Raw genomic sequence first — 55805 nt, 5'->3', positions numbered from 1 at the left:
ATAGCGGCATGGAAGCAAACAAGGAAACACCATGAATGAAAGCGATGCCATCATCTTTGTCGTCGATGACGACGCCGCCATGCGCCGCTCGCTGGCCTATCTGTTCGATTCGGCCGGCTGGCAAGTGGAGACGTTTGAATCGGCGCGCGATTTCCTGCAGCGTTACGAGGGCCATGCGCCCGGTTGCTTGCTGCTCGACGTGCGCATGCCCCTGATGAGCGGACTCGAATTGCAACAGGAGTTGTCGCGCCACGCCATAGCACTGCCCGTGATTTTCCTCAGTGGCCACGGCGACCTGGCCATGGCCGTGCAGACGATGAAGGCAGGCGCCTGCGATTTTTTGGAAAAGCCGTGTAAGGACCAGGTATTGCTGGACGCCGTCTCGCGCGCCGTGGCCCGCAGCGTGGAAGAAAGCCGCAGCGCCGCCAGCGCGAATACGGCGCAAACGGCGCTGGCCAGGCTCACCGCGCGCGAGCGCGAAGTGGCGCTGCTGATGGCCGAAGGCAAAGCCTCGAAAGTCATCGCACGCGAACTGGGCATCAGCGACAAGACGGTACAGGTGCACCGCCATAACACGATGGAAAAACTGGGCCTGCATTCAGCAGCCGAGGTAGCCCGGCTGCTAATGGCCGGCGGCGAAATCTAGAACGCCCAACCAAACCTACTGCGCGTCGTGATTTACGGCCTGCGATGCTCACTGTGCATTCGCACAGCTGCGCTTCTCGACCGCACCTCCCTTCCGCTCGCTACGGTTTTGTTGGGCCTTCGTTAAGCACGAATGATACGCGCCGGCAGCCCCTGCCGCACCGACGTGCCCGAGACGGGATCGACAAACACGTTCTTGTCGCCGCGGCTCGGATCCGTCAATCCCAGGTCGTTCAGGTTGATGCCGGCGCCGATGGCAGGTTCATCGGGCTGGCGCAGCTTGCCGATGCGGTGGGCCCGCGCGCCGTGCTCCTTGTGGCCGAAACCGTGTTCGACGGCGATCACGCCGCGCTGCACGCCATGGCGCAGCATCACCGTGGCCCTGACCCTGCCACCCGGCGTTTCCAGAAAAATTTCATCGCCATTTTCCAGCTTCAAGCGCGCCGCATCGTCGGGGTGCACGGCGACTGGATTGTCGGGATGGATGCCGCGCAAGCGCCGTGCGCCGATGCTGTAGGAGTTCTGCAGCGCCGACTTAAAACTGATCAGTTCGAATGGCCATTCGCTGGCCGGATAGGCCTTGCGCACGGGCGTGCCGTCGGCAAACGCCGCCACGCGCCAGGCGGGCGTACCGGGGAAACGCTTGCCGCTCAAGCTGTTCTTGCTCACGCCCAGGCCCTCGTTGTACAGCATCATCGGCTTCAGATAGCGGTGCGTGGACCAATCCTGCGGATATGGCGTCTCGTCGACTACCGGAGCGGGAGCAGCCGGCGCCTTGGCATTCGCAGGCGGCGGCAGACGCAGGCCAAACATCTCGCCATAGCTCTGGTAGCGCCCTCCGCGCGCCAGCATGAAGGCCACCTTGCGCCACTCTTCCGGCTTCAGGGTGCGTTCCAGTTCGGGGCGGATGCGCGCCACGCCAGAGAGCGCAATGTCGTCATCGCTGGCTTCAGGCACCGACGTTTTTCCTTGCCAGGCGATGTTGGCGCCGCCGCGCAGATACCAGTCTTCCGCGCGCAGCAAGGGGAAGCGCTGGCCATCCATGTCCTGCAAGGCGTCCGGGCCGAAGCCCGGCAAGGCCATCGTTTTGGCCAACGCGATGAAGAACGATTCCATGCAGATGGTCTGGCCATCGGGCGTTTTCTGCACACGCGGTTCGACCACGGGCCAGCGCGCCGTGCTCATTTTGACCGGCATGCCGCCCCAGGCGCCGGCCCAGCCCCAGCTTTCATACAGCAAGGTATCGGGCAGCAGGTAGTCGGCAAACGCCGAGCTTTCATTGATGAAGGGGTCGATGGCGACAATCAGGGGAATCTTCTTCGGATCGGCCAGTTCCTTGCCGATCTGCGCGCGCAAGCCCGTGATGCCGTAGACAGGATTGCAGCTCCACAGGATCAGCGCCTTCAAGGTGTACGGGTAGCCGTTCATGGCGCTGGTGAGCCATTCGGTCGCCAGCGCGGGCGCATTCGGATACCACGGCGCCCTGGCCGGATACGCCTTGCCCGCTTCCTTCTTCAGCTTGAATTCCGAGGTTTTTTCATAGGGCACATTGCGTCCGATCGGCATGCCCGCCGCCTTGATCTCGCCGTCGAAACTCTCGAGGTTATAACGCGGTCCAGGCCCCGCATCCTTGAAGCTGCCGCCATTGACCAGGGTGCCGCCCTTGCGGTTCAAGTTGCCGATCAGGGTATTGAGCATGACCAGCGCATAGGCGTTATAAAAACCGGCGCCCGACATCATGCCGCCGTGCGCATTGACGGCGGCGCGCTTGCCATGGCTGGTGAGTTCCTGCGCCAGGCCTTCGATGATGTCGCGAGGGATGCCGCAGGCGCTTGAATATTCATCCATGCTGTGGCGCTGTGCTTCTTCGTTCAACATCGTCATGGCCGTCTTCAGGTGCAGGGGCGCGCCGGCCACCTCCAGCGGACCGTCGAAGAACAAGCGCCCCTCGCCCTTGGCCGCGTTGTGCGGTACGATGGCTTGCGTGGCGGCGTCGATCACGCAAAATGCGTCGCCATCCTTGTAGCGTTCTTCTTCCGCCAACTCCACCGCACCGATGTCCGACGCGCGCAGGTAGCGGCCGTCGCGCGGATGGCCTTTCTCGTTGATGATCAAATGCGTGGCGTTGCACCAGGCGGCTTCGCCCGCCGCTTCCGCCACCTTCAGGTTCGGCTGCACGAGGAAGTTGCGATCATAGCGTTCCTGTTCGATGATCCAGCGTATCATCGCCATGGCCAGCGCACCGTCCGTGCCCGGCTTGATCGGTACCCAGCGGCTGCGGTCACCCGCTGCCAGGCTGTCGGCATTCGTCAGCACCGGGTCGACGACGACGTAGCTGAAATCGCGCTTGCCCGAACGGGCTTTCGCGATCAGCGTGCCCTGGCGCTTGAACGGGTTGCCCGCATTGCCCGGCGCCGTGCCGACAAAAATGCAGAATTCCGTGTTTTCCAGGTCCACTTTCGCATGCGGCATTTTCTTCATGTCGCCGAACATGGCGCCCGAACCGCTGCGATACGCGCCGCCGCAATACGAACCATGGTTGACCAGGTTCAAGCTGCCGTACGACTGCTTGAAGAAGCGCGTGCCGAACGCCAGGCGGCCGTCGTCCGTGCTGCACATCAGGCCCACCTGGTTGACTTGCGGACCCAGTTCCGGCTGCGCCGGATCGATCGGTTTTTCCAGCTCGCGCAAGGCCCGCAAACCCTGCACGTGGCCTTCGCCAAACAGGTCGCCGCCTTCCGTCACTTCCTTCACCAATTGATCAAAAGCGATCGGTTCCCACTGACCGCCGCCGCGCGGTCCCACGCGCTTCATGGGCGCCAGCACGCGGAATGGCGACTCCATCTGTTCCAGCACGCCATTGCCGCGGCCGCAAGCGGTGGAGCGCCCTTTCAAACCCTTTTCCTGGAAGCGCGAGAGCGACACAAAACTGTCGCGTATCGAGGTTTGATATGACAGCGCCGGATCGGCCGACAGGGGGCTGTAGGGATTGCCTGCCACGCGCAGCACCTTGCCGCTTTTTTTGTCCAGGCGCACGCGTACGCCGCAAAACGTGGTGCAGCCCATGCACATGGTGTAGCTGACCTGCTGGTCGGGATTGAGCGTCAGTTTTCCCGTGGTGGTATCGACGGAAAACTCGGGCGGCAGGGAATTGCCATGCAGTTTCTGCACAGGCTTGTCTTTGCCCAGCGCGTGGTCGACCATGCGGCCGGCGGTGGTGGAAAAGCTGGCGGCAAAGGCGGCCAGGCCGCCGCCGATGGCGCCATAGCGCAGCAGCTTGCGGCGCTTTTCGTTTTCGTCTTCAGGGCCGTCGTTGTTTGCGTTGTTGTGTACTTGATCGTTCATCATTAACTCCTCAGTGCGTGGCCACGGCGGGACGGCTGCGTGCAGCGACGACGCGTCCGGTCCATGGCAAAAATTCCAGCATCAGCAACAGCAGCGCGATCCACAGGCCAGCCGTGCCGATGATCCCCAGCAAGCCGTCGTTCCCCATCGGCAGGTGGTAGTCGTACAGGCCCGCGCCCGTTTTCGGGATCGTCTGGCCGCCGATGAAAATCGTCCAGCGCATCATCCAGGCGCTATGCAGCGCGATCAGGCCATTGACCAGGCCACTCGTGGCCGGGCGCCAGATGGCCAGGGCCATCGGCACGATGGACGACAGCACGGCCCAGACGGCCGTGAACTGCCATTGCGGCATGCCGGCCACCTGGGTAAAGGCCATGCTATGGCTGGCGCTCACGCCGGAGAGACTGACGAACAGCCAGCCGCCGCCCAGGGCCAGCACCAGCGCCAGCGACAGGGCCAGTGCGCGGTTCAGCGACACCTCCAGCGCCTTGTCGCGGCCCGGCAGGAAGCGGTTGAACAGCAGCGCCAGGCCAACGGCACCCACAAAGGCCGTGGCGGCAAATTGCGCCGGCAGGAAAGGCGTGAACCACAGCGGACGGGCGCGCACCACCATCACTTCCATGCCCGTGTACAGGCCCACGACAAAGGCGGCGAGCAAGGTGAAAGCGGCGGCGGTGACGATGGCGCGGCGCGACGCGGCGCCACCGCGCCCCAGCAGGCGATAGGCCCAGGCCAGACGGTCCTGGCCCTGCCCCCGCGTGGAGAAGTCGCTGCGCAGCGCCAGCCACGCGTACAGCATCAGGCAGCCCAGATACAGGGGAATGAAGAACGAGCCCCACGACATCCACGACTGCGGCTGGAAGTAAATATAGAAGTGATAGAAGCGGCCCGGCCCGTGCAGGTCGGCCAGCAGCGCCACGGGCGCCGTCATGCCGCAGACGAGAGATGCCAGCAACGCGATGCGCCCCAGGCGTTCATACGCCTTGCGGCCGAAGACGAAGTACGGCAAGGTCAGCATGAAGCTGCCATAACTGAGGCCGATGAGGAAAAAATACTGCACCGCCCACGGCAGCCATGCCGCTTCGCGCGTGACGTTGACAATTTCGGTGATGTGGCTGTCCATGGTTTATTTCCCGTGTTTGCTCGGTTGCCAAAGTGTCGCTTCGCCCTCGACGTGGCCGGCGAAGCGCGTGTCCAGTCCCAGGTAAAACACGTGGGGCTGGGTACCCTGCTCGGGTTTGAGCACTTTCACCTTGTTCTCGGTGAGCAGCTGATGCACCATGCTTTCCGGATCATTCAGGTCGCCGAAGATACGCGCGCCGCCGACGCAGGTTTCCACGCAGGCCGGCAGCAAGCCTTCGTCGACCCGGTGCGCGCAGAACGTGCATTTGTCGGCCTTGCCCGTTTCGTGGTTGATGAAGCGCGCGTCGTAAGGACAGGCTTGCACGCAGTAGGCGCAGCCCACGCAGCGGTCGCCGTCGACGACGACAACACCATCCTTGCGCTGGAAGGTGGCGCCCACGGGACAGACAGGAATGCAGGGGGGATTGGCGCAGTGGTTGCACAGGCGCGGCAGCATGTAGGTGCCGCAGCGGTTCTCTTCCTTCACTTCATAGGTCGAGACGACGGTGCGGAAGCTGTTTTCCGGTACGGCGTTTTCCATGATGCAGGAGACCGTGCACGCTTGGCAGCCGATGCACTTCTGCACATCGACCACCATCGCCCAGCGCTGCCCACCCTCGCCCTTCGTTGCAGCCTTGCCGGGCAGCGGCGCGATGGCCGCCCCGATGGTAACGGCTGGCAAGGCGCGCAAGAAACTGCGGCGCGATTCAATCATGACACTCTCCTTGACTATGGGCGGCAAGCCCTTGTTGACTTGCTGCCATGATAGAAAAGAAGTTGCCGTACGGATATTGGGGTGATCGGGTGGAGACCTAGATGATCATGCCGATTGACAGGACCGACAATGCGGAGTAGGTCGGATTAGCGGGGCCGCCGAGGCGCGCAAGCGCGTAATCCGACAACCTTGTTGGCAGGGATGGTGGTGGTGTCGGGTTACGCCGTTCCGGCTAACCCGACCTACAGCTCGTCGAGCGAATACAGCCGGCGATGCTCGCGGATCGCGTAGCGGTCCGTCATGCCCGCGATATAGTCGGCGATCTTGCGCGCCTGCTTGGTCACATCATCGCCATTGACCTGATAGTCGGGCGGCAGCAGGGCCGGTTCGGCCATGAAGCTGTCATACAGTTCGCGCACGATGCGACTCGCCTTTACCCGCATGCGGTTGACCTGGTAGTGGCGGTACAGGTTCGCTCTTAAAAAGCGTTTCAGGTCGGTCGCGTCACGACGCATGGCATCCGAAAACCGGATCAGCGGGGCACTGGCGCGCACTTCGTTCACATCGCGCGGCGCCGCGTCGAGGATCAGCGCATTCGACGTGACGATCAAATCGTCGGCCAGCGCCGTGATCAGGCGGCGCAGGGTTTCGTAGATGGCGCGCCGGCCCGACAGGCCGGGAAACGCCTGCTGCACGTCGCGCCACAGGCGGCCGAAGAATTCCACCTCTTCCAGCTGGGCGATGGTGATCAGGCCGGAGCGCAGGCCATCGTCGATATCGTGGCTGTTGTAGGCGATTTCATCGGCCAAGTTGGTCAGCTGCGCTTCCAGCGTCGGTTGCGTGCGGTCGATGAAGCGCTGGGCCACGGGGCCCAGTTCACGCGCATGCGCCAGCGAGCAGTGTTTCAATATGCCTTCGCGCGTCTCGAACATCAGGTTCAAGCCATCGAAGGCGCCGTAGTGCTCTTCCAGGGTGTCGACCACGCGCAGGCTTTGCAGGTTATGTTCGAAGCCGCCATGCGCCTGCATGCATTCATTGAGCACGTCCTGGCCCACATGGCCGAACGGCGTGTGGCCCAGGTCATGCGCGAGGGCGATGGCTTCGACCAGATCTTCGTTCAGGCGCAGGTTGCGCGCGATGGAGCGGCCCACCTGCGCCACTTCCAGGCTGTGCGTCAGGCGCGTGCGGAACAGGTCTCCCTCGTGGTTGAGGAAAACCTGGGTCTTGTATTCGAGGCGGCGGAAGGCCGAAGAATGGATGATGCGGTCGCGGTCGCGCTGGAACTGGCTGCGCGAGGCGTGTGCCGCTTCGGCAAAGCGACGTCCCTGCCCCTGCGCCGAATGGGCCGCATAGGGGGCGAGGAAGTCTTCGGGGGTCATGCTTGCTGTACTCCGGCGGCCAGAGTGGCCAGCACCAGTTCATGCGGCGCGGACGTGATGCACGGGCTGCCCAGCGGTTTCAACAGGATGAACTTGATGGCGCCGCCCTCGTTCTTCTTGTCCACTTCCATCAGTTCCAGCCAGCGCTCGACACCGAGGTCCGGTGCCTTGACCGGCAGGCCGGCGCAAGCGACGAGTTTACGCAAGCGCTCCACGGCTGCCTGGTCGATATACCCCATGCGGCAGGACAGGTCGGCCGCCATCACCATGCCACAGCCGACGGCTTCGCCGTGCAACCAATGGCCATAGCCGAGGCCCGCCTCGATGGCGTGGCCGAAGGTGTGGCCGAAATTCAGGATCGCGCGCAAGCCGCCTTCGCGCTCGTCCTGGCGCACCACGTCGGCCTTGATTTCGCACGAGCGGGCAATCGCATACGCCAAAGCGCCCTTGTCGCGCGCCATCAGCTTGGCCATGTTCGCCTCGATCCAGTCGAAAAAGGCAGCATCGATGATGGCACCATGCTTGATCACTTCGGCGAGACCGGCCGACAGCTCGCGCGCCGGCAGGGTTTCCAGGGTCGAGGTGTCGGCGATCACGGCGCGCGGCTGGTAGAAGGCGCCGATCATGTTCTTGCCCAGCGGGTGGTTGATGCCCGTCTTGCCGCCGACCGAGGAATCGACCTGCGCCAGCAAGGTGGTCGGCACTTGCACGAAGCCGATGCCGCGCATGTAGCTGGCCGCCGCATAGCCGGTCAGGTCACCGATCACGCCGCCGCCCAGCGCCACCAGGGTGGTCTTGCGGTCGCATTTATTGGCCAGCAGCGCGTCGAAGATCTGCATCAGGCTGGCCCAGTTTTTATATTCTTCGCCGTCCGGCAGGACGATGCAGATCACTTCGCGGCCATCGCTGGCCAGCGCTGCCTGCAGGCGGCCCAAGTACAGGGGCGCGACGGTGGTATTGGTGACGATGGCCACCTTGTGGCCGCTGATATGGCGCAGCAGCGCATCGGCATCGGCCAGCAGGCCGGGACCGATGGCGATCGGATAACTGCGTTCGTCGAGGTCTACGCTCAACAACATTTTGGATTGCTCGTTCATCGAAGGCTCTGCATGAATGACGCAGTTGGGCGAAGCCTCGCATTCGAGGCTGGCCAGCTGCATCAGGATGGTCTGAACCATCGATTGTACGTTAGGACGGCCCGTGTCGATGACAATGTCGGCCACTTCCATGTAGTGGGGTTCGCGCTGCGACGTCAATTCTTCCAGCTTGCGGCGCGGGTCGGCCGTCTGCAGCAGCGGACGATTCTTGTCATGGCTGGTGCGCGCGAGGATGTTGCTGACGCTGGCGCGCAGGTACACGACCGTGCCCCGTTCCTTCAGGTAGGCGCGGCTGTCGGCATTGAGGATGGCCCCGCCGCCGGTGGCCATGACGATGCCTTCCTGGGCGCTCAGGTCGCGGATGACCTCAGCCTCGCGCCGGCGAAAGCTGGCCTCGCCCTCGATTTCAAAGATCCACGGGATGGTCGCTCCCGTGCGTGCCTCGATTTCGTGGTCGGAATCGACAAAGCGCAAGCCCAGCTTGCGGGCCAGGATGCGCCCGATGGTGGTTTTGCCTGCGCCCATGAGGCCTACTAAAAACAGATTTTGCATGTGCTGCGACAATTATTTTGAATCACTACAAACATTCGCCTGCCCGTACGGACTCCTCACGCCTGGTGGAGATACATCCTTGCGGTTAAAGTCCGAGAACAGTCCCGGAAGCAAAGTGTAACCGACATAAGTTGCCTCCGTCCCGGAACTGTTGCCACGAATTGTCAATTCGACGTTCAGCCAGTTGGCCCTGTCGCGCGGATAAGTCAGTGTCACGCTGGTGGTGCCGCTGCTGTCGGTCTTGCCTCCAGTGGACAGATTGAGCGGAATGCCGGGATCGAGGGAGCCGTTTTTATTCTCATCTTCGCCAGTATCGCGCATGCCGTTACGATTCTGGTCCTCATTCGGGCATTCCAGATGCTGCGCTACGACCCAGCTGGTTGCCGAATCGGAATACTGCAGATAGCCCTTGTAGTACAGCTTGGGCCAGGCGGCGGCAGTGATGATCACGTCAGGGACAGGATTGCCGGCAGCATCCGTCACAAACACGGTATAAGTCTTGCGATAAGTGCTGCTATCAGAGCCATCGAGCGCATTGCCGCTGCCGGCGCTGATGAACAGCGACTTCTTCGTCACCGTCAGCTTGGCCGTGGCGCTGCTGTTCGAGACACCCTGCAACTGCGCCTGGACGATCACGCCATCGACGCCAGTGCTCGCCTGGCCGGCGATATAGCTGACCGTGGCCATGCCGTCGCCATCGGTATTGACCACCGACGGCGAGCTCAGCGAACCGCCGCTGGCATCGCTCTGGATGGTAAAACCGACCTGGGCATTCTTGACGAGGTTGTTTTCCGCCGTGCCATCGCGCACGACGGCGCGCAGGGTGCTACGCTGGGAGGTGCTGCCTGCCGTATTGGCGCCGATCACCGCTGGGTCGGCCTGCAAAGTAATGGTTGCCTGCGGCGTCAACGGAGCGACGAATTCCACGTCAGCCTGCACCGACACTCCCGTACTTTCGTTCCTGGCAGTCAGCGACGTCCGGCCTGCGCCGACAGCCTGCACAAAGGCGATGGCATTGCCGCCAATGAGCGCCAACGGAGCCAGCAACGGCGTGGTGCAGCTGGCATCGAGGTAAATCGCGCCGCGCGAGGTGCTGAAACGGACATTGCCCGTGTCCGGCGTGCCCGCCACATCGCTGTGCACGCTGATCGCGTAGCAGGTCTGCGTTGCCAATGTTGTCAGCGCTGTATTGGCGCCAGTGACGGCATTGATCGTGAAATTGGCCGCATTGATCGCCACGGGCATGAACAGGCTGTCGCCTTGGGCCTTGATGGTGATCGTATCGCTGGTGCCGGACTGGGCGTTGTAGCTCAATACAAGCTGTCCATTATTGTCCGTCAATGCCGGGCTGGCGCCGCCGCCCTTGACCGTCAGCGGATTGATCTGTGCGCTGAAGGTCACCGGCTTGCCCACCAGCGCATTGCCGCTGGAATCGACCAGCTTGACCACCATGTCGGTACTCGTTTTCAGGTTGATCGACGAAAAGGCATTAACGGCCAGTTTCGTGCCGCTGACACTGATATCGGTACTTGCCGTCTGCGCACCTGCGCTGGCCGTGACCTTGATCGTGCGCAAACTGGCGTCGCCCCCCGTATTGAGGCTGACGGTAGCCTGCCCTTGCGCATTGGTATTGACCTTTGTCGCACCCAGCGCGCCCGAATCGGCACTGAACGTCACGCTGGCATTGGGCACGACGGCATTGTTGGCATCCTTCACAAAAGCGATGACATTGACAGCGGTGCCACCGGACGAAGCCAGGGTACCGCCGGAAGACGTCAGCAGCAAGGTGGCAATACCGGAGGTGGCGGGCACCACCTTCACCACCACGGGGGCAGACTCAACGCCGCCGCTGCTGGCCTTGATGGTGATGTCGCGCAGGCTCGCATCGCCTTTCACGCTGAGTTTTTCCGTCACCGTGCCATTGGCATCGGTCACGCGGTTGGTATTGCTGATGGTGCCGGAACTGGCGGTGAAGGTCACCGTTTGCCCTGTCATGGCATTATTGCCGGGATTTTTCACCACTGCCGTCAGCACGACTTCCGTGCCGTCCGCGCCCGATGCAAGAATCGTTGTTGCGCCAGCAACCAATACCACACTGCCGACACCGGCATTCGCGCCGTCCTTGACGCCCAGGGTTGGATCGCCGCCACCGCCGCCGCAAGCGGCCACTACAGTGCTCAAGACCAGCAAAGCCAGCCAATTCAATGCCCTACTCCAAGAAGTATTGCCTAAAGAAAAATTCCGCATAGTCGCCATCAGTCCGCTTTCGTTTGCATTGTTACTTAAACGTAAAGATGTGACATTAACGTGTTGCTGGCCGATCTGCCACTATTTTCGGCGTAATAAACACCATCAGTTCCGTTTTTTCTTGACTGCGGCCCGTGCTGCGGAAAAAAACACCGAGCACGGGGATGTCGCCCAGCAGCGGCACCTTGCTGTCCGTACCCCGTTCGGATTGCTGATAAATGCCCCCCAGCACCACCGTGCCGCCGTCTTCCACCATCACTTGCGTACGCACGTGCTTGGTGTCGATGGCGAAGCCGGAACGCGTTTCCTGGCCCACACTATCCTTGTTGACGTCCACTTCCAGCACCACGTTGCCGTCCGGCGTGATCTGCGGCGTGACTTCCAGGCGCAGGTTCGCCTTGCGGAACGTGATCGACGTGGCGCCGCTGCTGGTGGCCACCTGGTATGGCAGCTCGATGCCCTGCTCGATCAGCGCCAGCACCTTGTCGGCAGTTACCACGCGGGGGCTGGAAATGATCTTGCCCCTGCCATCGGCTTCCAGCGCGGACAGTTCCAGGTTCAAAAAGCGGTTGGCGGCCGCCGAAAACAGGCTCAGGGCGAAGCTGGCCGGCGGCAAACCGTTGATGCTGGCGGCCGGCAAGTTGACAAATTGCGTGTTCGGCACGAAGGCGCTGCTGCCTGCCACCGTTTGCCCCGTCGCCTCGCCCACACCCTGATAGCTGCCGCCGATGGCCGCACGGCGCCCGCTGCCGCCCAGGGAAAAACCGGGCACCTGGCCCTGTGCCAGTCGCTGGTCCGTAAAACCCAGGCGCGCGCCCAGGTTGCGGCTGAAACTGTCGTTCGCCTCGACGATGCGCGCCTCGATCATCACTTGCCGCGTGGCAATATCTGTCTTGGCGATCAGCTGACGGATCTGCTCCAGGCGCGCCGGCACGTCGGTGACGAACAGCTGATTCGTGCGCGGCTCGATCAGCACGCTGCCACGGCGCGACAGCAGCCGGCTGCGCCCTTCCCCCGCATCGAGGCCGAACACGCTGCGGAACGCTTCCGCCTTCTGGTAATTGAGCTGGAAGATGGCCGACTGCAGCGGTTCGAGTTCCGCGATCTGCGCGCGCTGCTCCAGTTCCAGTTTTTCGCGCGCCAGCATTTCCTCGCGCGGCGCGATCCACAGCACGTTGCCATTGCGCCGCATGTCCAGTCCCTTCGCCTGCAGCAGCACGTCGAGCGCCTGGTCCCACGGCAAGTTGCGCAGGCGCAGCGTCAGGTTGCCCGCCACGCTGTCGCTGGCGATGATGTTTTGACCCGACGCGTCGGCCAGGATGTGCAGGGCCGCGCGCACGCCCACGTTCTGGAAATCGACGGAGATTTTCTCGCCCGCATACAGGCGCGGCGCCGTCACCTGCACCACCGCCTCGTCCCCGGCCAGGGCGGCGCCATGCAGCAATAGCCAAAACATGAAACACATCCACACAGACGGCTTCATGGCGTGGCCTCCGGCGCACTGGCCCTGGCGTCACCCGGCTTTTGCAGGGACAGGCTGCCATGCCGTTCGCGCCACCCGCCGCCCGCGTCCGGCAGCAACTCTTTGTACTGCAGCGCCTGTTCACTGATGTCCGTCACCACGCCGTGGTCTGGCCCCAGATACTGGCCCACCGCCACCCGGTACACGCGCTGGCCCGCCAGCAGCAGCGCGCTCAGGCGTCCTTCCTTTTGCACGCTACCAACCATGCTGATAGCCGGCAAGGCGACACTTTCCAATGGCTCGCGCACACGGCGCGGGTCAGGTCCGGCCACGCTGCCACGCTGGCCCGGCGCGCCGGCGGCCGGCAATGCATCAAAAGGGTCGGCCAGGGCGGCGGCCGCGTAGGGATGCGGCGCGACAGCGGCAAGCGGGCGCCATGCTGGCGCGGCAGCAGGCGTGCCTGTCTTGGGCGACAAAGCCGCTTGCGCGGCCCGTTCCGCCGCGTCGGGCAAGCGATACGCCTGCAGCACGGCGTCGAGCGTCAGCAAACGATCCTTGCCGAGGGTCAAGGCCAGCTCATGCACCGTGACGATGCGCGGCAAGCACGCCAGGTCTGCCAGCAGCGCGCCCATGGCGTGATAGCCGCCGCGCAACTGTATGGCGATCGGCAAGGCGACATACGGCGCTTGCGGCCGGGCCGCGCCCGGCTTGAACAGCGAAAATTGCAGACCGCGCGACTGGCCTGCGGCGTTAATGTCCGTCAACAGTACCGCCATCGCTTGCTGGTCGGGCAACTGCTGTTCCAGGAGGGCCAGCTCGGCGCCGGCTCGGCGCTGCTGCGCACGCCACTGCGGCAACAGGCTCGCCCTGGCCTGCGCCGACAGATATTCGGCGCGCAAGCGGCCTTCTTCTCCTTGCGCCGCCTGCACGGCAGCCATCATGCCATCCAGCCAGGCGGCGTGCAGCAGCGCGGCCACCAGCGCACCGGCCAGGGTGGCGCACGCGAGGCGCGCGGGTAGCGGCCACAGCGACGCAGTCTTCAAGCTCAGCATGATCAACCTCCACGACTAAGATTGCCCAGCGGGTGCCAACGCCAGCCGTATCGTCCATTCCACGGCGCCCTCTGACGCGCCGCGCACTTCAATCACTTCCGGCCGGGACCAGGGGGCGGCCTGCTCCAGCGCCAGCAACAGTGCCGCGACCTTGTCCTGCGACGCAGCCTGCCCCTGCAGGCGCACCAGCGCCGTTTCCTGGCGCACACTGTGCAAGGCCACGCCGGCCGGCATCGCCTGGGCCAGCACATCCAGCATGCGCACCCAGGCATGGCGTTGCGCTTGTAAATTGGCAATGGCCTGCTGGCGCAGCAGCAGCGCCGCCGTCTCGCCCTGCACCCGCTTGCCGGTGGCAAGGACGGCATTCACCTGCTGCATGGCATGGCGCCAGCCCTCCTGGCGACGCAGTTGCGCGTCGAGCTGGTGTTGCAGCCAGGCGCCTGCCGCCAGGGCCAACAGCAATCCCAGCACCGCCCCACCGGCCAGTTGCCACAGCAGCAGCTGACTGCGCCGGCGCCGTGCCGCCTGCCGATGCGGCAAGAGGTTGATGCCTGGCACTTGCGCCACGCCCGTCATCGCGCGTACCGGTGCATGGCCAGGCCCCAGGCCAGCTGATAACTGAGGCCGCCGTCCGGCAAGGCTTGCCAGCCACCCTGCGCGAGTGCCGCCTGCAGGGCCAGCGCCTCGCTATCCATGACGATGGGCGTCAAGCCGGCCGCCATGGCCGCATCGAGGCGGCGCTGCACGCTGGCGCGCCGCGCCGCCACCAGCAGCACCTCGATCTCCCTGCCCGTCTGGCCCGCAAGCGGTGGCGCGGGGCCAAGAATGAAAAAATCCAGGCTGGCGTCTTCCAGTGCAAACGGCATGTATTGGGCCGCCTCCAGTTCCACCAGGATTTCCAGCTGTTCCTCCGGCAAGCCGGCGGGCAGGCGTATCACATGCGTGATCAAGGCCGTGGCCGGCATGGCCAGCGCCACGCGGGTGCAGCCGCTGCCGCTGTTACGGCATGCCAGGCGCACGGCGCTGGCCAGGCCCTGCGGATCTTCGACATGACCTTCCAGCATCACGCCTGCCGGCAGCGCGGCGCTGCCGCAATGCCGGCATGACAGTTTCCCCCGCCGGCGCCTCAACTCGACCACGCGCACGCCATCGTCCGCCATGTCGACGCCCAGCAAGCCGATGCCAAGAATACTGCGGATGGATATGTTTTTCATAGAGAAACGTCAGCGTGGGAGGGGTTGCTGCCATCGGCAAGCCTAGTCCTGGCAGCGCTGGCTTGTAAACGGATTTCACGCTGGTGTCTGCGGCGCGCGGCGTCTATCTGGCCCGGCCGTGATCTGGCGCAGAATAATTGTTACCAAATCCTGGTTGCCAGCGGGCCAATACACGCTTATATAGAGTATCGACAAGTGTCAACACTCCCCCGGCAAGCGCCACAGCGCGCTGCCACCCCGGCAAGCTCGCTTATAATTGGCCGGCATAATTAACCGAAAGACATACGACGCATGACATCTTCAAACTCCGCTGGCTCCGCTGGCTCGAAGCCGCCCACCAAGGGCAGCAAACCCAAACGTTTCCTGATGATGGCCCTGGTATCGCTGCTGGGCCTGGGCATCGTCGGCGTCTTGCTGGTGGTCTTTGGTCTGGCCATGGCCTATCCGAACCTGCCGGCGCTCGATACCTTGACCGATTACAAGCCGAAGATGCCGCTGCGCGTGTTTACGTCCGACAGTGTGCTGATCGGCGAATTCGGCGAAGAGCGACGCAACATGGTGCACATCAAGGATATTCCTGATGTCATGAAGAAAGCCGTGCTGGCCATCGAAGATGACCGCTTCTATGAACATGGTGGCGTCGACTATCTGGGTATCACGCGCGCGGCCCTGCACAACCTGACGGGCGGCGCCAAGCAAGGCGCCTCGACCATCACGCAACAGGTGGCGCGCAATTTCTTCCTGTCCAGCGAACAGACCTTGAAACGCAAGGCGTATGAAGTCCTGCTGGCATGGAAGATCGAGAAAAACCTCAGCAAGGACCAGATCCTCGAAGTGTATATGAACCAGATTTATCTGGGACAGCGTGCCTACGGCTTCGCCTCGGCCGCGCAAATCTATTTCGGCAAGAACATCCAGGACCTCACCGTGGCCGAAGCAGCCATGCTGGCCGGCTTGCCGAAAGCGCCGTCGGCCTACAACCCCGTCGTCAATCCGAAACGCGCGCGCATGCGCCAGCAATACATCCTGCAGCGCATGGCGCAGCTGGGCTACATCACGCCAGAGCAATACACGGAAGCCAAGAATGAAGAGCTGAAAGTTAAAACCGACAGCAGCGCCTTCGGCGTGCACGCGGAATACGTGTCGGAAATGGCGCGCCAGCTGGTCTATGAACAATTCAAGGAAGATACGTATACGCGCGGCCTGAACGTCTACACCACCATCACCAAGGCCGACCAGGACGCCGCCTACATCGCCTTGCGCAAAGGCGTGATGGATTACGAGAAACGCCACGGCTACCGCGGCCCGGAAGCCTACATCGAGATTCCGAAAACCAAGGCCGAAGCGGACGACGCCATCGAAACGGAACTGGCCGACCACCCGGACAGCGACGACATCATCGCCGCCATGGTGCTGCAGGCATCGCCCAAGTCGTTACAGGCAGTCACGTCGGCCGGCGAGGAAATCACCATTACCGGCCCCGGCCTGACCTTTGGCGCGGCCTGGCTGTCGGAAAAAGCGGCGCCGAACCGCCGCATCAAACGCGGCGCCGTGATCCGCGTCATGCAGGAAAACAACAGCTGGGTCTTGACGCAGATGCCGGAAGTGCAATCGGCGTTTGTCTCGGCCAGTACCACCGACGGCGCCATCCGCGCCATGGTGGGCGGCTTCGATTACAACCGCAACAAGTTCAACCACGTCACGCAGGCGTGGCGCCAGCCCGGTTCGGCCTTCAAGCCCTTCATCTACTCCGCTTCGCTGGAACGGGGCCTGTCGCCGGCCACCATCATCAACGATGCGCCGATCTCGTTCGACGCGGGCCAGACGGGCGGCCAGGCGTGGGAACCGAAGAACTACGACAGCAAATACGACGGTCCGATGACCATGCGCAAGGGTTTGATGAAATCGAAAAACATGATTTCCATCCGTATCCTGCACAAGATCGGCGCCAAGTATGGCCAGGAGTACGCGACGCGCTTCGGTTTTGACGCGGACAAGAACCCGCCGTACCTGACCCTGGCCCTGGGCGCCGGCAACGTGACGCCGCTGCAGATGGCGGGCGCCTACGCCGTGTTCGCCAATGGCGGCTACAAGATCAACCCGTATCTGATCGCCAAGGTGACCGATAGCGACGGCAATGTGTTGTCGCAAGCCAAGCCGGACCTGGCGGGCGAGGAAGCCAACCGCGTCATCGATGAGCGCAATGCCTTCATGATGAACAGCATGCTCAACGATGTCGTGCGCTTCGGCACGGCGAACAAGGCCATGGCCTTGAAACGCCCTGACCTGGCAGGCAAGACGGGCACCACCAACGATTCCATCGACGCTTGGTTCGCCGGCTACCAGGCCAAGCTGGTGGGCATCGCCTGGATCGGCTACGACCAGCCGCGCAACCTGGGCAACCGGGAAACGGGCGGCGGCCTGGCCCTGCCGATCTGGATCAGCTACATGGCGAAAGCCCTGAAAAGCATCCCCGTCGAGGAACGCGCCGTGCCGGAAGGCCTGATCCGCGTGGGCGACGAGTATTACTATGCGGAAAATCCACCGGGCACGGGCGTGGGTAGCCTGGAAGGTGCGGCGCGCGGCACGCCGGAGGAAGAAAAAGCCAAGGAAGCCGTCAAGAACGAACTGTTTTAAGATCGTTTGATGCAAAAAGGGCAGCCTGAAGAGGCTGCCCTTTCTTATTGCCGCGGCGAAAAGTTACTTCAGCACGACAGGCGCGCCCGCCTGCTCGCTGGCCATGCTGGACAGGGCCGCAAACAACTCGGAACCATCGCGCGTGTTGATCCACTCGTCACCCACGCGCTTGTAGTGGAAACCGCCCGAGCGCGCCGCCACCCACATTTCGCGCATGGGGGCCTGGCTGTTGACGATGATTTTCGTGCCGTTATCGATGAACTCGATTTCCAGCACATTACCGCTGCGGCTGCATTCGACGTCGAGCACGTCTTCATCGTTCAGCCGGTCCAGTGCCGCCTCGATCTGGGTCAGGGTGGCTTCGGCCAGGGCCAGGAATTCCGATTCGCTCATGCTACACTCCAAAGATCTTAATCAAACCGTGATTCTAATCGTGAAGTCATCCTCAGCGTTTTATATCGGCACCGCCATTGTGGTTTTCAGCGTCCTCGCCGGCTGCGGCCAGCCCGGTCCCCTGTACCTGCCCAAGCCGCCCGCGGCCAAAGGAGCGCCAGCCAAAGGCCCGGTGGAACCGGCACCCGTGCCACCGCCGCCCGTGATCGTGCCAGCCACCTAAACGGAACGCACCGGGGTGGCGGCATTCGCCGCCCTGGCGCTTTTTACATGCTTGCTCCAGGCGAAAACCACGCGTATTAGCAGCAGTAGCGCGACGATACTGCCGAACAGTATCGGTTGCGCGAAATTATTCTTGCCCGCTTTCATCCACCAAAAGTGCAAGATGCCCAGCGGCGCGATGATATAGATCAGCCGGTGCAGCCACTGCCAGCGCTTGCCGCCCAGGCGCTTCACCATGCCATTCGTGCTCGTCACGGCCAGCGGAATGAGCAAGACAAAAGCGATGAAGCCCACGGTGATGAACGGGCGCTTGAGCACATCCTTCCACATTTCCTGCACGTCAAAAAAGTGATCGAACCACAGGAAGGTGGTGAAGTGCAGTGCCGCGTAGAAAAACGCGAACAGGCCCAGCATGCGCCGCAGCTTGATCAGCCAATTCCATTGCGTGAAGCGCCGCAAGGGCGTCACCGCCAGGCCGATGCACAGGAAATACAGGGTCCAGTCGCCCGTGCCGCGCGTGATGAATTCCAGCGGCTCCACCAATTGCCCCGTGTACGTCAGCCAGACCATGCGTGCAAAGGGCAGCAGCGCCAGCAGAAAAACCAGGCTTTTGAATAGCGACAATTGTCTCGGCGTGGGGTTGAGGGCCATGGTCTTTCCTTAAAAGAACTTCTTCAGATCCATGCCCGCGTACAAGGAAGCGACATCGTTGTAGCCGTTGAACATCAGGGTCTTGCGCTTGCGCGTCAGAAAACCGTCTTCGCCGATGCGCCGCTCGGAAGCCTGCGACCAGCGCGGATGATCGACGTTCGGGTTCACATTCGAGTAAAACCCGTACTCGGACGGCGCCGACAGGTTCCAGGACGTGCGCGGCTGCTCCTTGACGAAACGGATCTTGACGATGGATTTGGCGGACTTGAAACCATATTTCCACGGCAACACCATGCGCACGGGCGCGCCATTCTGGTTCGGCAAGGTTTCCCCATACATGCCCAGAGTCAGCAGCGCCAGCGGATGGTTCGCTTCATCGATGCGCAAGCCTTCCGTATAAGGCCACTGCAGCACGCGGCTGCCCACGCCCGGCATTTGCTTCTTGTCGGCCAGGGTGATGAATTCCACGTACTTGGCATTGCCCGTCGGCTCGACCTTCTTGATGAGTTCCGAGAAGGAGTAACCGACCCACGGGATGACCATCGACCAGCCTTCCACGCAGCGCAGCCGGTAGATGCGCTCTTCCAGCGGCGCCAGTTTCAACAGCGCATCGAGATCGAGGGTCATGGGTTTCTTGACTTCGCCTTCGATGCTGACCGTCCACGGCCGCGTGCGCAAGGTGCCGGCGTTTTGCGCCGGGTCGCTCTTGTCCGTGCCGAATTCGTAGAAATTGTTGTAGCTGGTGGCGTCTTTATAGGCCGTTTGCTTTTCCAGCGCCGAATAGGCGGGATTGAGCTTGGCAGCCAGCTTGGGATTGGTGCCTTGCGCGAATGCTTCGCGGCTGGCCATTTCCAGCAAGGCCGCGCTGGACACGGAGCCCAGCGCCACTTGCTTGATGAAGCTGCGGCGCGATTCAAACACGGCGCGCGGCGTGATTTCGGAAGAATACGGCAATTCGATGCCGTTGGGACTGCGCTTGATCAACATGGCGGCTCCGGAAAAAGGTGATTGGATATACCTTACACCAGTTTTTCCGGGCCGTTCATGACGCTTCTGTCATTAAAGTTTACCGTAAGAGTGTAAACCGGAAAGGAACATGTTGACGCCCAAAAACGCGAACGTCGTCACCAGCAAGCCCACCAGCGCCCACCACGAGGCGACGCGACCGCGCAAGCCCGTCATCAATCGCATGTGCAGCCAGGCTGCATAGTTGAGCCAGACGATCAGTGCCCAGGTTTCTTTCGGGTCCCACGACCAGTAGCCGCCCCACGCTTCGGCCGCCCACAGGGCGCCCAGGATGGTCGCTACCGTGAAGAAAGCGAAGCCCACGGAAATGGCCTTGTACATGACGTCGTCGAGCACTTCCAGCGACGGCAGGCGGTCGACCAGGTAGCCGCTCGATTTGAGCAGGTAGGCCGCCGCCACCATGGCCGACAGGGCAAAGGTACCGTAGCCGATGAAGTTGGCAGGCACGTGGATCTTCATCCACCAGCTTTGCAGGGCCGGCACCAGCGGCTGGATTTCGGCCGCGTCGCGCGTGACCGTGTACCACATCAGGAACACCACGGCTGCCGAAATGACCAGCATGACGAAGGCGCCCAGCTGGCGCGTCGCATAATGCTGCTCGTAATACAGGTAGAACATGGCCGTGATCAAGGAAAACAGGATGAACACTTCATACAGGTTCGACACGGGAATGTGGCCCACGTCGGCACCGATCAGGTAAGACTCGTACCAGCGCACCAGCATGCCCGTCAGGCCCAGCACCACGCCGGCCCAGCACAGCAGGGAGCCGACGGACGAGCCGAATTCCGAGCGCGCCACCAGGCCGATCCAGTAGAACAGGGTCGACAGCACGAAAAGCGTGCCCATCCACAGAATGGCGGATTGGCTCGACAAGATGTATTTGAGGAAGAATTTCTGGTTCGCCATCTCAAGGTGGCCTGCGTACAACTCGATGGCGAACAGCGACAGCACGGCCGCCACGGGGATCAGCCAGCGCACGGGCTTCCAGTACCAGCCCAGCCACGCAAACGTGGGCGCCGCAGCCAGCAGGATGGCCTTTTCATAGATATCCATGAAGGCGCCAAAGCGCATCAGGCCGAACAGGGAGGCGGCCAGCAAGCCGGCGCCATACAGCCAATCGATCAGGCTCAGGCGCTTGAAAAATCCTGGTTCCTGCGTATATATTTGCTTGTTTGCCAATTCCATATTTTCTCCATTCCCGGCGACGCGCAAGCGTCCCAGACACAGCGCAGCTTACGCCGATTGCGGCAGCTTTGCCTTCAAAGTCTCAAATTCTTTTTCAAAATCCAGCGTCTTGCGTTGCGTGCTCATGGCCATCAGGGCTACACTGGCCCCCTCGCCATCCTTGATCCACACCCACAGGCGGCGCTCGCGGATATAAAACATGGAAAACACGCCGATCACGAGGAACAAACAACCGAGGTACACCACGCTCTTGCCTGGCGAACGCGTCACTTGCAGCACGGACGCCTTGATTTCCGTGAACTCGTCGAGCTGCAGATACACGGGTGCGCCATAGAAGAAGCTGTCGGACAGCGCATTCGTGGCCAGCTGCAGGAAGCGGCCGTGCTTGTCATCGGCCTCGATGGCTTTCAAGCCGTCCTGGGCGCGCGCCGCCTGCCACAAGTCCCACAGGCTGCCATTCAAGATCTTCATGAAGATATCGGCCGCTTTTTCTTGCTCAGCCGCAGGAACTTTCTCCAGGAAACGCGAAATGGCCAGGAAACCGCCCTCTTGCCCATTGCCGGCAAAGATGCCCAGGCTTTTCGCCGCCGATTCCTGCAACTGGCCGCGCAGGGCTTCCGCGTTCGCCTGCGGCATGGCGCGGGCCGCATAGCGCGCGGCAGCTTGCTGGCGCAGCGCGGGATCTTGCAGCGCGGCACGCAAACGCATCCATTCCGTCACGCTGTAATTGTCATCGACAGGAATGCGCAGATAGCTGAACGGGTCGCTGGGGTTGACGCGCATGCCGGCCAGGAACACCGTCGTGCCGTCCACGGTGACAGGCTGCATGTAGTTCTGGTATTCACGCGCCTGGCCCGTCTTGTCGCGCAATTTGTATTGCACCGAAGGACCCACGTTCTTGAGATCCTTGTTATTCGCATTCTTCGCGGCCGAACCGAGGCGCTTGTCCAGGCCGACGGCAAATTTATCGTTGAAACTCTCCGCCTTGCTGACGGCGCGCACATCCTGGCCGGCACTGAGGTTTTCCACGTTAAACGGACGGAAACCCGACCATTCCACCGTGTAGGAATTGCCATCGCTGCGCTCGAGCGGCGTACTGCCGCCCACTTCGCCACCGATATCGAAGCGTTTCGTCGTCTTGCCCGTCATGGGAAAACCCGTCAGCTTGAGCTTGCTGCCGCCATCCTCAAAGCTGGACTGGTACAGGGCCAGGCCCTTGTACAGCAGCGGCTGGTTGACTTTGATAGTTGCTGGGAAACTCTTGCCCGTGACATGGTCGGTGATGACGACATCGCTGGCAAACAGCTTGGGCATGCCCGTGCTGTAGAAATCGATGTGGAATTTTTTCAGCAGAATCGTGATCGGCAGATCCTGGATCAGCACGCCATCGGCCTGGGGAATGATGGCCGTGTTGCTCGACGAGCCTTCCGGAATCATGGTGTTGCCGCGGAACGTGGGATTCGACAGGCTCAAACGGTGCTGGGCAGGAATATCGGCGATCACGCCGCTGCCGGAAAACGGCGTCTTGCCAAAGAACCATTGCTGTACGCGGATCGGCATTTCGGAGTCGAGCAAGCCGCCCACGCAGATGATGACGATGGCGCCGTGGGCAAAGATATAGCCCCATTTATTGGCCGCGCCCCGCTTGGCCGCTACCAAGGTGGCGTTGTCCTTCTCCACCACCTTGGCCGCATAGCCGCTGTCTTTCAGGCGCATCACCATCTGCTGCGCCAGCACGGCGCGCGGCAGCGGCGCCTGCCATTCCATCTTGTGATGGAAATTGCGCAAGGATTGCTCGCGCACATTGTCGCGCCAGCTGCGCATGTCCTTGAGCATCTTCGGCGCATTGCGCACGATGCACAGCGAGGTCGAGGCGACCAGGAAACCCATGATCACCAGGAACCACCAGGCCGAATACACGGAATACAGGCTCAGCTTGTCGAAGACGGCGAACCAGAACGGACCGAACTGGTTCACATAATTGGGCATGGGCTCGTTCTGCTTGAGCACCGTGCCGATGATGGAGGCGACGGCGATCAGGGTCAGCAAACTGATGGCAAAGCGCATCGACGAGACCAGCTCGACGAATTCAGCCAGGCTGCGGCGTTGGGTCTTTAACTCGATTCCGGTCGTGCCTGTGCTCATACGTTGATACTCATACTGGATATGCAATCTTGAGGAAAGTGGCAAGGAGCACACAGTATGTCTGCGCGCAAGGCGGCAGCATACTCCTGTTTGGTCCCCGCCATGAAAAAGGGCAGCCTGTTTGAGACGGCCGCCCTTGTTCATGCGCGCTGGTGCGCCTGGCAATCTCTTGCCACTATGAAAACTTACTTCAGGCCGGCGATATAGTCGGCCACGGCGGCGATTTCGTCATCCGACATGCGGGCGGCGATGGTGTGCATTTGCGCGCTGTTCTTGCGGGCGTCCGCCTTGGTGCTGCGGAACATGGCCAGCTGGGCTACCGTGTAATCCTGGTGCTGGCCGGCGATGCGCGGATACTGGACGGGCATGCCATTGCCCGTCGCGCCATGACAGCTGGCGCAGGCGGCGATTTGCTTGGAAGCAATGCCACCACGGTAGATTTTCTTGCCCAGGTCAATCGTATCCTTGTTTTTCGCGGCGCCCGGTTTGGACAGCTGCGCGCCCAGGTAGGCGGCAATATTCTTCTTGTCAGCGTCGCTGAGCATCTTGGCATAGGTCGTCATGACCGGCTGATTGCGCTCCGGCGTGGTGAAGTCGACCAGTTGCTTGTAAATATAGCTTTCGTGCTGGCCGGCCAGCTTCGGGTTGACCGTGATGGTCGAATTGCCGGCCGCGCCATGGCAGGACACGCAGGCAGGCAAGCCGCGCGCCGCATCGCCATCGGCATACAGGGTAGCGCCCTTGGCGGCATCGGCCTTGACGGCCGGTTTCGGTGCTTCGACCGCGGAAGCAGTTGCCGATACAGCCAGCAAAGCGAGCAGCATGGATTGGACAAACGGTGAAAACGCACGATTCATTCAGGCACCCTGAGACAGTGAGAAATTAGTGGTGGACATTGCCGCGCTCCTGAGATTTTTGATTTATTTTCAGGGCCGCAAGCCGCATCGCTGCTACGCCGGCAACAATTAACAATCCCTTATTGTACAATAGCTTCTTGGCGTTATCGCTCCCTTATCGCTCCATTTTGTTGCTTTACTACTCCCATGTCAAAACTCTGGCAAGCCCGCTTCTTTACGACCGTCAACCAATTGCGTGACCTGCCCGATACCACGGTGCCGGAAATCGCCTTTGCCGGCCGCTCCAATGCCGGTAAATCGACCGCCATCAACATCTTGTGTAATCAGAAAGGCTTGGCGTTCGCGTCCAAGACACCTGGCCGTACCCAGCACATCAACTACTTCTCCATCGGCGGCGCCCACGTGGCGCAGCACCGCAAGGATGCCACCATCGTCGAAGAGATCGAATGCCTGCTGGTCGACTTGCCCGGCTACGGCTACGCGGAAGTCTCGGGCTCGGCCAAGTTGCACTGGCAACGCCTGCTGGGCGACTACGTGCAGCGCCGCGAGCAATTGGCGGGCCTGGTCCTGATCATGGATTCGCGCCGTCCGTTCACCGACCTGGACGTCCAGATGCTGGAATGGTTCGCCCCGACCGGTAAACCAATTCACTGCATCCTGACGAAGGTCGATAAGCTGAATCGCAATGAATCGGTCAACGCGCTGCGCCAGGCGAAAGCCAAGCTCGACAGCTATGTGGATGAAGACGGCGTCGGCTTCCCGTTCACCGTACAACTGTTCTCGGCCCTCAAGCGCGTCGGCATCGATGAAGCCAATGACAAGATCATGGAACTGGCCGGCATCAGCGAAGATGGCGCGGCCGAAATGGTCGAGCTGATCGAGATGGAAGACGATGTGGAAGCGGCACCGGGAACCGAGTCGGATAAACCGGCCTGATCATACTCAGCGCCACATGACAAAAAGGCTGCCCGGTCACACCGCGCAGCCTTTTTTTCATTAAGAGCCCGTTCCTAGCGCCGTCCCGGCCCTGGCCGCTTCTCCGAAAAGAATTCCTGGCGCAGGAAGGCAGTCAGCTCGGCCGTGTCTTCCACGCGGGCGCTGAGGTTGACGTTGCGCCCCAGCCGGCGCGATTCCCAGACGAAATCGCCGGGCTTTTCGGCACGGATCAGCTGGATCATCTTCTTGATGATGGCCGATTCGATATCGGGTTCATTGCCCAGTTCGACTTTTTCCTGCTTCAGCCAATTGCGCTTGAAGTTGCCATTCCAGCCCTTGAACTTGACCTCGGCACTGAAGGAGGTCTGGTTGACGATGGAAAACACGCCACCAGAATCCTCGCGGTCGCTGCCGGAATTGCGTCCCTGCGCGCCGGCGATATTCGCCTTGGCCACGCGCATGGCGCGGTCGTTTTCGCTTTCCTCGGCCGGTGGCGCGGGATTTTGCGCCTGGCGCTGCTTGCGGCGCTGCTCGATCATCGAACTCATGTCTTCGGCCGGCGGCGGCGGCAACGGCACTTTCGACACCAGCGGCGGCGTGTATGTTTCCAGTTTCGGCTTGTCGCGCGGCACGTCCTTGGTCACCACGCGCTTGCTCGGGGCCGGCGGCGGTTTCACCTTGGCCACTTTCGTATCCTTCGGTTTCGGCGTGGGTTTCGGCTGCGGCTTCGGTTGCGGCTTGTCCTTCAGCGGCGCGATGTAGACCATCGCACTTTCCTTCTTCGGCGGCGGAATTTTTTCGATCTTGTCGCTGCGCAACAGGGCATACGCCGCCAGCAGCACGTGCAGCAAGACGGACACGCCCAGCGCAACCTTGCGCATGGTGCTGGTCCTGGACCCGTAGGCCGGTGGTGACTGGATCACTTGTCCGCAAGTGGGACAAACGTCGGAATCGGCAGCCATCAAATGGGTCGTGTCATGCAAAATGAATCGTGCTTTCTGTGTAGCGACAAAAGTAATCTTACAGGGCAGCCATAGTGCCAGAGTCCCTTGCTTTTGGGAACACTTCCTCGGCATTGCCAACCCGAAGCGTACAGGATAGCGACATTCCTTGCAGCGCTAAGCAGAGTACCCGAGCCGTCCCTTGACGGTTGTTACCGTATGTATCACAGCCCATACAAAACCGGCGCCGCATTCACGCAGGAACGGGGCGCCGGTGATGGCCGTGTGGCGGCTCAGGCCTTGTTGTCGAGCGCCACCAGTTGCTCGTCCGTCATCGGCCCCGTGCCGCTGTACTTGTCCAGGAACAAATAGATGACGGGGGTGATGAACAGGGTAATCACTTGCGAGAAGAGCAAGCCGCCGACCACGGCCAGACCCAGCGGCTGGCGCAACTCGGCGCCAGCGCCCAGGCCCAGGGCAATCGGCAAGGCGCCCATCAGGGCCGCCGCCGTGGTCATCATGATGGGGCGGAAACGCAGGATGCAAGCCTGGCGGATGGCCTCTGCCGGCGCCAGCCCGTCGTTGCGCTGCGCATGCAGGGCGAAGTCGATCATCATGATGGCGTTTTTCTTGACGATGCCGATCAGCATCAGGATCCCGATGATGGCGATCATGGTCAGGTCCATGCCGAACAGGCGCAGGGTCAGCAAGGCCCCCACGGCCGCCGACGGCAAGCCGGCCAGGATGGTCAGCGGGTGGATATAGCTTTCGTACAGGACACCGAGCAACACATAGATCACGGCCAGCGCGGCGATGATGAGGATGATCTGGCTGGACTGCGAACTCTGGAACACGGCCGCGTCGCCGCCATAGCGCGTGATGATGGAGGCCGGCAAGCTCATGTCCTTGGCCATCGCGTCGATCCTGCCCGTGGCAACGCCCAGCGGCACGTCCGGTGCCAGGTTGAAGGCGATGGTGACGGCTTGCAACTGCCCCTGGTGATTCACGGAGGTGGGGCCGATCGTGCGTTCCACGTAAGCAATACTCGACAGTTTCACCAGTTCGCCCGTCTTGCTGCGCACGGACACGCGCGTGAGCGCATCGTCATACTGGCGGTCCGCCGTGGCCGCTTCCAGGATCACGTAATAGCTGGCTGCCGACGAATAAATGGTCGACACCTGCCGCTCGCCAAAGGTGCTGTACAGGGCCGTGCGGATGTCGGACATTTGCACGCCCAGCAGATTGGCCTTGTCGCGGTCGATTCTGAGGGATGCCTGCAAGCCCTTGATCTGCGAATCGCTGGTGACGTCGCGGAAGGCGGGATCCGTGCGCATGCCGGCAATAAATTTTTCCGCCCAGTCATTCAAGGCGTCGGGACTGACGCTTTGCAAGGTGTACTGGTAGCGGCTTTTGCTCTGGCGTCCGCCCAGCTGCAAGTTTTGCACGGGCCGGAAATACACGGCCATGCCGGGCACGGTGCTCGTTGCGCGGCGCAGGTTTTCCAGCACCACCGGCATTTTCGGCCGCTCGCTGCGCGGTTTCAAGACCATGAACATGCGGCCCGTGTTGCCGCCGCCGACGAACGACGTCACATCCTGCACGCTGGGGTCCGCCTTGAGCACGGCCGCCACGCGCGCTTGCAAATCCTGCAGTGCCGCCGAAGAAATGTCTTCCGACGCTTCCGTATTCACCTGGATCTGGCCCAAGTCTTCCTCGGGGAAGAAACCTTTCGGTATCGTGGCGTACAGCAGCACCGTCAGCACAAAGGTACACACGGCAACGAACAGCACCACGTTGCGGTGCGCCAGGGCCTTGTCGAGCAAATGCACGTAACCGTTGCGCAATGCCGTGAAACCCGCTTCGAAATGGCGACCAATGAAGGTTTTTTCGCCATGACTGGGGTCGCTGTCATTGTGTTCGCGCGAATCGGCCGGCAGAAAACGGCTGGCCAGCATCGGCACCAGGGTCAGCGACACGACGGCGGACACCAGCACGGCCAGCGAGACGACGACGGCAAACTCGTGGAACAGCAAGCCGATCACGCCTGGCATGAAGAAGATGGGGATGAACACGGCGACCAGCGAGACGGAAATCGAAATAATGGTAAAACCCATCTCTTTCGCCCCTTCGAGCGCTGCGCGTATCGGTTTCTTGCCCATCTCGATATGGCGCACGATGTTTTCCAGCACCACGATGGCATCATCGACCACAAGGCCCACGGCCAGGGTAATGCCCAGCAGGGAAACGTTGTCGAGGCTGTAGCCGAGCCAGTACAGCAGGGCCAGCGCGCCGAGCAGGGAAATCGGCATGGTGACGGCAGGAATGAAGGTAGCGGCCGCGCGGTGCAGGAACAGGAAGATCACCAGCACCACCAGCACCACCGTCAGGGCCAGGGTCAAATTCACGTCGTGGATGGCTTCGCGGATCGACAGCGAGCGGTCGTTGACCAGGCTGATCTGTATCGACTGGGGCAATTGTTCCTTGAAGCCCGGCAGCAAACGGCGCACGCCGTCGACCACCTGCACGGTGTTGGCGTCCGGTTGGCGCTGCACCATCAGGCTGATCGAGCGTTCGCCATTGAAACTGCTGACGGACTTGATCGATTGAAAACTGTCTTCCACCTCAGCCACGTCTTTCAGGCGCACGGGCTGGCCGTTGCGACTGGCGACGATCAGTTCGGCAAAATCGGCCGCTTTCATCATTTGCGGATTGCCCTGAATGGTCAGGGTCTGGCTCGGGCCGTCAAGGATGCCCAGCGGGGAATTCGTGTTCGAGGTGCGCAAGGCAACAGCCAGCTCGTCCATCGTCAGGTTGCGCGCATTCATCAGATCGGCACGGGCGCGCACGCGCACGGCAAAGCGTTTCTGGCCATTAACGATGACCTGGGCTACACCAGGCAAGGTCGACAGGCTGGGCGCGATCAGGTTTTCCGCATAATCGTTGAGGTCCGACAAGTTCAGCGAGGGCGACGTCATCTGGATGAACAGCACGGGCGCATCGGCCGGATTGACCTTGCGGTAGGACGGCAAGTCCGTCATTTCCGTCGGCAACTGGCGCTGCGCACGCAGCAGGGCCGCCTGCACGTCGACGGCCGCCTCGTTGACATTGATGCTGGCGTCAAATTCCAGGGTCAGCGAGGTATTGCCCAGGGTGCTCGTGGAGGTGATGAGGCTGAGGCCTGAAATGGTGGAAAACTGCTTTTCCAACGGCAAGGCCACCGACGAGGCCATGGTTTCCGGGCTGGCGCCGGCCAGGTCGGCGCTCACGTTGATGACGGGCGTGTTGTAACTTGGCAAGGCCGCCACGGGAATTTGCAGGTAGGCCAGCACGCCGGCCAGGATGATGGAGAGGGACAGCAGCACCACCATGACGGGGCGGCGGATGCTCAGTTCGGACAGGTTCATGCTGGCTTGCCCTGCGGTGCGGCGGCGCCATCGGCGGCCTTGTGTTTTTCCACCAGGCGCACTTTGCTACCTGGACGCAAGTTCTGCTTGCCATCGACGATGACCTTTTCATCGCCCGCCAGGCCGGTGATGACGGCGCTCGGTCCGAATGCATACACGCGGGCAATCTTGCGCATCTTGGCCGTATTGTCCGCCTCCATCGAGTACACGAAGGTGCCGGAGGTACTCGTGATGATGGCATTTTGCGGGATCACCAGCGCATCTTTGAGGGTGCGCACGGTCAGCTGCGTATTCACGTACTGGCCTGGCCATAAATCGGTGCCGCCATTATTGAAGCGGGCCTTGATCCTGATCACGCCCGTGGCGGGATCGACGGCATTGTCGATAAAGTTCAGTTTGCCGTCGAGCTGCTTGCCGCCCGCGTCCGACAACAGCGCCGTGACAGGCACCTCGCCCGCCTTTTGCGCCGCCAGCAAGCCCGACAGGCTGCTTTCCGGCAAAGTGAACGACACATCGATCGGGTCGAGCTGGGTGATACTGGTCAAGGACGTGGTCGGCTGCACCAGGCTGCCCGCGTAGACATTGATGGCACCCACCCTGCCCGCCTGCGGCGCGCGCAGGATGGTGTAGCTGGAGTCGACCTGGGCCGCGCGCAAGGCGGCCTGGTCGGCGGCCAACAAGGCGCGTGCCGCGTCGAGCTGGCTTTGCAGGGTATCGACGGCACCCTGGGCGATAAAATTCTTGCTCAGCAAATCCTGGTTGCGCTTGAGCTGACGCTCGAAGTCCTGCACCGAGGCGCGGTCGCGCAATACCTGCGCCTGCGCCTTGTCGACATTCGCGTGCTCGCTGCGCGCATCAAGGGTGAACATCAGCTCGCCCTGCTTGACGAACTGGCCTTCGCGGATATGCACCTTGGTGATCGTGCTGGTCGTCTGCGGGTGCAAGTCAACACTGCTGATCGGCATCACGCTGCCATTGGCTTGCAGCACCACCGGCACATCCTGGCGCACGGGCGCGACCACGCTCACCGTCGTCGGCGCCTGTCCGCCCTTGCCCCCTTTGCCATCCTGCACGCCAGTCGCTGCGCCGGCCTGATGATTGAAATACCAGATGCCGCCACCGATACACAGGGCCACACCCACGAGGATTGCCAGACTAGTCTTTTTCATTGTTCTGTTACGCTATTGCAGCGCAGGGCTGCAGGTTGAATGTAGTTGCCAGAGGGCATAAAGCACAATATTGTCGCACGGAAATGTTCACTTTCCAGCGTAATACTCTGGCACGATGAGGGTGACTTCCAGTCCACCATCGACATGATTGAGCAGTGAAACCGTGGCGCCATGCTGCTCGGCGATATTGCGCGCGATGGTCAGGCCCAGGCCCGTGCCGCCCGATTCGCGCGAACGCGAGGTCTCGATGCGGTAAAACGGTTCGAACACCTTGGCTAGTTGATCTGGCGCAATGCCTGGCCCGCCATCGCGGATGCGGATGCGCGCGGCACCGGCGACGCGCTCGACGGTCACCTGCGCGTACTGGCCATATTTGACGGCATTGTCGATCAAGTTCACCAGGCAGCGCCGCATGGCGATGGGACGGGCCATCAAGGCCATGCTGGCCTGCCCGGCCAGGGTCACATTCTGGCCCGCATCGGCCGCATCCGAGCAGACGCTGTCGAGCAGGGAGTCGAGATCGAGCGCCTGCATCGCTTCCGTGCTATCCATCGAGCGGGCCAGGTCCAGCCCTTCCTTGACCATGCTCTGCATGGCTGACAAGTCGCCCACCAGGCGCTCATACAACTCTGTATCGGCCACTTTTTCCAGGCGCAGGCGCAAGCGTGTCAGCGGCGTTTGCAAGTCATGCGTGATGGCTGCCAGCATTTGTGTACGCTGGGAAATGTGCTGGCGGATGCGCGCCTGCATGGCATTGAAAGCGGCGCTGGCCTGGCGGATCTCGCTGGCGCCCGACAGGGTCAGCGGCGGATGGTTGATGTCATTGCCCAGGTCTTTCGCCGCCTGCGCCAGCTGTTTCAGCGGGCGCATGGTCATGCGCGTGACCAGATAGGCGAGGATGGCAATGCTGATCAGGAAAGGCAGCAAGGTCATCCAGTCATTATGTTCATTGAACGGCGGTTGCTGGCGCGGTGGCAAGACCATCAGGCGCAGCACGTGGCCATCCTGCATACGCACGTCGAGGTTTTCGCACGTGCCGCCCCATGGCTTGGCGCCAAACATGCCCGGCGACTGGCGCGGCTTGACGCAGGCGGGCGGGCGTTCGGCCAGGGCGCTGACCTTGAAGCCCTCGCCCAGCTTGGCTTGCAGGGCGGTGGAAAATTCCGTCGGCGCGCCGGGCGTGTGTTCCGTCGCGGGACGCAGCTCCAGGCGCACGCTGCCCTTGTTGGCCACTTTCAGGTAGGCGGCACGCGAGGCCAGCGGCACCACGTCGGCCGCCATCACCAGCTGCTCGGCCCGCTCGACGGCGTGGTAATCGCGGTATTGCTCGATGGCGCGCTGGCGTTCGCCCACGGCCAGCCACTGCGTCAGCGCGGCCGAAGCGACGATGCCGATCAGCAGGAACATGAAGACGCGGCCCGTCATCGAGCCCAGGAAGGCCTTCACGCGTGCGGCTCCACATTGACCTGGCCGGCCAGCACGTAACCGCCGTTGCGCACGGTCTTGATGATTTGCGGCAAACGGGCATCTTCGCCAAGCTTTTGCCGCAAGCGGCTGATCTGGATATCGATCGAGCGGTCGAACGGATCGGCATCGCGGCCCTGCGTCAGGTTCAGCAGCTGGTCGCGGTTGAGCACGCGGTTCGGGTGTTCCAGGAAGACGCGCAGCAAGCGGAACTCGGCGCCCGACAGCATGATCACCAGGCCGCTGGGATTGAGCAGGTGGCGCGCCGTGAGGTCCAGGGTCCAGCCGGAAAAGCGGATTTGCTGCGCCTTGTCCGAGGGCACGTTCGACGGCATGGCATGGCTGCGGCGTAGCACGCTGCGTATGCGCGCCAGCAATTCGCGGGGCTCGAACGGTTTCGGCAAATAATCGTCGGCGCCCATTTCCAGGCCCAGGATGCGGTCCAGCGGCTCATTGCGCGCCGTCAACATGATCACGGGCACCGTCGATTGCGCACGCAGCTTGCGGCACAAGGTCAGGCCATCGTCGCCAGGCAGGTTCAAATCGAGCACGATCAGGTCGGGCCGCGTTTCATCGAGAATCTTCCACATGGCCGTGCCATCTGCCGCGCCCAGGGTGCGGTAGGCGTTCGTTTCCAGGTAGTCCGCCAGCAAGCTGCGGATATCGCGGTCATCGTCGACGATGAGAATTGTAGAAGTGGGTTCCATGGTACGAATTATCCCCACTTCCCCCACCCTTGCACAACGCATTTGTATCGTCTTGTATATAGGAGAGCCGAAGAAACATATAGATACAAACTGTCTGGCAGCGGACACTTCGGGGAAACATGGCGCGTCCACCATGGATTCATGTGCAGCAACATGTACATCCCTCACTTTTACAAAGGAATCCAGATGAACGCCTCAATGACAACCTTGCGCAAGAATTTGATCATCGCCATGAGCGTACTCGGCATGGGTGCGGCATCGCTGACCGTCCACGCCCAGGAAGCGGCCGCCAGCGCGCCTGCCGCCGCCAGCAGCAAGATGCAACATGATGGCCAGCGCGGCCAGCATCGCGCAGGCAACCCTGCCGAGCGCATGGCCAAATACCAGGCCCGCCTGCACGACAAGCTGAAGCTGACCGCCGCGCAGGAACCGGCCTGGGCCACTTTCACGGCCGCCAATGCGCCGAAAAAACCGATGGTTGACTGGAAAGCCAAGCACGCAGCAATGGCCAAACTGTCGGCACCGGAACGCATGGAGCAATGGATCGCCATGTCGAAGGAACGCATCGCCAGCCAGGAAAGCCGTCTGGCCTCGCTGAAAACCTTCTATGCCGTGCTGACGCCGGAGCAAAAGAAAGTGTTTGACGACAGCGTGCCTGGCGGCAAGCACGGTGGCCATCGCGGTGGTCACCATGGCATGCAAGAGCATCCCAAAGCCGGGTAGGTCGGAATAGGTCCGCAGGACCGTAATCCGACAACTTTGTTGGCGTGTACGGTGGTGTCGGGTTACGCCCTGACGGGCTAACCCGACCTACTCCTCGAGCTTGCGCAAGGAGGTCAGGAACGTCGATGCATTCTGGAAGCCGATCACGCGCGACTGGGCGATTTCCTGCCCTTGCGGGTTGAACATGATGATGCCCGGCGGGCCGAACAGCTGGAAACGTTTCAGCATGGCCTTGTCGTCCGCGTCATTGGCCGTCACGTCCACTTGCAGCAGCACGGCTTGCCCCATCTTCTCGCGCACGGCAGGGTCGACGAAGGTCAGTTTTTCCATCTCGATGCACGACACGCACCAGTCCGCATAAAAGTCCAGCAAGGCCGGCTTGCCGTTCAACTGGGCCAGCGCCGCGTCGAGCTGCGCCACCGTTTTTACGCGCGTAAAAGGCTGCGCGTGCACCTGGCCACCACCGAGGTGCGCCAGCGGCGCCAGCGGGTCGCGGCCACCGCTGGCCACGCCCACCAGTTGCATCGCGCCCAGCACGGCAAACACCAGGCCGAAGGCCTTGGCCACCCAGGCGTTCTTCGCGCCGCTCTTGCCCACCAGCAAATACATGCCGTAACCGACGAACAGCACCGTCCAGCCCAGCATCTGCACGGCGCCCGGCAGCACGGGTGAAACCAGCCACCAGGCCACGCCCAGCTGCAGCACGCCAAAGAAGCGCTTGACGGCATCCATCCAGGCGCCGGCACGCGGCAGCAAGGTGCCTGCCGACACGCCCACCAGCAGCAACGGCACGCTCATGCCCACCGCCATGGCGAACAGGGCGCTGCCGCCGATGACGACGTCGCGCGTCTGGCTGATGTACAGCAAGGCGCCGGCCAGCGGCGCGGCCACGCATGGACCCACGATCAGGGCGGAAATGGCGCCCATGACGAACACGCCCGCCAGACGGCCAGACGACTGCTGGTTCGATACGGACGTCAGCTTGCCCTGCAGGAAAGCCGGCACTTGCAGTTCATACATGCCGAACATCGACAGCGCCAGGGCCGCCATCAGCAGGGCAAAGAAACCCAGCACCCACGGGTTTTGCAGTTGGGCCGCCAGGCCTTCACCAGCCAGCCCGGCCGCCACGCCCAACGCCGTATAGACGATGGCCATGCCCAGCGCGTAGGTCAGCGACAGCAGCAAGCCGCGCGAGCGGCTGACGTTTCCGCCATCGCCGATGATGATCGACGACAGGATCGGTACCATCGGCAGCACGCACGGCGTAAAGGCGAGGCCCAGGCCCAGCAGCATGAACAGGGGCACGATGACGAGCAGCTTGCCGCCCTTCAGTGCAGCTTCGATCTTGCCCAGCTCGCTTTGCGCGGGCGCGGCGCTTGCCGCCACGGGGGCCGCCGCTACCGGTTCGGGCGTGCTGGTGATATCGGCCTGCGGAATGCTCAGCACCGACACGCCAGGCGACGCTTGCGCCTGCGGGCCGTTGACGGCCGCCGTGTCGACCGCGGGCGCGGCCGGCAAGGCAAACCTCGACGGCAAGCCGCCCGGTGCCATGCTCTGGCCGCCGCCACCACCCACCAGTTGGGCCGTGGCATCCTGCGGCGCATAGCACAGGCCCTTGTCGGAGCAGCCCTGCCCCGTCGCCTTCAGGGTAAACGCACCGGCAGCTTGCACGGGAATCATGATGGTGAGGGTCTTGCGGAAGGTTTCCACGTTCTTCTGGAAGGTGTCATCAAACTTGACCTTGCCGGCCGGATACACGGGCGTGCCCAGCTTGGCACCCACGGCGTCGAACTTGAAGCGCTCGTGGTACATATAATAACCATCGGCAATCACATAGGTGACGGCGATGGTGGACGGGTCTTGCATGCGCGCGGAAAACTTGAAAGCCAGCTCGGGATCGAGGAATTCATCGTCGGCACGGGCATGATTGGCGCCAAAAACGGCCATGGCCAGCAGCAAACAAGTGGCAAACCAGATCAGCAGTTGATGTAGCGGAGCGGCGCGCGCGGTGGCGCTGGAGGGGAAACGGGACATGTACGACCTTTTTCTGCGGCAACAGCTGTGCCATTCGACAAGAGTCGCGCGGAGCAGGCAGCGCTTGTGCCGGGCCGGCGCGAAAGAAGAATAGTACACCGCAGCTGTGATCGCTGCAGCAGAAAACAAAAAAGCCAGGCTAGGCCTGGCTTTCTCAGATGCAATTGCCGGGATTACTCGCCAGCGATTTCAACTGCTTCGGTCGTGTCTGGACGATCCATCAGTTCGACGAACGCCATAGGAGCGTTATCGCCGACGCGGAAACCCATTTTCAGGATGCGCACATAGCCGCCGTTACGGTTGGCGTAACGTGGGCCCAGTTCAGCGAACAGCTTCAAGACCATTTCACGATCGCGCAGGCGGTTGAAGGCCAGACGCTTGTTTGCCAGGCAGTCAGTTTTGCCCAAGGTCAGAATTGGCTCGACAACGCGGCGCAGTTCTTTTGCTTTTGGCAGGGTGGTTTTGATCGCTTCGTGACGCAGCAGCGATACTGTCATGTTGCGCAGCATTGCCAGACGGTGGGACGAGGTACGATTCAGTTTACGGAGGCCGTGACCGTGACGCATGATAAATCCTTTCGGTGAGTGTTTAAATTCCAGCTCTTCGATCGATGAAGCTAGTGCAACATCGCGGGCCGGTTTGGTGCTTCAAAATAAAAGCCTGGGACACCTGTCCCAGGCAGTTTGCTACAACTACGAATTACTTTTCCAGGCCTGCAGGCGGCCAGTTTTCCAGCTTCATGCCCAAGGTCAAGCCGCGCGATGCCAGCACTTCCTTGATTTCGTTCAGGGACTTGCGGCCCAGATTTGGCGTTTTCAGCAGTTCGTTTTCCGAACGTTGGATCAGGTCGCCGATGTAGTAGATGTTTTCCGCTTTCAGGCAGTTCGCCGAACGCACGGTCAACTCCAGGTCGTCGACTGGACGCAACAGGATAGGATCGACCAGCGGAGCGCGCGATGGCGCTTCGGCGGCAGCTTCCGTGCCTTCCAGGGCAGCGAACACATTCAACTGGTCTACCAGGACGCGGGCCGACTGGCGGATCGCTTCTTCCGGCGAGATCACGCCGTTGGTTTCGATGTTGATGATCAGCTTGTCAAGGTCGGTACGCTGTTCGACGCGAGCCGATTCAACGAAGTACGATACACGGCGCACTGGCGAGAACGACGCATCCAGAATGATGCGGCCGATGGTCTTGTTCGTGTCTTCCGACAGGCGACGCACGTTACCAGGAACGTAGCCGCGGCCTTTTTCAACCTTGATCTGCATGTCCAGCTTGCCACCAGCGGTCAGGTGGGCGATCACGTGGTCAGGGTTGATCAGTTCGACGTCATGCGGCAGGTCGATGTCGGAGGCCAGGATCGCGCCTTCGCCTTCTTTTTTCAGGGTCAGGGTTACCGAATCGCGGTTGTGGACTTTGAAAACCACACCCTTCAAGTTCAGCAACAGATCGACGACGTCTTCTTGCACGCCATCGAGGGAGGAATATTCGTGGACGACGCCAGCGATCGTCACTTCGGTCGGCGCGTAGCCCACCATCGACGACAGCAGAACGCGGCGCAACGCGTTACCCAATGTGTGGCCATAGCCGCGCTCGAACGGTTCCATCACGACTTTGGCGTGACCTGCACCGAGAGCTTCAACATCGATAATACGTGGCTTCAACAAACTGTTTTGCATGAAATGTCCTTTTCAATACCCTCGGCTCATTACACCGATAAGGCTGATGGCATTAGTAAAACGCCCACTCATCTGAGTTGAGTGGGCGGTGATGGTGCTAACTGCTATTAACGCGAGTACAGCTCGACGATCAGCGATTCGTTGACGTCGTTGGCGATTTCGTTACGCTCTGGCAGGGACTTGAAGGTACCTTCCATTTTCTTGGCATCAACCGAAACCCAGCTAGGCATGCCAACTTGTTCAGCCAGCGACAGTGCTTCAACGATACGCACTTGCTTTTTCGATTTTTCACGAACAGCAACGATGTCGCCAACTTTGACCGCGTACGAAGCGATGTTGACAACGATACCGTTCACGGTGAACGCTTTGTGGCTGACCAATTGACGCGCTTCAGCGCGGGTCGAGCCAAAGCCCATGCGGTAGCAAACGTTGTCCAGACGCGTTTCCAGCAACTTCAACAGCGTTTCGCCGGTGTTGCCTTTACGACGGTCTGCTTCAGCGAAGTAGCGGCGGAATTGACGTTCCAGCACGCCGTACATGCGTTTTACTTTTTGCTTTTCGCGCAGTTGGTTACCGTAGTCCGAGGTGCGGGCGCCGGATTTAACACCGTGCTGGCCTGGTTTGACGTCCAGTTTGCACTTGCTGTCCAGCGAGCGACGTGCGCTCTTCAGGAACAGGTCAGTACCTTCACGGCGGGAGAGTTTTGCTTTAGGTCCGATATAACGTGCCACGATACTTCCTTTTTTTTAATGATAACGCCCCAGCCACATGCATGATCAAACACGCTGCTGCGGTTAGGCGCTAGTCTGACTCAGCTTCAATCAGACGGTGGCTGAAAACGAAAAACCCGCCAAATTGAATTTGACAGGCAAGAACAGCCGGGCAGTATAACCGTTTCCGGCTCCCTGCTCCAGCGATTTCACACAACTGTACTGAGTTACAACAGACAGCAAAGCAGCTGGCGCCGAAGCGCCCTCTGCAACACTATCTTAGATACGACGACGTTTCGGTGGACGGCAACCGTTGTGCGGTACCGGCGTCACGTCCTGGATCTCGGTGATCTTGATGCCCAGGTTGTTCAGCGCGCGAACGGCGGATTCACGACCAGGACCTGGGCCCTTGATACGTACTTCCAGGTTCTTGACGCCACACTCAACAGCCACTTTACCAGCGGCTTCCGCGGCGACCTGCGCTGCGAACGGGGTCGATTTACGCGAACCCTTGAAGCCTGCACCGCCGGAGGTAGCCCACGACAAGGCATTGCCTTGACGATCGGTGATGGTAATGATGGTGTTATTGAACGAAGCGTGGACATGTGCAATGCCTTCAGCGACGTTCTTTTTAACTTTTTTACGCACGCGTGCTGATGCGGCGTTATTTTGCGACTTAGCCATAATTATTCCCTAGCGGATTATTTTTTCAGCGATTGAGCGGCTTTACGCGGTCCCTTGCGGGTACGTGCGTTCGTACGCGTACGCTGGCCACGGCAAGGCAGACCCTTACGATGACGCATGCCGCGGTAGCAACCCAGATCCATCAAACGCTTGATGTTCATGGACAGTTCACGACGCAGATCGCCTTCGACGATGAATTTACCTACTTCATCGCGCAGTTTTTCCAGTTCGCTGTCATCCAGATCTTTGATCTTTTTGTTGGTTGCTACACCGGTCGATGCACAGATTTTCTCTGCGCGTGGACGGCCCACACCGTAGATGGCCGTCAGGCCGATAACGGTATGCTGATGATTTGGGATATTAACCCCTGCAATACGTGCCATTTGTTATTCCTCGATTAACCTTGACGCTGCTTGTGACGTGGTTCCACGCAGATTACGCGGACTACGCCTTTGCGCTTGATGATCTTGCAGTTGCGGCAGATCCGCTTGACTGATGCGAGAACTTTCATTTTTGGGCTCTTTCTTTCGCTTCTTTGGTTTGATTCAGTGTGTTACTTGGTACGGAACACAATGCGGGCTCGGCTCAGGTCGTACGGCGTTAACTCCACCGTCACCTTGTCTCCAGGGAGAATGCGAATATAGTTCATCCGCATTTTACCTGAAATATGCCCGAGCACCACGTGTCCGTTCTCCAGCTTCACTCGAAATGTTGCATTTGGGAGATTCTCAAGAATCTCGCCCTGCATCTGTATGACGTCGTCTTTTGCCATTCGGTATGTTTACCGCGCTTAACGCGTCGGAATTCCGCCCTTGAAATTTGCTTTGCGCAGCAGCGAATCATATTGCTGCGACATCACGTAGTTCTGTACTTGCGCCATGAAATCCATGGTGACAACTACAATAATCAATAAAGAAGTACCGCCGAAATAGAATGGTACTTTCCACTGGGCTTGCATAAATTCCGGCAATAAACACACCAGGGTGATGTAGACTGCGCCGGCAAGTGTCAAGCGTGTCAGGATCTTGTCGATGTAACGGGCTGTCTGCTCGCCTGGACGGATCCCGGGAATGAACGCACCGCTTTTCTTCAAGTTATCCGCTGTTTCCTTGCTGTTAAACACCAGCGCTGTATAGAAGAAACAGAAAAACACGATCGCCACTGCGTACAACAGCGCATGGATAGGCTCACCAGGCCCCATCGATGCTGCCAAATCTTTCAAGAACCGCACCGCAGGGTTAGCGTTGTCGGCGCCCTTTGAAAACCAGTCCACGATAGTGGCCGGAAACAAGATGATCGAAGAAGCAAAGATCGGCGGGATCACGCCGGCCATGTTCAGCTTCAACGGCAAATGGCTGGTTTGACCGCCATAAATCTTGTTGCCTACCTGGCGCTTCGCGTAATTGACCAATATTTTGCGCTGACCACGTTCGACGAATACGACGAAGTACGTTACCAGTGCTACCAGAATCACGATGAAAATCGCGCTGAAGCTGCCGATCGAACCATTCGACACCTGAGTGAACAAGCCACCCAACGCCGACGGCAGACCTGCTGCAATCCCGGCAAAAATGATGATCGAGATGCCATTACCCAAACCACGCTCGGTAATTTGCTCACCCAACCACATCAAAAACATTGTTCCGGTCAACAAAGTGACGACCGTAACGAAGCGGAATGCAAGACCAGGTTCCAACACCAGACCAGCTTGCGACTCCAGTGCGACTGCAATGCCTAACGCTTGGAACAGTGCCAGGGCAACCGTGAAATACCGGGTGTACTGGGTGATCTTGCGACGACCTGCTTCGCCTTCTTTTTTCAACGCTTCCATCTGCGGTGACACGATCGACAGCAATTGCATGATGATCGAGGCCGAGATATAAGGCATGATACCCAGCGCAAACACTGTAAAACGAGACAAGGCACCGCCCGAGAACATGTTGAACATGCCCAGGACGCCGCCTTCGTGCTCCTTGAACAGCGAGGCTAATTGTGTCGGGTCAATCCCGGGAACCGGGACGTGAGCACCGATACGATAAACCACCAATGCGCCAAGCAAAAACCAGAGCCGTCCCCAAGGGAAACCGGCCGCTGCACTTTTAGCAAGTTGTGGATTAGTCGCCAATTTTCGCTCCGATCAAGCTGTTAGCGGTCAACTCAGGCTACCGAGCCGCCGGCTGCTTCGATGGCGGCTTTCGCGCCAGCGGACACTTTCAAGCCCTTCAAATTCACCGCTTTGGTGATTTCGCCGGACAAGATCACGCGCACGTCACGGGCCAACACGCCCAGAACGCCAGCTTGCTTCAAGACCAGAATGTCGACATCGCCAACAGCCAGGTTGTTCAGATCGGACAGGCGCACTTCAGCTTTGAAGGTTGCGTGCATCGATTTGAAACCGCGCTTAGGCAGACGGCGTTGCAGAGGCATCTGACCGCCTTCGAAACCGACTTTATGAAAGCCGCCCGAACGCGATTTCTGACCCTTGTGACCACGACCCGAGGTTTTACCCAGGCCGGAGCCGATACCGCGACCGACGCGACGCTTGTAGTGCTTAGCGCCTTCGGCTGGTGCAATAGTATTCAATTCCATGATTTGCTCCGTTCGTGTAAGCCCGAAGGCTTACCCGACAACTTTAACGAGATACGATACTTTATTGATCATGCCGCGTACGGATGGGGTGTCTTGCAATTCGGAAACCGAATTTACACGACGCAGACCCAGACCGCGCACGGTAGCGCGATGCGATTCGCGCGTACCGATCAAGCCCTTGACCAATTGCACTTTGACTGTGTTTGTCATTTTGTCCACCTTAAGCCAGAATGTCTTCGACCGACTTGCCGCGTTTGGCAGCGATATCGGAAGCAGTGCTCATTTTCGACAGGCCGTCCAGCGTAGCGCGTACCAGGTTGTATGGGTTGTTCGAACCGGTGGATTTCGCCACCACGTCCGTCACGCCCATCACTTCGAAGATAGCGCGCATTGCGCCACCAGCGATAACGCCAGTACCAGGCTTAGCTGGGTTCATCAGGACCTTGGAGGCGCCGTGACGACCAACAACCGTGTGATGCAAGGTACCGTTTTTGAGCGGTACTTTGATCAGGTTGCGACGGGCTTCTTCCATTGCCTTCTGCACGCCAACTGGCACTTCTTTCGATTTGCCCTTGCCCATGCCGACGCGGCCATCGCCATCACCAACTACGGTCAGCGCGGCGAAACCCATGATACGACCACCCTTGACCACTTTGGTCACGCGGTTGATCGCGATCATTTTTTCGCGCATGCCATCATCCGGCTTGTCGCTTTGCATTTTTGCTTGCATTTTTGCCATGATTGATCCTTAGAACTTCAGACCGGCTTCGCGTGCGGCTTCTGCCAACGCTTTCACACGGCCGTGGTAACGGAAACCGGAGCGGTCAAACGCAACTTCGGTAATCCCTGCTTTCAACGCTTTTTCAGCGACGCGCTTGCCGATCAAGGCTGCAGCAGCGGCATTGCCGCCTTTGCCGGATTGACCTGCCAGTTCAGCGCGAACTTCCGCTTCAGCCGTCGAGGCCGAAACCAGGACTTTAGCGTCCGGGCTGATCAGGTTGGCGTAAATATGCAGGTTGGTGCGATGCACCGACAAGCGATTTACTTTCAATTCCGCAATCTTGATGCGGGTTTGGCGTCCGCGGCGAAGCCGTGATTCTTTCTTATCCATCGTCAGCCCCTAATTACTTCTTCTTGGTTTCTTTAAGCTTAACCACTTCGTCCGCATAGCGAACGCCCTTGCCTTTATAAGGCTCAGGAGCGCGGTAAGCACGAACTTCAGCGGCTACCTGGCCAACCTGTTGACGGTCGATACCTTTAATCAGGATCTCGGTCGGGGTTGGTGTTGCGCAGGTAACGCCAGCTGGCATGTCATGTACTACAGGGTGCGAGAAACCCAGGGACAGATTCAACTTGTCGCCTTGAGCTTGCGCCTTGTAACCCACGCCTACCAGGTTCAGCTTTTTCTCGAAACCCTTGGTGACGCCAACAACCATGTTGTTGACCAGCGCGCGCAGCGTGCCGGACATGGCATTGGCTTCGCGGCTATCGTTCGCCACGTCGAAACTCAGGGTTCCTGCATTGTTTTCCACTTTGACCTGGCCGGTGAGGGCCTGGGAAAGTACGCCCAGCGGGCCTTTTACGGTGATCGCTTGTGCGGAGATGGCGACTTCAGCGCCAGCTGGCACTACGATAGGCATTTTAGCTACTCGAGACATGTGTAACTCCTTAAGCCACGTAGCAAATAACTTCGCCGCCGACACCGGTAGCGCGTGCTTTGCGGTCAGTCATGACGCCTTGCGGAGTCGACACGATCGCCACACCCAAGCCATTCATCACAACAGGGATCTCGTCTTTACCCTTGTAGACGCGCAGACCCGGACGGGACACGCGCTCCAAGCGCTCAATAACGGGACGGCCAACATAATACTTCAAACCGATTTTCAGTTCCGCCTTGCCACCAGCTTCGGTAACGGCGAAATCTTCAATGTAACCCTCGTCCTTCAGGACGCTGGCAATCGCAATTTTGACTTTCGACGATGGCATGGCCACGGTCGTCTTTTGCACGCCTTGTGCATTGCGAATGCGGGTCAGCATATCGGCGATAGGATCGCTCATACTCATTGCATATTCTCCTATTACCAGCTTGCTTTTGTCATACCCGGAATTTCACCACGCATGGCGAATTCACGGAGCTTGATACGACCCAGACCGAATTTACGGAATGTGCCGCGCGGACGACCAGTGATGGCGCAACGATTACGTTGACGCGTCGGGTTCGAGTTACGTGGCAGCGCCTGCAATTTCAGGCGAGCTTCGTAGCGCTCTTCTTCCGATTTCGATTGATCATCGACGATGGCCTTGAGAGCTTCGCGCTTAGGGGCGAATTTCGCCACCAGGTCAGCACGCTTGATCTCACGATTAATCAGTGACAGTTTGGCCATGATCAGTTCCTGAAAGGGAATTTAAAGGCGGCGAGCAAAGCTTTGGCTTCGTCATCGGTCTTAGCGGTTGTCGTGATGCTGATATTCATACCGCGCAACGCGTCAATCTTGTCGTATTCGATTTCAGGGAAAATGATCTGTTCCTTGACACCGATGTTGTAGTTACCACGACCATCAAATGCACGGCCGTTCACACCACGGAAATCGCGTACGCGCGGCAGAGCCACGGTAATGAAGCGATCCAGGAACTCGTACATGCGAGCGCCGCGCAGGGTGACCATCGTACCGATCGGATAACCTTCACGGATTTTGAAGCCTGCGATCGCTTTGCGGGACTTGGTGGTCACTGGCTTCTGGCCGGCGATCTTGGTCAAGTCAGCAACTGCGTGCTCGAGAACTTTTTTATCCGCGATTGCCTCACCAACACCCATGTTCAGGGTGATTTTGGTCAGGCGTGGAACTTCCATTACCGACTTGTAACCAAACTTGCTGGTCAGGTCGGCAACGACTTTTTCTTTATAGAATTCTTGGAGACGTGCCATGATTTCTTAAGCCTTCACTACTTCGCCGGAGGATTTAAAGACGCGGACTTTTTTGCCATCCACTTCTTTGAAACCCACGCGATCTGCCTTGCCAGTCGCTGCATTAAACAATGCAACGTTGGACACGTGAATTGGCATGGTCTTATCGACGATACCACCAGTTACGCCAGTCATCGGGTTTGGCTTAGTCGCTTTTTTAGCGATGTTAATGCCGTCAACCACGATATGTTCAGCATCAATACGCTGCTGCACCACACCACGTTTGCCCTTGTCTTTCCCGGTCAGAACGATGACTTCGTCGTTTTTACGAATCTTATCCATTACGACTCCTTACAGGACTTCCGGTGCCAGGGACACGATTTTCATGAACTTCTCAGTGCGCAGTTCGCGCGTGACAGGTCCAAAAATACGGGTACCGATCGGTTCCAGCTTGGCGTTCAACAGTACGGCGGCATTGCCGTCGAACTTCACCAGGGAACCGTCTTGGCGGCGAACACCTTTAGCGGTGCGCACAACCACGGCGTTATAAATTTCACCTTTTTTGACACGGCCACGTGGCGCAGCAACCTTAACGGTCACCTTGATCACATCGCCAATGCCAGCATAACGGCGCTTGGAGCCGCCCAATACCTTGATGCACATTACTTCTTTGGCACCGGTATTGTCAGCCACTTCGAGCCGGCTTTCAGTTTGAATCATAGTATTCTCTTTCCCAACTTAAGCCGAAGAATCCACACAATGTAGACCCACGGTCAGTCTTGGTCCCGCCAGAGCCGCCCTGCTGGGCTTCACTGTTTGGGTGCATGACCTTCATACATCAACTGACCGCGAATGCTACTGTCTGTGGCCAGACACTTTGCGGCGTTACATGAACGAAGCCCGCAAGTATTACATACAATTTGCGGGCCTGCAAGTACTAATTAAAACCCACCGCCGAAACGGTGGTTTTTATTTAAACGGTTGGTGCGGCTTGAACCACACGTGTTACCGTCCATGCCTTCGTTTTGGAGATCGGGCGACCTTCCTGGATCTCAACCGTATCACCGGCTTTGACCTGGTTGGTCTCGTCATGCGCGTGATACTTGTTCGAGCGCATGATGATCTTGCCATACAAAGGATGTTTTACGTGGCGCTCGATCAGAACGGTAACGGTCTTGTCCATCTTGTCCGAAACCACTTTACCGATCAGCGTGCGCTTGAGCGACTGTTTCACTGGTTCGTTCATTTGGCTTCCTTCAGATTCATTACCGTCTTCACACGCGCGATATCGCGGCGTACCTTCTTGAGCTGCGAAGTGTTGCTCAGCTGCTGCGTAGCGATTTGCATACGCAGGCCGAACTGTGCCTTCAACAAGTCATTCAGCTCTTTTTGCAGAGCTGGCTGGTCTTTGCCGCGGAGTTCAGTTGCTTTCATATTCAACTCCAATTATTGGCCGACTTGACGTACGACAAACGTCGTAGCCAGTGGCAGTTTAGAGGCGGCAAGACGGAAAGCTTCCCGTGCCAGCGCTTCATCAACGCCATCCATTTCGTACAGTACTTTGCCTGGCTGAATTTCAGCGACGTAGTACTCAGGATTACCTTTACCGTTACCCATACGGACTTCAGCCGGTTTGTTCGAAATCGGTTTGTCCGGGAAAATACGGATCCAGATACGGCCACCGCGCTTGATGTGACGCGTCATTGCACGACGCGCCGCTTCAATTTGACGCGCAGTGATACGACCGCGCGCAACTGCCTTCAGACCGAATTCGCCAAACGACACGGCGGTGCCGCGGCTGTGCGAAATACCGGTATTACGGCCTTTCTGCTCTTTACGATACTTTCTGCGTGCTGGTTGCAGCATGATTATTCTCCTGCTTTCTCAGCTGGTGCTGCTGCGGCGGCCGGTTTAGCGGCGGTACGCACACGTGCACCTGGTGCTGTGGATGGTTTCGCACCGGCACCGGCTGGACGTGGACGGCCAGCTGGCTTGCCATCGTCACGGCGTGGGCCGCGGCTTTTCTTCTCGTCAGCTGGGGTATCGATGACTGGTGCATCGCCGTTAGGCGCGCGGTCACCTTTGTATACCCACACCTTGACACCGATGATGCCGTAGGTGGTCGACGCTTCGCTGGTACCGTAGTCGATATCGGCGCGCAGGGTATGCAGAGGCACGCGGCCTTCGCGGTACCACTCTTTACGCGCGATTTCGATACCGTTCAGACGGCCGGACGACATGATCTTGATACCGAGAGCACCCAGGCGCATTGCATTTTGCATTGCACGCTTCATGGCGCGGCGGAACATGATCCGTTTTTCCAGCTGCTGAGCGATCGAATCGGCGATCAGTTGCGAGTCGATTTCTGGCTTGCGAATTTCTTCGATGTTCACGTGAACAGGTACGCCCATGATCTTGGTCAGCGCGGACTTCAGTACTTCGATGTCTTCGCCTTTTTTACCAATGACCACGCCTGGACGCGAGCTGTAGATCGTGAAGCGCGCGTTCTTGGCTGGGCGCTCGATAACGATGCGGCCAACGGAGGCGTTCTTCAGTTTCTTTTTCAGGTAAGCACGTGCTTTCAAGTCTTCGTTCAGCATGGCAGCGAAATTACCGTTGCCTGCATACCAGCGCGAAGCCCAGTTACGGGTGACCGCCAGACGGAAACCGGTTGGATGAATTTTCTGACCCATCGTGGCTCCTTAGTTACCGACAGTCACGTAAACGTGACAGGATTGTTTCGAAATACGGTCGCCACGGCCTTTTGCACGCGCGGTGAAGCGCTTCAGGACGGGGCCCTTTTCGACGTAGATCGTTTTCACGAACAATTCGTCGATGTCCGCACCATCATTGTGCTCGGCATTCGCAATAGCGGATTCCAGAACACGTTTGATGATCGCAGCACCTTTTTTCGGGCTGAATTGCAAGATGTTGAGTGCAGCGTCAACTTTCTTGCCACGGATCAGGTCAGCAACCAGGCGGCCCTTTTGGTCCGACAGGCGCACACCTTTGAGGATAGCTTTAGTTTCCATTATTTCTTAGCCTTTTTGTCAGCTGCATGGCCCTTGAACGTACGGGTCAGTGCGAATTCGCCGAGCTTGTGACCAACCATGTTTTCGGAAACATAAACCGGCACGTGCAGCTTGCCGTTATGAACCGCGATCGTCAGGCCGATAAAGTCAGGCATGATTGTCGAACGACGCGACCAGGTTTTGATTGGCTTTTTGTCTTTGGCTGCTTGCGCGGCTTCAACTTTTTTCACCAGGTGGGCGTCACAGAACGGCCCTTTTTTCAATGAACGTGTCATGTGCTACCCCTTATTTCTTGCCGCGGCGCGAGACGATCATGGAAGTCGTACGCTTGTTGCTGCGTGTTTTCTTACCCTTGGTCTGTTGGCCCCATGGCGAAACTGGATGACGACCAGCTGCTGTTTTACCTTCACCACCACCGTGCGGGTGATCGACCGGGTTCATGACCACACCGCGAACGGTAGGACGAACACCGCGCCAGCGCATCGCGCCAGCCTTACCGATTTTACGCAGGCTGTGCTCGGCGTTACCGACTTCACCAACCGTAGCACGGCACTCGATGTGTACGCGACGTACTTCACCCGAGCGCAGACGCACTTGAGCGTAGGTACCTTCACGCGCCATCAGCACAACGCCAGCGCCAGCGGTACGTGCCATTTGGGCACCTTTACCTGGCAGCATTTCGACGCAATGCATCACGGTGCCGACTGGGATGTTACGGATTGGCAAGCAGTTACCCGATTTGATCGGTGCTTCCGAACCGTTCATCACGCTATCGCCAACGGCCATGCCTTTGGTTGCGATGATGTAGTGACGTTCGCCATCGGCGTAGCACAACAGAGCGATATTCGCGGTGCGGTTTGGATCGTATTCAATACGTTCCACTTTCGCTGGAATACCATCTTTGGTGCGCTTGAAGTCGATCAAGCGATAGTGTTGCTTATGACCACCACCGATATGACGGGTGGTGATGTGACCGTTGTTGTTACGACCAGCGGTCTTGGATTTCTTTTCAACCAGGGCAGCGAACGGACGACCTTTGTACAGGTCTGGGTTCACCACCTTTACCATGCCGCGACGGCCTGGCGAGGTTGGTTTCATCTTAACGAGTGCCATTATGCAGCCTCCTCGGAGAAGTTGATTTCCTGGCCAGGCTTCAGGCACACGAAAGCACGCTTGGTATGGTTACGACGACCGTTGAACTTGCCGGTGCGTTTCTGCTTACCTTCGCGGTTTGCAGTTTGCACGGACAGGACTTCAACCTTGAACAGCAGTTCGACCGCTGCCTTGATTTCAGGCTTGGTTGCATCCGGCAGTACGCGGAATACAATTTGCTCGTTCTTTTCCGCGACCATGGTGGCCTTTTCGGAAATCACGGGCGCCAACAGCACCTTCATCAAGCGTTCTTCGCTATGTTTCAAAATCGCGCTCATGCCAGCATCTCCTCAATCTTGGCCAATGCAGCTTTGGTGACCAGGATCTTCTTGTAGAACACCAGGGACATCGGGTCTGCGTGACGTGGCTCAACGACGAGTACGTTAGGCAGGTTGCGCGATGCCAGTTCCAGGTTTTCGTTCAGAACGTCGGTGATGATCAGAACCGAATCAAAGCCCAGGCCGTTCAATTTTTGCGACAACAGCTTGGTCTTTGGCGCGTCGATCGTCAGATCGTCGATGACGATCAGGCGTTCTTCGCGAGCCAGCTGCGACAGGATCGAGCAGATACCTGCGCGATACATCTTTTTGTTCACTTTGTGGGTGAAGTTTTCGTCAGGCGAGTTCGGGAAAATCCGACCACCGCCGCGCCACAGTGGCGACGACGACATACCAGCACGAGCGCGGCCGGTACCTTTTTGGCGCCATGGCTTTTTCGTCGTGTGATGAACTTCTTCACGGTCTTTTTGCTTGCGGTTACCACTACGTGCATTCGCTTGATAAGCGATGACGACTTGGTGGATCAGCGCTTCGTTGTAATCACGGCCGAAAATCGTATCGGCTGCAGCAACGTTCGAGGCGGCTTGACCTTGCGCATTCAGAAGCTTGAGTTCCATCGTTTAAGCTCCCTTCTTGGCTTTGGTTTTGATGGCTGGCGAGACAACTACCTGGCCATTTTTCGCACCTGGAATCGCGCCTTTGACCAGCAACAGCTGACGGTCGGCATCGATACGGGCGATCACGAGGTTCTGGATCGTACGGTTAACGTCACCCAGATGACCGGTCATGCGCTTACCAGGGAAAACGCGACCTGGATCTTGTGCCATACCGATGGAACCTGGAACGTTATGCGAACGCGAGTTACCGTGCGTTGCACGGCCAGAAGCGAAGTGGTAACGTTTGATAACGCCTGCATAGCCTTTACCGATGGTAACGCCTTGCACGTCGATCTTTTGACCGACTTCGAACAGGGAAGCAGCGACAACATCGCCAGCTTTCAGTTCAGCGGCTTTAGCAGCGTCGACACGGAACTCTTTCAACAGAGTACCGGCTTCAACACCAGCTTTAGCGTGATGACCAGCAACAGCTTTGGTCACGCGGGAAGCGCGACGTTGACCGAATGCGACCTGAACAGCGGAGTAACCATCTGTTTCAGGGGTTTTGATTTGCGCAACACGGTTGTTCGATACGTCCAACACGGTGACCGGGATCGAATCCCCTTCATCCGTGAAAATGCGCATCATACCAACCTTGCGACCGAGAAGGCCTAGGCTCATTTTTTCTCCATTCCCACCTGCGATTGGGCGGGGCTTGTTTAACTACAAAGTAACGTAGGACTCAAAAAAGACGAATCCATACCGAAGCCGGCTAGTATATAGCACAAAAACCCTTGACGCAACAAGTTAACACGAGGTATGTCAAAGTGTTGCGCGACGCCCCTGCGCGAGTTGTCGGCGCGCTTGAAAAACGCTGCTGGAAGGCAAGGCAAAATGCAGAAAGCGCGGCTGCATGCGGCCTGGGAGCGATGAACGGCGGGCGCGGCACACGCTGGCAGCGACAGAAGCAACGAGGGCGCGTACACAGCGTACGCGCCCTCTTCACCTCGTCAATCAGGCATCGCGCACCCGCGGGCGCACCTCAATTCAGACCTTGCACTGCTCGATGCAATGCTTGTAAATCATCTCGCAAATGGGGCTGGAAGCGTTTCCAGGCATGCCGCCCGAACACACATTGGCCCGGGTGGCACACTCCAGCGTGCAGTCATTGCCGGCAAACGCATACGAAGCGCTCAGGCCGAGCGCAAACAGGAAGGCCGTGGTTTTCTTGATCATGGTATGTCTCCGTTCGGGTTATCTACAAAACGATGGAAGAACCGGCAGGACCGCCACGCCATCACGACACTACGGACGGCCTGCCATTACTAAAAAAGTAACACCAATAGAATACCGCAAACAATACCAACCAAACACCAATTTATGTAAGAACCAGATATTTTTATGCATTTGGGGCGCTTGCCTTCAGCAATACAAATGGCGAGCCGCGGAATCCTCTGCCACCCGCCAATGCCATGCCGCAGCCTGACACGTATCGCAGTCCTACTCTTGCATTGATCCTTTGCCAATCTGATACCAGTCCACCTTGCGCGTCGCCACCATGATGGCGGCCAGCACGGCGAACAACAGGATGCTGCCCATCACCAGCGCATTGTTTTCCGAGCTGAGCAGACCATACAGGACGCCATACAGCAGCGTCAGGGCCACGCCGAAGCCGATGCCTCGCCAGGCATTGTGCAGCACGTGCACCAGGTAAAAGCTGGTCAGTGCGATACAGGCGGCGCTGGCGATCAGGTAGGCGGCCAGGAAGGCGATATGCTCGGCCAGGCCCACCAGCAGCAGGAAGAAGATCACCAGCGACAGGCCCACCAGCAAATACTGCACCGGGTGGATCGGCAGGCTTTTCAGGATTTCAAAGATGAAGAAGGCGGCAAAGGTCAGCGCCACGAACAGCAAGCCATATTTGGTGGCCCGGTCCGATTGCGAATACACATTCACCGGCTCGATGAAGCCCACGCTGAAGCGGTCCACCTGGCCCAGCGGAGCACTGTCAGGCACCTTGAATTCGCCCTCGATCGTGCTCAGCTGCGTTTGCGCATTCGTGGCCAGCGACGAGATATTCCACGCCACATTGAAACCCTGGGCATCGATCTGGCGGTTTTTCGGCGATGGCAGGAAGCGCCCGCCAAACTGCGGATGGGGCCAGTTCGACTTGATGCTGATCTGGCTGTTTTTCGCCACCGGCACGAAATGCTGGCGTTCGATGCCGTCCAGTCCCAGGTCAAAGCTGAAGCGCACTTGCTGCGCCGCCGCCAGGGGCATGGCGCCCAACGGCGCATGCAGTCCGCTGCGGAAGGCAAACAGGTCGGTGCCCTGTTCGAACTCGATCTTCCGGGCGCCCCAGTCGATTTTCGGGATATTGCGGATACCCCGCACGTCCTCGATGGACAGGGCCACGAAAGGCTCGCCCAGGGTCACGCGCGAGTCCGGCGACTTGCGCGGCAACTGCGTGCTGGCCGGGACGATAAAGTCGCCCTTGAAGGCATGCTGGCCGCTGTACACCAGCACCTGGTGGATGCCGCGGTAACGGCGGTCTGTCTCGATATTGCCATTGATCTGCAGGTCGTTTGGGTAGACGAGCAAGCGGCGCTGCACCGTGCGGCGCAGCAACTCGGTGCGCACGGGCACACTCACTGCCTGTGTCTTGTCATCGCCCTTGGCCACCTCCACGCGCTCTTCATACTGCTCCGTGTAGGGAATCACCAGGATGGGACCGATGACGGTTTGTTCACGCACCGAATCGGCGGCGATGCTGTTGACGGCTTCCTGGCGGAATTCCATCCGCTCCTTGATCGTTTCCTGAATCATCAGCAAAGGCAGGCCGATCAGCAGCATCAAGCCGAACACGATCAGCGCTTTGACGAGTAAAGTTTTTTGCATGGCGTATCCTTGAAGTAAGGTGGCCAGTGTAAAAAAGCTGTATGCGCTGACGATGCAGTCTGTGTGAAGCCGGCAAATAAAGTGGATTAAGCGAGCGGCAGGCACAGGCAGGCGCGGGCGCCGCCCTGCGCATGATTGAGCACCTCGACCGTGCCACCATGCAGGGAAGCGACCTCGCGCACGAAGGGCAGGCCCAGCCCCGTGCTCTTGCCGGCGTCGGGGCGCGGCAAGGAATAAAAACGCTCGAAGACGCGCTCCAGCGCATACGCGGGGATGCCTGCGCCCCGGTCGCGCACGGCAATATCCACCTGGCTGCCCTGGCGCCGCGCCGTCAAGTCGATGCAACTGCCGGGCGGCGCAAAGCCGGCCGCATTGTCGAGCAAGTTGCCCAGCGCCTGGCGCAGCAACAGGGCGTCGCCCGCCACGCTCGCCTCGTCGGCCTGCAGTTGCAGGCGCACGCCACGCGCCGCCAGGGTGGCCGCGCCATCCTGCGCCACTTGCGCCAGCAATGGCCGCAGCGCGATACGCTCGGGGTGCTCAAGGCGCTGCTGCTTCTCCACGCGCACCAGAGCCAGCAGCTTGTCGATCAGTTGCCGCTGGCGCGCATTCTGCTCCAGGATACTGGCCAGGAACTGGCGCCGTTCGGCTGGCGGCATGTCTTCCTGCAGCAGTTCGGCCGACGCCTGGATGGCAGCGATCGGGCTTTTCAACTCATGCGCCAGCGTGTGCATCAGCTGCTCCACATATTCCTTGCCTTCCAGGCGCGTGCGCATCACCTCCAGCGCCCGCCCCAACGTGCCGATCTCGTTCTTGCCCAGCGCCGGCAGCGCCACCTTGCGCCCCGCTTCCACGTCGCCGATGTAACGCATCAGCTTGCCCAGCGCATGGTGCAGCCACCAGGCGAATGCCAGGCCGATCAGCAAAGACAGCAGCAACAGCACGGCGCCACGCTGCAGGATCTTGCGCTGGCTGCGCTCGACAAAGGCTTGCACGCTGGCATTCGGCTTGGCCACCGTCAGCACGCCGATCACCTCATTGCCGTCGCGAATCGGCGCAGCCACGTGCATCACCGTCGACATTTCGTCATCGGGCCGGCTGCGCGTGCTGCGCGCGCCATACTTGCCCTGCAAGGTGAGATACACGTCGTTCCAGCGCGAATAGTCGCGCCCCACGTCGCGGCCACTGGAATCGAACAGCACGATGCCATGCCGGTCCGTGATGGTGATACGGTAATCGAGCGTGCGCTTGCGCACGCCATTGATATTGACGTCCACGCCATGGCGCGCATAGTCCTGCATGCGCTCGGCCACGGGCGACTGCGCCAGCGTGCCTGCCTTCAAGTCGGGCGCGATCAGGCTGGCCAGCAATTGCGAGGTATCGACCAGCGTATCCTCCAGGGTCGAGCGCACGCCCGGCTTGACCTGCTCCATGAAGACATTCAGCAGAAACCACGCGGCCAGGCCGACGATCAGGAAGTAGCCGAGCAAAATGCGCAGGCCGATCTTCATGCGCCGGCCAGGCTGTAGCCGAGGCCACGGTGAGTGTGGATGGGGTCGGCCTGCGCATCGACGGCGCGCAGCTTGGCACGCAGCGATTTGACATGCGCATCGACGGTGCGCTCGAGCGTGTCGGGCGCCGCGCTCCACACGCGCGCCATCAGCTGCGCGCGCGACAGCACGTGGCCCGGGTGTTCCAGCAAGGTTTTCAGCAGCAGATACTCGTAACGGGTCAGGTCCAGCGGCCGGCCGTGAAACAGCACTTTCGCCTCCGGCGCGCGCAACTCGAAGCGCGCCGGCGCCGGCGCTGGCGCGGCGCCGGCGCGGCGCAGGATGACGCGGATGCGCGCCACCAGTTCGCGCGGCGAAAACGGCTTGGTGACGTAATCATCGGCACCGATTTCCAGGCCGACGATACGGTCGATTTCATCGCTGCGGGCCGTCAGGAAGATCACCGGCACCTCGGAAAACTGGCGCAGCCGGCGGCACACTTCCAGCCCACTCATGTCGGGCAAGCCGATATCGAGCACCACCAGTTGCGGTGCGGTCTCACTGCGCAGCACGGCAAGCGCCTGCTCACCCAAGGTCACATGGCGCGGCGTAAAGCCGTCCGTGCGCAAGGCATAGGCGATGCTGTCGGCGATCGCCTGTTCATCTTCCACGATCAGGACAGTCTTGGACATGGCGGCGGCACACATTAATGGACAAGTCCGGAGTATCCCTGAAGCGGGCAAGCGGCGTCAATCGCGCGCCTTGCCGTGCGCGGACAAAAAGCCGCCCGACCTAAGGCTGGGCGACGTGGATGCTGGCCTTGATGTGCTTGAGGTGGGCCACGATGGTAAACGTCATCACCACCAGCAGCGACCATGAACTCCATTTGCTGACATGCACCGCCGACCAGGCGCCAAGCTGGTTCGGATAGCGCCACACACCCCAGAAGGTGCTGATGTTTTCGGCCAGCCAGATAAAAAGGCCGACCAGCACGAAACCGAGCAGCAAGGGCATGCTGCGGTCGCGGTCGAGCGGGCGGAACACCACGCTGGTACGCGCGTACAAGCCCAGCGCGCAGGCAGCCAGATACCAGCGATAGTCGCCGATGTAGTGATGGGTGAAGAAGTTGGCGTAGATGAGCAGCGCGATCAGCACCGCCATCCAGTACGGAGGATGGTGGCGTATGCGCATATCGAGCAGGCGCCAGGTCTGGATGATATAGCTGCCGACGGCCGCATACATGAAGCCGGAAAACAGGGGCACGCCGAACACCTTGGTATAGGCGAAGTCGGGATAGCTCCACGACTGGATCGTCCCCGATACCTTGAATACTTCCAGCGCGAAGCCGACCGCATGAAACAGGCAGATGGCTTTCAATTCATCCCACGTTTCCAGTCCGCTCCACAGCATCGCGCCCTGGATCGCCAGCGCCGCCAGCAGCAGCACGTCATAGCGCGGCAGGCCGAACAGGCCGGCGCGCGGCACAAGGAAGACGGTAGCGAAAAACAGTCCCACGAACAGGCACGACCTCGCCTCCTTGATGCCGAAATACAAAAATTCGGCCAGGAAGCGCGACCAGCCGCGCAAGCGCACACGGGGAGTGGCATTTAACAGGTGGGTATCGAGGGCATTGAGCATGCAGCAACTTTATCGGCCGCCCGTTGCGCTGTAAAGCGATTTTGCACGCGCAGACAGGTGGCGCCAGGTTGGGCAGGCACCAATAGCAATGGGGCCGGGCGCACTCACGATCGTGAGCAGGCCCGGCCCCATCATCAGGCAGCGGGACATCCCGCCGGCCTGGAACAGCTGTCAACACCTGGTACTACGGTGTTGTCAGCCGCCCTTGAAACTCTTATTGCAGTTTGATTTCGACATCAACACCAGCTGGCAGGTCCAGCTTCATCAGCGCGTCAACGGTTTTGTCCGTTGGGTCAACGATGTCCATCAGGCGTTGGTGCGTACGGATCTCGAACTGATCGCGCGAAGTTTTGTTGACGTGCGGGGAACGCAGCACATCGAAACGTTGAATACGGGTAGGCAGTGGTACTGGGCCTTTGACGACAGCGCCGGTGCGCTTCGCGGTTTCAACGATTTCCAGAGCGGACTGGTCGATCAGTTTGTAATCGAAAGCCTTCAGGCGAATACGGATTTTTTGGTTTGGTGCCGACATGATATTTCCTTAAAAGAACGAACCGCGCGGTCTGCACGGCAATGAGGTCATACGGGAATTTCTGACGCAACAACCGTCAGGGTCGACATGATAGCACCAAAATGCTTGCCAACCCCGGCAGTTGAATAAAAAGAAGGGCGCCGGGCGACGACGCGTCTTCTTTTATGCAGGCTTAAGAATTAAGCCAGGATTTTTGCAACCACGCCGGCGCCGACGGTACGACCGCCTTCACGGATAGCGAAGCGCAGGCCTTCTTCCATCGCGATCGGGTTGATCAGCTTGACGGTGATCGACACGTTATCG

At 59.8% G+C, this 55805-nt stretch carries 62 protein-coding genes and 1 pseudogene (1 of these 63 running past the window's edge); 6 read left to right on the top strand and 57 right to left on the bottom strand.

Annotated elements, in window-relative coordinates; all coding sequences use genetic code 11:
- On the top strand, positions 1-35 hold the 3' portion of the coding sequence (locus tag ACQ4WL_RS25150) for a sensor histidine kinase (RefSeq protein WP_436512158.1). Its footprint begins 1768 nt before the window's first position; the window shows 35 of its 1803 coding nt (coding positions 1769-1803); its start codon lies off the left edge, out of view; its stop codon occupies positions 33-35.
- Positions 32-646 carry a response regulator transcription factor gene (locus ACQ4WL_RS25145; RefSeq protein WP_436512157.1) on the top strand — a complete coding sequence of 205 codons (615 nt, stop codon included), beginning with the start codon at positions 32-34 and terminating at the stop codon, positions 644-646. The genes ACQ4WL_RS25150 and ACQ4WL_RS25145 overlap by 4 nt, the downstream gene beginning before the upstream one ends.
- Positions 647-768: 122 nt before the next feature.
- Here ACQ4WL_RS25145 and ACQ4WL_RS25140 read toward each other — a convergent pair whose 3' ends face one another.
- From ACQ4WL_RS25140 to pilM, 10 genes and pseudogenes are all read right to left on the bottom strand, one after another.
- Positions 769-3990 (bottom strand): molybdopterin dinucleotide binding domain-containing protein, encoded by a 3222-nt coding sequence (locus ACQ4WL_RS25140; RefSeq protein WP_436512156.1) that lies wholly within the window; start codon positions 3988-3990, stop codon positions 769-771.
- A gap of 10 nt (positions 3991-4000) precedes the next feature.
- On the bottom strand, positions 4001-5113 hold the full coding sequence (nrfD, locus tag ACQ4WL_RS25135; RefSeq protein ID WP_436512155.1) for an NrfD/PsrC family molybdoenzyme membrane anchor subunit: 1113 nt from the start codon (positions 5111-5113) through the stop codon (positions 4001-4003).
- A gap of 3 nt (positions 5114-5116) precedes the next feature.
- Complete coding sequence (gene dsrO, locus ACQ4WL_RS25130; RefSeq protein ID WP_071079747.1) at positions 5117-5827, bottom strand: sulfate reduction electron transfer complex DsrMKJOP subunit DsrO; 711 nt, start codon at positions 5825-5827, stop codon at positions 5117-5119.
- 242 nt (positions 5828-6069) lie between these two features.
- Positions 6070-7206, bottom strand: a complete 1137-nt coding sequence (locus ACQ4WL_RS25125; RefSeq protein ID WP_436512154.1) for a deoxyguanosinetriphosphate triphosphohydrolase — start codon at positions 7204-7206, stop codon at positions 6070-6072.
- A complete protein-coding gene (gene aroKB / locus ACQ4WL_RS25120; RefSeq protein WP_436512153.1) occupies positions 7203-8828 on the bottom strand; it encodes a bifunctional shikimate kinase/3-dehydroquinate synthase AroKB in 1626 nt (541 codons plus the stop codon). Before aroKB ends, ACQ4WL_RS25125 begins: the two co-directional genes overlap by 4 nt.
- A gap of 39 nt (positions 8829-8867) precedes the next feature.
- Positions 8868-11060, bottom strand: a complete 2193-nt coding sequence (locus ACQ4WL_RS25115) for a beta strand repeat-containing protein (RefSeq protein ID WP_436512152.1) — start codon at positions 11058-11060, stop codon at positions 8868-8870.
- Between the two features lie 97 nt (positions 11061-11157).
- Positions 11158-12483: pseudogene (locus ACQ4WL_RS25110) on the bottom strand (type IV pilus secretin PilQ); the annotation flags it as partial.
- A 98-nt stretch (positions 12484-12581) separates the two neighbouring features.
- The gene (locus ACQ4WL_RS25105) at positions 12582-13616 is read right to left on the bottom strand and encodes a pilus assembly protein PilP (protein ID WP_436512151.1); all 1035 of its coding nucleotides are present in this window, start codon (positions 13614-13616) and stop codon (positions 12582-12584) included.
- 15 nt (positions 13617-13631) lie between these two features.
- Positions 13632-14183, bottom strand: a complete 552-nt coding sequence (locus ACQ4WL_RS25100; RefSeq protein WP_436512150.1) for a PilN domain-containing protein — start codon at positions 14181-14183, stop codon at positions 13632-13634.
- A 5-nt stretch (positions 14184-14188) separates the two neighbouring features.
- On the bottom strand, positions 14189-14830 hold the full coding sequence (gene pilM, locus ACQ4WL_RS25095) for a pilus assembly protein PilM (RefSeq protein WP_436512149.1): 642 nt from the start codon (positions 14828-14830) through the stop codon (positions 14189-14191).
- A 291-nt stretch (positions 14831-15121) separates the two neighbouring features.
- Between pilM and ACQ4WL_RS25090 the strand changes: the two genes are divergently transcribed.
- Positions 15122-17467 carry a penicillin-binding protein 1A gene (locus ACQ4WL_RS25090; RefSeq protein WP_436512148.1) on the top strand — a complete coding sequence of 782 codons (2346 nt, stop codon included), beginning with the start codon at positions 15122-15124 and terminating at the stop codon, positions 17465-17467.
- A 63-nt stretch (positions 17468-17530) separates the two neighbouring features.
- Here ACQ4WL_RS25090 and cyaY read toward each other — a convergent pair whose 3' ends face one another.
- Positions 17531-17860, bottom strand: a complete 330-nt coding sequence (gene cyaY / locus ACQ4WL_RS25085; protein WP_092802037.1) for an iron donor protein CyaY — start codon at positions 17858-17860, stop codon at positions 17531-17533.
- A gap of 40 nt (positions 17861-17900) precedes the next feature.
- Between cyaY and lptM the strand changes: the two genes are divergently transcribed.
- Positions 17901-18083, top strand: a complete 183-nt coding sequence (lptM, locus tag ACQ4WL_RS25080) for an LPS translocon maturation chaperone LptM (RefSeq protein WP_436512147.1) — start codon at positions 17901-17903, stop codon at positions 18081-18083.
- Here lptM and msrQ read toward each other — a convergent pair.
- From msrQ to ACQ4WL_RS25055, 5 genes are all read right to left on the bottom strand, one after another.
- Complete coding sequence (msrQ, locus tag ACQ4WL_RS25075) at positions 18080-18733, bottom strand: protein-methionine-sulfoxide reductase heme-binding subunit MsrQ (protein ID WP_436512146.1); 654 nt, start codon at positions 18731-18733, stop codon at positions 18080-18082. The two genes, lptM and msrQ, sit on opposite strands and share 4 nt — an antisense overlap.
- A 9-nt stretch (positions 18734-18742) precedes the next feature.
- Positions 18743-19720 (bottom strand): protein-methionine-sulfoxide reductase catalytic subunit MsrP, encoded by a 978-nt coding sequence (msrP, locus tag ACQ4WL_RS25070; protein WP_436512145.1) that lies wholly within the window; start codon positions 19718-19720, stop codon positions 18743-18745.
- A gap of 72 nt (positions 19721-19792) precedes the next feature.
- A complete protein-coding gene (gene ccsB / locus ACQ4WL_RS25065) occupies positions 19793-20944 on the bottom strand; it encodes a c-type cytochrome biogenesis protein CcsB (RefSeq protein ID WP_034753239.1) in 1152 nt (383 codons plus the stop codon).
- Positions 20945-20992: 48 nt separating this feature from the next.
- Entirely contained in the window at positions 20993-23089 is a 2097-nt protein-coding gene (locus ACQ4WL_RS25060; protein ID WP_436512144.1) for a cytochrome c biogenesis protein ResB, read from the bottom strand.
- A 185-nt stretch (positions 23090-23274) separates the two neighbouring features.
- Complete coding sequence (locus ACQ4WL_RS25055; protein WP_436512143.1) at positions 23275-23946, bottom strand: c-type cytochrome; 672 nt, start codon at positions 23944-23946, stop codon at positions 23275-23277.
- A 186-nt stretch (positions 23947-24132) separates the two neighbouring features.
- Between ACQ4WL_RS25055 and yihA the strand changes: the two genes are divergently transcribed.
- A complete protein-coding gene (gene yihA / locus ACQ4WL_RS25050; protein WP_298410125.1) occupies positions 24133-24882 on the top strand; it encodes a ribosome biogenesis GTP-binding protein YihA/YsxC in 750 nt (249 codons plus the stop codon).
- Positions 24883-24956: 74 nt separating this feature from the next.
- Here yihA and ACQ4WL_RS25045 read toward each other — a convergent pair whose 3' ends face one another.
- The 5 genes from ACQ4WL_RS25045 to ACQ4WL_RS25025 all read right to left on the bottom strand — a co-directional run bounded on the left by ACQ4WL_RS25045 (position 24957) and on the right by ACQ4WL_RS25025 (position 32567).
- On the bottom strand, positions 24957-25763 hold the full coding sequence (locus ACQ4WL_RS25045; RefSeq protein ID WP_436512142.1) for a hypothetical protein: 807 nt from the start codon (positions 25761-25763) through the stop codon (positions 24957-24959).
- Positions 25764-26116: 353 nt separating this feature from the next.
- Positions 26117-29227 carry an efflux RND transporter permease subunit gene (locus tag ACQ4WL_RS25040; RefSeq protein WP_436512141.1) on the bottom strand — a complete coding sequence of 1037 codons (3111 nt, stop codon included), beginning with the start codon at positions 29225-29227 and terminating at the stop codon, positions 26117-26119.
- Entirely contained in the window at positions 29224-30396 is a 1173-nt protein-coding gene (locus ACQ4WL_RS25035; RefSeq protein ID WP_436512140.1) for an efflux RND transporter periplasmic adaptor subunit, read from the bottom strand. Before ACQ4WL_RS25035 ends, ACQ4WL_RS25040 begins: the two co-directional genes overlap by 4 nt.
- Positions 30397-30483: 87 nt before the next feature.
- Positions 30484-31842: an ATP-binding protein gene (locus ACQ4WL_RS25030; RefSeq protein ID WP_436512139.1), complete on the bottom strand. Its 1359-nt coding sequence runs from the start codon at positions 31840-31842 to the stop codon at positions 30484-30486.
- Entirely contained in the window at positions 31839-32567 is a 729-nt protein-coding gene (locus ACQ4WL_RS25025; protein WP_034753223.1) for a response regulator, read from the bottom strand. The genes ACQ4WL_RS25030 and ACQ4WL_RS25025 overlap by 4 nt, the downstream gene beginning before the upstream one ends.
- A 186-nt stretch (positions 32568-32753) precedes the next feature.
- On the opposite strand from ACQ4WL_RS25025, the gene ACQ4WL_RS25020 reads away from it, so the two are divergent.
- Positions 32754-33290: a Spy/CpxP family protein refolding chaperone gene (locus ACQ4WL_RS25020; protein WP_436512138.1), complete on the top strand. Its 537-nt coding sequence runs from the start codon at positions 32754-32756 to the stop codon at positions 33288-33290.
- A gap of 87 nt (positions 33291-33377) precedes the next feature.
- Here ACQ4WL_RS25020 and dsbD read toward each other — a convergent pair whose 3' ends face one another.
- The 36 genes from dsbD to ACQ4WL_RS24840 all read right to left on the bottom strand — a co-directional run.
- A complete protein-coding gene (gene dsbD / locus ACQ4WL_RS25015) occupies positions 33378-35324 on the bottom strand; it encodes a protein-disulfide reductase DsbD (protein WP_436512137.1) in 1947 nt (648 codons plus the stop codon).
- A 173-nt stretch (positions 35325-35497) separates the two neighbouring features.
- A complete protein-coding gene (rplQ, locus tag ACQ4WL_RS25010; RefSeq protein WP_010394482.1) occupies positions 35498-35890 on the bottom strand; it encodes a 50S ribosomal protein L17 in 393 nt (130 codons plus the stop codon).
- A gap of 133 nt (positions 35891-36023) precedes the next feature.
- Positions 36024-37001: a DNA-directed RNA polymerase subunit alpha gene (locus ACQ4WL_RS25005; RefSeq protein WP_008444343.1), complete on the bottom strand. Its 978-nt coding sequence runs from the start codon at positions 36999-37001 to the stop codon at positions 36024-36026.
- Positions 37002-37108: 107 nt separating this feature from the next.
- On the bottom strand, positions 37109-37732 hold the full coding sequence (gene rpsD / locus ACQ4WL_RS25000; RefSeq protein WP_010394478.1) for a 30S ribosomal protein S4: 624 nt from the start codon (positions 37730-37732) through the stop codon (positions 37109-37111).
- A gap of 258 nt (positions 37733-37990) precedes the next feature.
- Positions 37991-38395 (bottom strand): 30S ribosomal protein S11, encoded by a 405-nt coding sequence (gene rpsK, locus ACQ4WL_RS24995; protein ID WP_010394475.1) that lies wholly within the window; start codon positions 38393-38395, stop codon positions 37991-37993.
- A gap of 17 nt (positions 38396-38412) precedes the next feature.
- A complete protein-coding gene (rpsM, locus tag ACQ4WL_RS24990; RefSeq protein ID WP_046681666.1) occupies positions 38413-38778 on the bottom strand; it encodes a 30S ribosomal protein S13 in 366 nt (121 codons plus the stop codon).
- 14 nt (positions 38779-38792) lie between these two features.
- Complete coding sequence (rpmJ, locus tag ACQ4WL_RS24985) at positions 38793-38906, bottom strand: 50S ribosomal protein L36 (protein ID WP_010394471.1); 114 nt, start codon at positions 38904-38906, stop codon at positions 38793-38795.
- 42 nt (positions 38907-38948) lie between these two features.
- Complete coding sequence (infA, locus tag ACQ4WL_RS24980; protein WP_005663428.1) at positions 38949-39167, bottom strand: translation initiation factor IF-1; 219 nt, start codon at positions 39165-39167, stop codon at positions 38949-38951.
- Positions 39168-39185: 18 nt separating this feature from the next.
- Complete coding sequence (gene secY, locus ACQ4WL_RS24975) at positions 39186-40520, bottom strand: preprotein translocase subunit SecY (protein ID WP_010394438.1); 1335 nt, start codon at positions 40518-40520, stop codon at positions 39186-39188.
- A 32-nt stretch (positions 40521-40552) separates the two neighbouring features.
- A complete protein-coding gene (rplO, locus tag ACQ4WL_RS24970) occupies positions 40553-40984 on the bottom strand; it encodes a 50S ribosomal protein L15 (RefSeq protein WP_034753211.1) in 432 nt (143 codons plus the stop codon).
- 30 nt (positions 40985-41014) lie between these two features.
- Complete coding sequence (gene rpmD / locus ACQ4WL_RS24965) at positions 41015-41194, bottom strand: 50S ribosomal protein L30 (protein WP_010394435.1); 180 nt, start codon at positions 41192-41194, stop codon at positions 41015-41017.
- A gap of 10 nt (positions 41195-41204) precedes the next feature.
- Entirely contained in the window at positions 41205-41723 is a 519-nt protein-coding gene (gene rpsE / locus ACQ4WL_RS24960) for a 30S ribosomal protein S5 (RefSeq protein ID WP_010394433.1), read from the bottom strand.
- Between the two features lie 9 nt (positions 41724-41732).
- Positions 41733-42095, bottom strand: coding sequence for a 50S ribosomal protein L18 (gene rplR / locus ACQ4WL_RS24955; protein WP_010394431.1), 363 nt, complete (start codon positions 42093-42095; stop codon positions 41733-41735).
- A 13-nt stretch (positions 42096-42108) separates the two neighbouring features.
- Positions 42109-42642: a 50S ribosomal protein L6 gene (gene rplF, locus ACQ4WL_RS24950; RefSeq protein WP_034778281.1), complete on the bottom strand. Its 534-nt coding sequence runs from the start codon at positions 42640-42642 to the stop codon at positions 42109-42111.
- A gap of 10 nt (positions 42643-42652) precedes the next feature.
- The gene (gene rpsH, locus ACQ4WL_RS24945) at positions 42653-43048 is read right to left on the bottom strand and encodes a 30S ribosomal protein S8 (RefSeq protein WP_010394425.1); all 396 of its coding nucleotides are present in this window, start codon (positions 43046-43048) and stop codon (positions 42653-42655) included.
- 14 nt (positions 43049-43062) lie between these two features.
- Complete coding sequence (gene rpsN, locus ACQ4WL_RS24940; protein WP_010394423.1) at positions 43063-43368, bottom strand: 30S ribosomal protein S14; 306 nt, start codon at positions 43366-43368, stop codon at positions 43063-43065.
- 2 nt (positions 43369-43370) lie between these two features.
- Positions 43371-43910 (bottom strand): 50S ribosomal protein L5, encoded by a 540-nt coding sequence (gene rplE, locus ACQ4WL_RS24935; protein ID WP_010394421.1) that lies wholly within the window; start codon positions 43908-43910, stop codon positions 43371-43373.
- Between the two features lie 6 nt (positions 43911-43916).
- A complete protein-coding gene (gene rplX / locus ACQ4WL_RS24930; protein ID WP_010394419.1) occupies positions 43917-44231 on the bottom strand; it encodes a 50S ribosomal protein L24 in 315 nt (104 codons plus the stop codon).
- Between the two features lie 9 nt (positions 44232-44240).
- The gene (rplN, locus tag ACQ4WL_RS24925; RefSeq protein ID WP_008444317.1) at positions 44241-44609 is read right to left on the bottom strand and encodes a 50S ribosomal protein L14; all 369 of its coding nucleotides are present in this window, start codon (positions 44607-44609) and stop codon (positions 44241-44243) included.
- 253 nt (positions 44610-44862) lie between these two features.
- The gene (gene rpsQ / locus ACQ4WL_RS24920; RefSeq protein ID WP_010394415.1) at positions 44863-45135 is read right to left on the bottom strand and encodes a 30S ribosomal protein S17; all 273 of its coding nucleotides are present in this window, start codon (positions 45133-45135) and stop codon (positions 44863-44865) included.
- Positions 45132-45323 carry a 50S ribosomal protein L29 gene (rpmC, locus tag ACQ4WL_RS24915; RefSeq protein WP_071079768.1) on the bottom strand — a complete coding sequence of 64 codons (192 nt, stop codon included), beginning with the start codon at positions 45321-45323 and terminating at the stop codon, positions 45132-45134. Before rpmC ends, rpsQ begins: the two co-directional genes overlap by 4 nt.
- Before the next feature lie 12 nt (positions 45324-45335).
- Positions 45336-45755: a 50S ribosomal protein L16 gene (gene rplP / locus ACQ4WL_RS24910; RefSeq protein ID WP_017877854.1), complete on the bottom strand. Its 420-nt coding sequence runs from the start codon at positions 45753-45755 to the stop codon at positions 45336-45338.
- A 2-nt stretch (positions 45756-45757) separates the two neighbouring features.
- Positions 45758-46582 (bottom strand): 30S ribosomal protein S3, encoded by an 825-nt coding sequence (gene rpsC, locus ACQ4WL_RS24905; RefSeq protein WP_034753199.1) that lies wholly within the window; start codon positions 46580-46582, stop codon positions 45758-45760.
- Positions 46583-46591: 9 nt separating this feature from the next.
- Entirely contained in the window at positions 46592-46924 is a 333-nt protein-coding gene (rplV, locus tag ACQ4WL_RS24900) for a 50S ribosomal protein L22 (RefSeq protein ID WP_170840583.1), read from the bottom strand.
- Entirely contained in the window at positions 46921-47196 is a 276-nt protein-coding gene (gene rpsS, locus ACQ4WL_RS24895) for a 30S ribosomal protein S19 (protein ID WP_008444295.1), read from the bottom strand. Before rpsS ends, rplV begins: the two co-directional genes overlap by 4 nt.
- A gap of 10 nt (positions 47197-47206) precedes the next feature.
- Positions 47207-48034, bottom strand: a complete 828-nt coding sequence (rplB, locus tag ACQ4WL_RS24890) for a 50S ribosomal protein L2 (protein WP_010394400.1) — start codon at positions 48032-48034, stop codon at positions 47207-47209.
- Entirely contained in the window at positions 48034-48351 is a 318-nt protein-coding gene (rplW, locus tag ACQ4WL_RS24885; protein ID WP_010394398.1) for a 50S ribosomal protein L23, read from the bottom strand. The genes rplB and rplW overlap by 1 nt, the downstream gene beginning before the upstream one ends.
- Positions 48348-48968: a 50S ribosomal protein L4 gene (gene rplD, locus ACQ4WL_RS24880; RefSeq protein ID WP_034753197.1), complete on the bottom strand. Its 621-nt coding sequence runs from the start codon at positions 48966-48968 to the stop codon at positions 48348-48350. Before rplD ends, rplW begins: the two co-directional genes overlap by 4 nt.
- Positions 48969-48971: 3 nt before the next feature.
- The gene (gene rplC, locus ACQ4WL_RS24875) at positions 48972-49628 is read right to left on the bottom strand and encodes a 50S ribosomal protein L3 (protein WP_010394393.1); all 657 of its coding nucleotides are present in this window, start codon (positions 49626-49628) and stop codon (positions 48972-48974) included.
- A 366-nt stretch (positions 49629-49994) separates the two neighbouring features.
- Positions 49995-50183, bottom strand: coding sequence for a hypothetical protein (locus ACQ4WL_RS24870; RefSeq protein WP_436512136.1), 189 nt, complete (start codon positions 50181-50183; stop codon positions 49995-49997).
- 264 nt (positions 50184-50447) lie between these two features.
- The gene (gene creD, locus ACQ4WL_RS24865) at positions 50448-51845 is read right to left on the bottom strand and encodes a cell envelope integrity protein CreD (RefSeq protein ID WP_436512135.1); all 1398 of its coding nucleotides are present in this window, start codon (positions 51843-51845) and stop codon (positions 50448-50450) included.
- Positions 51846-51931: 86 nt separating this feature from the next.
- On the bottom strand, positions 51932-53353 hold the full coding sequence (gene creC, locus ACQ4WL_RS24860) for a two-component system sensor histidine kinase CreC (protein WP_436512134.1): 1422 nt from the start codon (positions 53351-53353) through the stop codon (positions 51932-51934).
- Entirely contained in the window at positions 53350-54024 is a 675-nt protein-coding gene (gene creB, locus ACQ4WL_RS24855; RefSeq protein WP_436512133.1) for a two-component system response regulator CreB, read from the bottom strand. The genes creC and creB overlap by 4 nt, the downstream gene beginning before the upstream one ends.
- Positions 54025-54124: 100 nt before the next feature.
- Entirely contained in the window at positions 54125-54970 is an 846-nt protein-coding gene (locus tag ACQ4WL_RS24850; protein WP_436512132.1) for a DUF817 domain-containing protein, read from the bottom strand.
- 214 nt (positions 54971-55184) lie between these two features.
- Positions 55185-55502: a 30S ribosomal protein S10 gene (gene rpsJ, locus ACQ4WL_RS24845; RefSeq protein WP_010394389.1), complete on the bottom strand. Its 318-nt coding sequence runs from the start codon at positions 55500-55502 to the stop codon at positions 55185-55187.
- Positions 55503-55681: 179 nt separating this feature from the next.
- Positions 55682-55805, bottom strand: a 124-nt coding sequence (locus tag ACQ4WL_RS24840; protein WP_488168238.1) for an EF-Tu C-terminal domain-related protein, incomplete at its 5' end; no start/stop codon positions are given.

The sequence above is a fragment of the Janthinobacterium kochi genome (genome assembly GCF_051380715.1).
In the GTDB taxonomy this organism is placed as follows: Bacteria; Pseudomonadota; Gammaproteobacteria; order Burkholderiales; family Burkholderiaceae_D; genus Janthinobacterium.
The sequence above is the reverse complement of the archived record's forward strand: the minus strand, read 5'-3'. Positions and strand labels throughout refer to the sequence as shown.

What these genes read in the sequence shown, in the direction of transcription:
- ACQ4WL_RS25145 (WP_436512157.1), top strand. Translation starts at nt 32, where the DNA reads ATGAATGAAAGCGATGCCATCATCTTTGTCGTCGATGACGACGCCGCC.
- ACQ4WL_RS25140 (WP_436512156.1), bottom strand. Translation starts at nt 3,990, where the DNA reads ATGAACGATCAAGTACACAACAACGCAAACAACGACGGCCCTGAAGAC.
- nrfD (WP_436512155.1), bottom strand. Translation starts at nt 5,113, where the DNA reads ATGGACAGCCACATCACCGAAATTGTCAACGTCACGCGCGAAGCGGCA.
- dsrO (WP_071079747.1), bottom strand. Translation starts at nt 5,827, where the DNA reads ATGATTGAATCGCGCCGCAGTTTCTTGCGCGCCTTGCCAGCCGTTACC.
- ACQ4WL_RS25125 (WP_436512154.1), bottom strand. Translation starts at nt 7,206, where the DNA reads ATGACCCCCGAAGACTTCCTCGCCCCCTATGCGGCCCATTCGGCGCAG.
- aroKB (WP_436512153.1), bottom strand. Translation starts at nt 8,828, where the DNA reads ATGGGCGCAGGCAAAACCACCATCGGGCGCATCCTGGCCCGCAAGCTG.
- ACQ4WL_RS25105 (WP_436512151.1), bottom strand. Translation starts at nt 13,616, where the DNA reads ATGCTGAGCTTGAAGACTGCGTCGCTGTGGCCGCTACCCGCGCGCCTC.
- pilM (WP_436512149.1), bottom strand. Translation starts at nt 14,830, where the DNA reads ATGAAAAACATATCCATCCGCAGTATTCTTGGCATCGGCTTGCTGGGC.
- ACQ4WL_RS25090 (WP_436512148.1), top strand. Translation starts at nt 15,122, where the DNA reads ATGACATCTTCAAACTCCGCTGGCTCCGCTGGCTCGAAGCCGCCCACC.
- cyaY (WP_092802037.1), bottom strand. Translation starts at nt 17,860, where the DNA reads ATGAGCGAATCGGAATTCCTGGCCCTGGCCGAAGCCACCCTGACCCAG.
- msrQ (WP_436512146.1), bottom strand. Translation starts at nt 18,733, where the DNA reads ATGGCCCTCAACCCCACGCCGAGACAATTGTCGCTATTCAAAAGCCTG.
- msrP (WP_436512145.1), bottom strand. Translation starts at nt 19,720, where the DNA reads ATGTTGATCAAGCGCAGTCCCAACGGCATCGAATTGCCGTATTCTTCC.
- ccsB (WP_034753239.1), bottom strand. Translation starts at nt 20,944, where the DNA reads ATGGAATTGGCAAACAAGCAAATATATACGCAGGAACCAGGATTTTTC.
- ACQ4WL_RS25060 (WP_436512144.1), bottom strand. Translation starts at nt 23,089, where the DNA reads ATGAGCACAGGCACGACCGGAATCGAGTTAAAGACCCAACGCCGCAGC.
- ACQ4WL_RS25055 (WP_436512143.1), bottom strand. Translation starts at nt 23,946, where the DNA reads ATGAATCGTGCGTTTTCACCGTTTGTCCAATCCATGCTGCTCGCTTTG.
- yihA (WP_298410125.1), top strand. Translation starts at nt 24,133, where the DNA reads ATGTCAAAACTCTGGCAAGCCCGCTTCTTTACGACCGTCAACCAATTG.
- ACQ4WL_RS25045 (WP_436512142.1), bottom strand. Translation starts at nt 25,763, where the DNA reads ATGCGCAAGGTTGCGCTGGGCGTGTCCGTCTTGCTGCACGTGCTGCTG.
- ACQ4WL_RS25040 (WP_436512141.1), bottom strand. Translation starts at nt 29,227, where the DNA reads ATGAACCTGTCCGAACTGAGCATCCGCCGCCCCGTCATGGTGGTGCTG.
- ACQ4WL_RS25035 (WP_436512140.1), bottom strand. Translation starts at nt 30,396, where the DNA reads ATGAAAAAGACTAGTCTGGCAATCCTCGTGGGTGTGGCCCTGTGTATC.
- ACQ4WL_RS25025 (WP_034753223.1), bottom strand. Translation starts at nt 32,567, where the DNA reads ATGGAACCCACTTCTACAATTCTCATCGTCGACGATGACCGCGATATC.
- ACQ4WL_RS25020 (WP_436512138.1), top strand. Translation starts at nt 32,754, where the DNA reads ATGAACGCCTCAATGACAACCTTGCGCAAGAATTTGATCATCGCCATG.
- dsbD (WP_436512137.1), bottom strand. Translation starts at nt 35,324, where the DNA reads ATGTCCCGTTTCCCCTCCAGCGCCACCGCGCGCGCCGCTCCGCTACAT.
- rplQ (WP_010394482.1), bottom strand. Translation starts at nt 35,890, where the DNA reads ATGCGTCACGGTCACGGCCTCCGTAAACTGAATCGTACCTCGTCCCAC.
- ACQ4WL_RS25005 (WP_008444343.1), bottom strand. Translation starts at nt 37,001, where the DNA reads ATGCAAAACAGTTTGTTGAAGCCACGTATTATCGATGTTGAAGCTCTC.
- rpsK (WP_010394475.1), bottom strand. Translation starts at nt 38,395, where the DNA reads ATGGCTAAGTCGCAAAATAACGCCGCATCAGCACGCGTGCGTAAAAAA.
- rpsM (WP_046681666.1), bottom strand. Translation starts at nt 38,778, where the DNA reads ATGGCACGTATTGCAGGGGTTAATATCCCAAATCATCAGCATACCGTT.
- rpmJ (WP_010394471.1), bottom strand. Translation starts at nt 38,906, where the DNA reads ATGAAAGTTCTCGCATCAGTCAAGCGGATCTGCCGCAACTGCAAGATC.
- infA (WP_005663428.1), bottom strand. Translation starts at nt 39,167, where the DNA reads ATGGCAAAAGACGACGTCATACAGATGCAGGGCGAGATTCTTGAGAAT.
- rplO (WP_034753211.1), bottom strand. Translation starts at nt 40,984, where the DNA reads ATGGAATTGAATACTATTGCACCAGCCGAAGGCGCTAAGCACTACAAG.
- rpmD (WP_010394435.1), bottom strand. Translation starts at nt 41,194, where the DNA reads ATGACAAACACAGTCAAAGTGCAATTGGTCAAGGGCTTGATCGGTACG.
- rpsE (WP_010394433.1), bottom strand. Translation starts at nt 41,723, where the DNA reads ATGGCAAAAATGCAAGCAAAAATGCAAAGCGACAAGCCGGATGATGGC.
- rplR (WP_010394431.1), bottom strand. Translation starts at nt 42,095, where the DNA reads ATGGATAAGAAAGAATCACGGCTTCGCCGCGGACGCCAAACCCGCATC.
- rplF (WP_034778281.1), bottom strand. Translation starts at nt 42,642, where the DNA reads ATGTCTCGAGTAGCTAAAATGCCTATCGTAGTGCCAGCTGGCGCTGAA.
- rpsH (WP_010394425.1), bottom strand. Translation starts at nt 43,048, where the DNA reads ATGAGTATGAGCGATCCTATCGCCGATATGCTGACCCGCATTCGCAAT.
- rpsN (WP_010394423.1), bottom strand. Translation starts at nt 43,368, where the DNA reads ATGGCCAAACTGTCACTGATTAATCGTGAGATCAAGCGTGCTGACCTG.
- rplE (WP_010394421.1), bottom strand. Translation starts at nt 43,910, where the DNA reads ATGGCACGTCTCCAAGAATTCTATAAAGAAAAAGTCGTTGCCGACCTG.
- rplX (WP_010394419.1), bottom strand. Translation starts at nt 44,231, where the DNA reads ATGGATAAGATTCGTAAAAACGACGAAGTCATCGTTCTGACCGGGAAA.
- rplN (WP_008444317.1), bottom strand. Translation starts at nt 44,609, where the DNA reads ATGATTCAAACTGAAAGCCGGCTCGAAGTGGCTGACAATACCGGTGCC.
- rpsQ (WP_010394415.1), bottom strand. Translation starts at nt 45,135, where the DNA reads ATGAACGAACCAGTGAAACAGTCGCTCAAGCGCACGCTGATCGGTAAA.
- rpmC (WP_071079768.1), bottom strand. Translation starts at nt 45,323, where the DNA reads ATGAAAGCAACTGAACTCCGCGGCAAAGACCAGCCAGCTCTGCAAAAA.
- rplP (WP_017877854.1), bottom strand. Translation starts at nt 45,755, where the DNA reads ATGCTGCAACCAGCACGCAGAAAGTATCGTAAAGAGCAGAAAGGCCGT.
- rpsC (WP_034753199.1), bottom strand. Translation starts at nt 46,582, where the DNA reads ATGGGTCAGAAAATTCATCCAACCGGTTTCCGTCTGGCGGTCACCCGT.
- rpsS (WP_008444295.1), bottom strand. Translation starts at nt 47,196, where the DNA reads ATGACACGTTCATTGAAAAAAGGGCCGTTCTGTGACGCCCACCTGGTG.
- rplB (WP_010394400.1), bottom strand. Translation starts at nt 48,034, where the DNA reads ATGGCACTCGTTAAGATGAAACCAACCTCGCCAGGCCGTCGCGGCATG.
- rplW (WP_010394398.1), bottom strand. Translation starts at nt 48,351, where the DNA reads ATGAGCGCGATTTTGAAACATAGCGAAGAACGCTTGATGAAGGTGCTG.
- rplD (WP_034753197.1), bottom strand. Translation starts at nt 48,968, where the DNA reads ATGGAACTCAAGCTTCTGAATGCGCAAGGTCAAGCCGCCTCGAACGTT.
- rplC (WP_010394393.1), bottom strand. Translation starts at nt 49,628, where the DNA reads ATGAGCCTAGGCCTTCTCGGTCGCAAGGTTGGTATGATGCGCATTTTC.
- ACQ4WL_RS24870 (WP_436512136.1), bottom strand. Translation starts at nt 50,183, where the DNA reads ATGATCAAGAAAACCACGGCCTTCCTGTTTGCGCTCGGCCTGAGCGCT.
- creD (WP_436512135.1), bottom strand. Translation starts at nt 51,845, where the DNA reads ATGCAAAAAACTTTACTCGTCAAAGCGCTGATCGTGTTCGGCTTGATG.
- creC (WP_436512134.1), bottom strand. Translation starts at nt 53,353, where the DNA reads ATGAAGATCGGCCTGCGCATTTTGCTCGGCTACTTCCTGATCGTCGGC.
- creB (WP_436512133.1), bottom strand. Translation starts at nt 54,024, where the DNA reads ATGTCCAAGACTGTCCTGATCGTGGAAGATGAACAGGCGATCGCCGAC.
- ACQ4WL_RS24850 (WP_436512132.1), bottom strand. Translation starts at nt 54,970, where the DNA reads ATGCTCAATGCCCTCGATACCCACCTGTTAAATGCCACTCCCCGTGTG.
- rpsJ (WP_010394389.1), bottom strand. Translation starts at nt 55,502, where the DNA reads ATGTCGGCACCAAACCAAAAAATCCGTATTCGCCTGAAGGCTTTCGAT.